A 57,671-nucleotide genomic window follows, 5' to 3' on the forward strand; every position below is an offset into this window, starting at 1 on the left:
CCACAAACCCTGCAGGACCTGAGAGCCAAACATGCAGCCCTTGAAGACTGGTGGAGTGAGGTATTCGGATACGGTTTCGCGCTTCTTACAGAAAGTGAAGCACGATACCTCCTCAACTCCCCGGATGTTGACACCATCCGAGCAAGCATCGCTGAGATTGCACGCGAGGGAGACGGGTGCCCAGGCTAAAGACATCGCCAAAAAGCGGGGTGTTGGGATACGGCGGATCAATGATAAAGCCGTGTCTCGGGATCCTCGGTCTGGCAGGTTTATCCATAAGAAGTAAGCTCTACTGACCACTTCACTCCCGGTAACGCCTGAACTCGGGCTCAGACAGCCTCTCTTTGATATCTGCCATCGTTACCATGCGCGAGTGAGTAGCGAGCTGCTTGTTGTGCACGTCGATCATCGAGTCCAGGAAGCCATATAACCCGGACATCCATACGTCACTGCCAACGGTTTCCTCATATAGAGCCTCGCGACCACCTTCAAAATCCCACGCATCGAATCGATAGCGCAATCCCACCGGCAATTCGGCAAGCCGGTCGATGAGGGGGCTGCCCGTAACGACGAGCTCGTTGGGCAGGTGCTCTATCAGGTGTCCCCAAAGTCGATCGACGCGATGGCCATAGCCTTCGACCTCCTTAACCAGCTTCTTACCGCTGTAGTCAGCCAGAACAGAGTAGGCGACAAGGCTCTTTAGTACGGCCTCAACACTCATTCTTAGATCGATGAAGCACTTACAACGTCGAGACTTGATATGCATGAAACTGGGTGCTTCATCAGTCAATGCACAGTGGCGATACCGCATCTTGAAATCCAATGCATCGTGCAAGAAATGACTGGAGACCTCCAGGTGTGTCGGTCGAGTAGTGTTGTCTGACATCAGTGCGCTTCCGGTGGCGAAACTATCCCTCTGGGGAGGGGCATAGATTAGCACCCGTTTGGCCTTAGTCCAGGCATCCCCCCACCTTCGCTCGGTCACTGCGTTCTCTCCCTGCAGGCCGGGCGGTTCCCCCTGCCTGGACACGTCCAAGCCAGCTGCTGGCTCACTCGCATACTCGCTCGCTGTTTGGGGGTCTTCGCCCCCAGAGGGATGGGGGTTGAAAAACCAACAAACTGAATAGAGCGAGATACGATTATGACAACTCAAATGATTCCACTGTCCAAGCTGACAGTCTCCAAACGCAATGTCCGTAAGACTTCCCCAGATCGTGACGCGCACAAACGACTGATGGCGAGTATCGCCAGTCAGGGTGTGCTTCAGAATCTGGTGGTGGTGCCCGAGGGTAGGGGCAAGTTCGGCGTAGTGGCAGGGGGCAGGCGTCTGCGTGCCCTGCAGGACCTGGCCAAAAGCGACGCTATCGCGAAGGACTTCGAAGTCGAGTGTCGGGTGAAGGACAAGGACGCCGATATCACCGAGATATCGCTGGCAGAGAATGTGGGGCAGGAAGCCATGCATCCTGCTGACCAGTACGAGGCCTTCGCCGAGCTGGTGGGGCAGGGGGTTCCGGTGGAGGACATCGCCGCTAAGTTCGGGGTGACCAAGCTGGTGGTGGAGAAGCGCCTGAAACTGGGGCGGGTTGCCCCCAAGCTACTGGAAGATTACCGCAAGGGCGGGATTAACCTGGAATGCCTGATGGCGTTTACCGTCTCTGACGACCACGAGCGGCAATTGGCCTGCTACAAGGAACTGTCCGGACGGCTGTGGCCCCATGCGGTGAAAAGCTGGCTGTTGGGCGAGGCGGTGGATGCACGGCGGGGCATCGGTGCGTTTGTCGGTAAGGCTGCCTATCTGAAAGCCGGTGGCGCGGGAGCAGGGGACTTATTCGAAGATACCTTCTATCTCTGTGATTCGGCACTGGTCTGTGAACTGGCCCAAGCCAAGCTGGATCGAGCAGCCACTAAACTGGCCAAGGAAGAGAGCGGGTGGTCGTGGATTGAAACGGCCATGGATCGTCACCAATCGCTGGAAGGCCTGCACCAACTGCAAGCCGAGCTTGTTGGTGTCCCTGATGATCTCATACAGGAAATCGAGGCGCTGGATAAGCAGATCAGTGAGTGGGAGGACATGTATTACGATGAAAAATTGGCCGAAGGCTTTGACGATGAAGACGCCTTCTATGCCGCCATAGAGGCGGCACAGCAAGAATCAGGCGAGTTGGAAGACAAGCGCGATGGGTACCTGCAGTACACCGAGGAACAGCAGGCCTACGCCGGTTGTATCGTCACCTTCGACAACGCCGGCAAGCTGGAGATTCTCCGGGGCTGGGCGCGCAAAAAAGACCTGCCCAAGGCCAAGAGCGCAGACTCGGGCAGTGGTGCAGGGGAGGGCGGCCAAGCCCAGGACACCAGCAAGAAGGAGCTGACTCAGGCACTGGTCAACGATCTGGGGCAATACCGGCAGCAGGCCACGAAGGCGACCTTGCTGGCCAAACCGGCTGTCGCGCTGGATGTTCTGCATTATTCCCTGTGCTTGCAGGTGTTGTCCGAGTCTTTTTGGGAAGGCAAGGAGCTGATGGATGCCAGCTTCACCGTGGTCAAATCAGAGTCCAGCCGGGGTGATACCGAGGCGGGCAAGGCCTTTGATGCGCTGTCGGATCGCAGCGGGCTGTCCATGGACTGGCTGACGATTGAGGACAACGCCGAACGACTGGCGGCTTTTATCGCATTACCGAGAAAAGCCAAGGACAAGCTGGTGGCCTATGCGGTGGCGCAGACCCTGCGTATCGGGGTGCGGGGCAAGCCAGAACAGGATGCCCTTGTGGACCTGCTGGGTGTGGACTTCTCCAGCTACTGGCGCCCCAACGCGAACAACTACTTTGGCAGACTGACCAAGCCGCAATTGCTCGAGCAGTTCGGTCCCGTGATCGGGCAGGAGTGGACAGACTGGCATGACGATGCCAAGAAGTCGGCCATTGTGGACAGTCTGGATGAGCGTTTCAGCGAGAAACCTAAATCCAAAGACGATTCCAAGGCGATCTGGATACCCGAACAATTCTAATCCACCTAAAATCTACAAGCGGGGGCTTCGGCCCCCATTATCTAGGAGAATTTTCCATGGAAGCCTCTATCGCCTTAGCCTTGCTAGATGACAGTGATTCCCAGGCCGCGCAGCGCCAGATGCGTGGCACCGATCCATTCCGTCTCGGCGAGGCGAGCGAGGCGCTCGCCGAACTCGACACCCTCGCAATGGGTTCACCCGACGCGTTCCGGTCAGCGATCGATCGTAAAGCCATCGAGGGTGTCGTGGACACGCTTCTGGCGCAAATCCGACAAATACGCGCAGCAGAGAAAGCATAGTCGAGTAACTCGCCAACCCGTTTTCCACATAGCTTCGACAGGCTATCTCGCTTGCCGCCCTCCGGGCGGCTTTTTTGCGCTCGGATCTCGCGCAAAAAAAAGGAACCGAGCAGGTTCCTTTGGCAGAGTGATTGTCGCCAGATAACAGTCTACAGCAGTCCCTCTTCAGCAAAGCTGAACGTACTGTTGGTAGAGACGATCACATGGTCAAGAACACGAATGTCCAATAGGCCGAGCGCACTGACGATACGCTCTGTGATACGTCGATCCGCCGAACTGGGTTCGGTAATGCCCGACGGGTGGTTATGGCCCAGGATCACGGCCGCGGCATTATGCGCAAGCGCAGCCTTGGCAATCTCCCTCGGGTAGACAGCAGCGCCATCTATCGTTCCCATAAAGAGCTCATCTACCTTAAGCAGCTGATGCTGGTTATTGAGATAGAGCACACAAAAGATCTCACGCTCCTTGTCACCGATACGCAGACGCAGGATATCCTTCGACGCGCGCGGGCTTTGTAACGTTTCTGTTGTGTAGGTCGCTCTTTCTTCCACAAACCTGATCGCGGCAGCGATCACCTCGTCCTGTGAATCATAGTTAAATGCATCCATTTTCATATCTCGCTCTAAGTAGAGATGAGATACGCCGATGGGACGAATCCCATCGGGGTGATGCCGTACGGCGAAAACTGTCAAAAAGAAAACCCCGGGTGTTTAGTCCGGGGTTTTCAGCGAAGCCTAGCTGTTCTCGTCAGCTTTGGGCGGGAACAAAACCAGGTCACCCGAGACCGAAATCCCAGGGGTGATTTTCAGGTTAAGCCCGTCGCCCTTGTCGTGGGGAAAGGCAACACCCACTTTCGTGTAGTTGCTCTTCTCCTCGCCATTAGACTCGAACTTCTCTTGTACAAACACATTCAGGTACTTCGACATGGTTAATCTCCTTAACGTCAATTAATCCCATGTAGGCTTCTTCCCCAAATGGGTCGAAACCCAAATGGGGAAAGATGCAGGGTGTCCCTGCGAACTTAATGCTACTGAGAGTAGCCACTAAGTGGTTTTTACATTAAAACCCTATAAATACAGAGTCAATCGTAATGTTTCTTACGTTAAGGAGCTCCCTAACGAGGGTATATCAGGTCAAACAATGCGCGGAAATCCCTTATTTAATACACCGAAAACGCCGCGGCCGAGCAGACAGCCCTGCACATGTTCGCCGGCTTCCAATGTTCGCCAGTCACTGGAAAGTCCTTCGGTGGGACTGACGGCCTCGGCCTGAAGCTTGACCGGCCGGGCACCGGGTATTCGTCTGGCCAGTCGCAATTCGATGAAACCCAACCAGGGCAGGTAGCGATAGTCGCCCTCCCGGGTAGCCACCCCGATCGTCTCTCGGGACGGTTCGTCGTGCAGGACGATGTTGCGGTAATTGAGTTTTCGGCGGAGCGCTGGCATACTGGTTATATATACAGAAACGGCGATATGCAGCGCAATTTACTTTGAGCGGGAAGCCCTAAAAAACGAAAGGAACCCCGAGGGGTTCCTTTCAGAGCGGCAAGCTGACTTGCCGTGAAGTAAGTGTAGTTGTCAGGCCAACACGTACAGGATCAATGTCGCCACCAGTGCAGATGCGAGCAAAGTCAGACCCGCGTAAACGGGTAATGACATCGCACGCTTTGCATCGCTATCTGGTTTCATCCACTTCACCGTTACGCTCCACCGAAGACCTTGATGATCGTTGCGGCGGTAGCACCTGCTATGGCAATGGTTCGTAACCATTCGAGGAAATGGCGTCGCTCATTCAACACAATATCGCGTTCGACCTGCAGGGTCTCTGCGCGAAGCTTGCGCCTTTTGAGTTCGGCGATGTCCTCCTGGATTGCTTTATCGTCCTCGGTCATTGGCTTAGCCTCCGATCCGCGTCTGAAAAATCAATCCGCGCCACCTTACCGACACGGCCCCGAACCAGCTGTACCCGCATGGCGATCGGCAATTCACCCACTGCCAGGTCCAGGCGCGGTGCGAAATCCACATACCGCGCAGCTTCGAATCGGCTCACCAGCTCCACTGCACTCGCAGCTTCACTGACGATCGAATCAACCCGCTTCGTGGTTCCTTGAAGAACCTTGAGTACCTTGGGGTCTACGACCACCGGGCACTGGAAGAGGGGTTCTGGCTCATCGTTCAGGCCATACTTCACTTTTACGACGTTCGTGATGCTATTCATATGCTTCTCCTATGGGAAAAACGTCGAATAGCATCACCCGACGGATAAGCTACCCGACGGGTTGGAACGTTCGAATGCCTTTACAGGCACTCTGCTGGGTGTCCCAGCGTGAGATGCAGGGTGTCCCTGCTACTTAATGCCACTGAAAGTGACCACCAAGTGAAATCAGCTTAATCCGATATTTCGGCAAAAAATAGGTAAGGTTTCTTACGTTATGGGAGGCCCTGCCAGTATCATGAGCGCTGGGGCAGAAATGGAGATTGTCGTGCAAGGAGACACCATACCCGTTATAGAGCAGGACACGAGTCAGAACCTCGATATAGGCCAGGCGACCATCGAGCCATTCGGATTAAGTGCGCTCTTGGATATCCAGTCAGACACAAATGCAGCTGTGCCTCTAGTCATTCGTGGCAAAGCACTGCAAGAAAATGGGCGGGTAGTGGAGGGGTCGGCGGTTTTGCGAGCCACCACCCAATTTAACTACCTGCCTAAGCCCCACGTACTGGTCCCGGGCGGTTGGGTACCTCTGGCACTCTCCCCCGTACACAACTTCCTCATCGATAGGAATATCCTCAGCCTGCTTGAACAACTACACGCGGGGCGTAGTAACGCCAGGCTGGAACGGATCGAGTGGTGGTGCCAGCATCTCGACCGGCCCTCGGTCTTACTGAATCCGCTGCCGATCGCATGGGAGGGCGACAAGGGTCAGATACCATCGTTTTCTGATATCCGCCATGCCCTCGATAACGCCAGGGCGACGCTGGCCGGAATTTTCCCGAAGGCTCGGACCGTACCATTCGACCAGAATACCTATGAGGCTATTAACACGGAGATCCAGGCAACCCGCGTCCGGCAGGAAAAGGAAAGTGAATTTCTGCAAGAGGTTTGCCCGAAATACCTGGCGAACACCGTCGCGCGGGGGCAACGCAGATCCATCTTTGACGAGATTCTGGCGCTAGCGATAGACAAAGATCTCCAGCCGTTCTCCATCGTCATGCTCTGTGTCTTCTCCTCGCACTACCGCTCTTCAGAAAAGGCGAAGTACTCCATCGGTCATGCGCTGTTGAAGCCAAAGCAGAATTATAGTGAGATGATGGCGCACAACGCCCTTTCCGATCTGCGACACTTTGAAGTGGCCGCATTGGCGACGGGCCTCTTTATCGATCCGCCTGCACTTATCACTGACGATACCGCACTCACGGCACTCTGGAGCACACTACGTCCTCACGGCTATGTGCAAGGCTCTTCCCTGGGCATGCAACTGGACATTGATCCCGCCCTCTTTGTTGACCTGGATTCTCGTGACGCAGAAAATCTGGCGCTCATCCTGCAGAAATACAGCCGGCAATGAAAACATCGACATCGCTAAGTAAGAAAGAGGTGGCCAAGCTGAAGCAGGATCGTAGGCTCGCCAAACGTCAAATCAACAGAATGACGAAAGCGCTACCTCAGCCTTTGGCAGACAAGGAAGAGCGCATTCCTGAAACACTTAAGCACGCTGAAAGTGCCCCTTTGGAGAAGCTGCGCCACCTCTATGCGCTGTTCGATGAGTTGTCCGAGCACACTTCCCGGTTCACAGCTTGCGGATCCGGTTGTGGCGATTGTTGCCGCAAGCCTGTCTCACTCTCGGAATTAGAGATTGCGTACATAGAAGCTGAAACAGGAGTTACCCGATCGACAACACTTATTGTACGGGAGGGCGTAGGCGACTGCCCGTTTCTCAAAGATCAGCGCTGTACCATCTACCACGCCCGGCCCTTCGTCTGCAGGCGGCATGCTACCTACTCAAGCGACAATTACTGGTGCCACCCAGATCGTTGCAATGAAGTCGAAATCGGTCTGGTCAAATTCAGCGGAATGGAAACTGCCATGCGCAATCTTCGCACAATTGCCGGGGCAGCGCGGATTTTCGATATACGCGATGTCTTCGAACCCGTCGAATAGCAGGTTAATCAACGGGTTCTGGGAGGTTCCACAACATCGCGTGAAGCGTCAACTACGCAAAACATTTGACGGACTGAATCAGCATTGAGGCATGGGTGCCGCGGTCGGCAATGTGGCGCAAGTCGTCTGTTGTCCTTCGATCTCGAGTGATAAGCCATCCGTCCTGATGACCACGTGATCGCCATTAATAGAGGAACGGTGGTCATGAAATGCCTCATCTCCATGATCAGTGCGCAGAAAAACCGTATCAGCATTGCTGTCGCAGTAGCGCTCCAGCGTGGACATGTCAGGAATATGCCGGCCGCTATAGCATTTCCTGCCACTTTGCACGACGACCACATCCGGGGTGACGGCTTCGATAAAGGGCGTTGTGCTCGAGGTTTCACTTCCATGGTGCGCTATTTTGAGGATCGTAGCGTCCAAATCCGCACCCGCTTCCAGGAGCACCTTCTCCGCGTATTTAGGTTGGGAGGGCGAGTCGGTGCGACTCTTTCCCTCGGCATCCCCCATAAACAAAAAGGTCTGGTCGCCGAACCTTAATCTGATAACGATGGAGCTGTTATTGATACGTGTGCCCTCATCGCTCCCCATCCCGTCATTCGTGCCAACCCAGGAATGCAGTATTTCAACCTCGAGTTCCTCGCCCCAGTCCAACGGTCCCAGGATATCCTGGCCTCGCAGCGTGGACTTTACGTGGTGATCGGGTTGCGAGAACGAAGCGATAAAGGCATTGTAGCCCGCCTTATTCACCGGCATTCCAGGATCGATGTATTGCTCAACCTGAAAATGGCGCGTTAATCCCTCCGCGCCCCGGTAGTGGTCGATATGAGGGTGCGTCACTATGAGCGCGTCCAGCACAGCCAAGTGGTGGGCCTGGTCACGTAGGTAGTGCAACATCGCGTTGTTATGGTCACTGGAGTCCAAGCCCCCATCAATCACAATATTCAGACCCTCGAATTCGCCATTCCCGTCGATACCGTCATCCGGGGTATGAATCCAAATGCCATCTCCCTGTCCCACGTCTACAAAGTGCACTTCGAGCACTAGATCGGTCTCTGGCGATGTGGGCCCCTCGTCAGGGATGATGAATTTTTTTGCTATCCAGCCACTCGAACTATCTTCCAGTTCAACGCGCCGCCAAAAAGGGACCGAGTCTGTCACCAGCACTTTTGTATTGGCCGTCAGACAGCCCAAAATAGCGCCGTCCGTTGACGGGTGATCTCTTAAATGGACGCAGTCCACGACTGTCGGGCGGACAATAAAAGGATTTTGCGCGTAAGTAGAGACGCTTACGAAAACTAGTATGAGCAGATTGAATACACGATGCACAATACACCTCCAATCACTATGTCAGCTGTAAGGATGGAACCGACTGGACTGGCGTTGAGCAGCCTCCTTGCCGCTCAGCTTAGATCAGGCAGTCTCGTCGACCAGCACAGCATCCGGCGCGTTCTTCGCTACGGACTTGATGCCATTTTCTCGGCCCTGATTAGCTTTGTACATTTCGCTCTTGCCGATGGATTCGCCGTTGGCCGCTTTCAGAACGAAGTAAGGCTCCTTTTTGCGAGACTCTTTTCGCTCGAAACGCTTATCGTTTGCGGCATTCTTGCGTACGGATTTAATACCATTCTCCGCCGCTTTCTTGGACTCATAGCGCTCACTGGTCAAAATAATCTGGCCGTTGGTCGCTTTCAGGTTAAACATAAACTTCTTGTTACGTGTTTGCTTTAGCACAAATTTTCCGGGCATGATTCAGCTCCAATTGGTCGGTCACAGATGCCCCAAAAGACATCGATGACAGTATCAAGTATCGAGCTACCCCCTGCAATAGCTGGCAAAAACAGAGCGTCAGGGCGATTCGTTTAGCCCGGCCGCATATTTCTTAAATACGACCCTCCCGTAAAGGCTACACATACCAGGGCCATACGGGTTAAGAAATACTCCAGAGGAGGCACGGCGACAAAGAAGGCAAGTGCTAACCAGGCTGCATAGAAAGCCGTGGCGATAGTCACTGTCCAGCCGATCACGACCATCATATGGCGTCCCGCTTACTCGGCGTCACCATCGGAATTTTCCCAAGAAAAGCGCATGTGTTTCGCCTTGCGACCCTTGAGCGCCGAACGGTCAATCAGTCGCGACTCGAAGCCGAACGCTTCGTCTATCTTAACCACAAGCAGTTTATTAAAGTTACCAGCGCGCTTTACAAGAACCTTGTTGTCCGTTTTCTCGGGCGATATCGTCTTAACCTCAATCCAGTCATCGCCGAGGCGTCCATCCGACCCTTTCGTGCCCGGGGCATGCCGCCTGAGTCCGTATTTGATCTCGGCATAGAGTTCGCCCAGTTCTCCCCAAATCTGCAAGTACCGGCCTGTCGTCTGGTGATATCGCATCGCAGAGTCCACCAGATCCTCAAAAACCTCAACAGTCTCCAGGGTGGCTGCTGGATACGCCGCTTCTAACTCCTGCTGGTAGAGCTGCTGGTTGATCCAGCCCCAACTGATCCATTCACCATCGTCCCAGATGCCATCACCCGAATCGTGCATGGGCTGTCCTGTCATTGCACATCGCATTGTTTAACTATTCCTTTGCCTGCCTGTCTGCAATCCATCGGAACCAATGTACCACGTTCGTTGATCCGCGCCGCACGAAATCCAAGGGACTATCCCTCTGGGGAGGGGTCAATCTAGCACCCGTTTGGCCTTAGTCCAGGCATCCCCCAACCTTCACTCGTTCTCTTCGTTCACTCCCTGCAGGCCGGATGGTTCCCCCTGCCCGGACACAGCCAAGCCGGATGCTGGCTCACTCGCACACTCGCTCGCGGTCTTGGGGTCTTCGCCCCCAGAGGGATGGGGGTTTTAAGAACAAGTAACAGCGAGGAAAGAAAGATGAACAAGAGCATGCAAAAAGTCGTCGATACCTTACAAACCTATATGGGAGAGGGCAGCCTTGTCTGGCACAACGCCTGCCTGATTCGAGATCAATCCAATCTGGTCAGCGGTAACCCTTACCGCGGTGTGAATCATTTCATCACGGCCATGGTGGCTGATGCCGAGAGCTATCAAAGCCCCTATTGGGCCACCTTCAAGCAAATCAAAGATCTGGGGGGCAACCTGATCGACGCCAAAGGAAAGGGCGTTCCCACCATTTTCTACAAGAATCTCCCATCAAAAGACGGCGATGAAGACGGTCAAAAGCGCTTCGTAATCCGAAACAGCTATGTCTTTAATCTGGATCTGGTCACCGGTATCGATGCAGATCGCGTCAAAATGGACGGGGTAGGGCAAGCTGCCCTGGATCAGGACGCGGAGGTGGTCGCCAATACATATCTGGAGCGTGAAGGCCTCACGGTGAGCCACGGAAGCCCTGCCTACGTTCCCGCATTCGATGCAGTCAAAATGCCCGCGCTCAACGAAGTGACCTCCACGGATGAGTATTACAGCACCTACTTTCATGAGCTTGCCCACAGTACCGGCCACCCCAAGCGCTTATGCCGTTTTGGCATGGATGCAACAAAGTTCGAAAGCCGGGAAGAGTACTCCAAGGAAGAACTGGTCGCGGAAATTACCGCCGCCATGCTGTGCCACGGCTGCGGCGTAGATAGCCAATCCAGCATTAAAAACAGCGCCGCCTACATTCAAGGCTGGTCCCGCTTTATCAAAGAAGAAGCCGAGGCCTTCCTCGGAGCGGTGAACCATGCCTACAAAGCGCGCGCCTTTATCCTGACAGGGGAGGGTGCGTGATGGATCACCAAAAAACCTTTATCAAGTGCTTCGAGGCCTTTGGCCCGAAGCACAACCGCTGCCAGGTGATTGCCGATTTCGCCTTGTTTGGCACGGCCGCGCTACACAATGCCGTCGCGTTCTCTCGGGAACTGGAAGACGACTATCTACGCGCCGCCAAGCGCTATGATCGCGACGAGTTGAACCGTCATGCTGAGCTGCTCGCCACCGTGGTCAAAGGCCTCGAGGCCTGTGGCGAGGATTTCCTTGGACAGGTCTTCATGGCATTGGAGCTGGGCAATGATAGGGCAGGGCAGTTCTTCACACCCTGGCACGTCTCCAAGATGATGGCTCAGATCAGTCATGGCGAAGCGCTTTCGCATCTGACAGAGGAGTTCGTCACCTTGTCCGAACCCGCCTGCGGGGCAGGCGGCATGATTTTGGCCTTTGCCGAAGCCATGCGCGAAGCTGGCCACAATCCTCAGCGCCAGCTGTGGGTCCAAGCCTGGGACATCGATCCGCTACCGGCCAGACTGTGCTACATCCAACTCGCCTTGCTCCATATCCCGGGGGAGATCGTGATTGGCGACACCCTGCGCTATGAGGCGCGAGAGGTTCTGAGAACCCCGGCGCACTACCTGGACTTCTGGGATGACAAGCTCCGCCGGCGCTATACGAGTGAATCAACCGAAGCACCACCAGCGATAGAGCCGCACGCCATGGCGATCATGCCACAGACACCGGAAAATGCTGTCACCGCCGCGCTCGCAGTCGACCAACAATTTATGTTTGATTTCTAGAGCCACTGCCATGAACTACAGCTATCAACTCACCTGCAGCTATCGGATTGGCAGGGCCTACTGCAAACGCACCCTAAAGCGCGGCCTGCTGCTGAGGGACGCGCGGGATTTGCAGGCTCGATGCCAAGCCCGGGAAATTTCACGTGTGACAGAAAAGCGTGGTCACTGGTCGAGTTGGACGGGCCGCATTTATGGCATCAGCCGGGAGCAGAAGCCATAAAAGACCTGATAAAAGGTCTTTTTGATTGTTTTACATGCAAATATGACCTATTATAAGGTCTCATAATCAGTCATTTCGAGGATGTGCGCCATGGCCTCCACACACCCCATTTTAGCCGATGTGAGTGCCTCCATCTCGGAGCTCAAGAAGAACCCGATGTCCGTTGTCAGGCAAGGGGAGGGCGTACCAGTTGCGATTCTCAACCGGAATGAGCCCGTATTCTACGCGGTACCCGCCGAGGCCTATGAGGCGCTCATGGACAAGCTGGAAGATGTCGAACTGGCGGCGATCGTCAGGGCACGGCTGGAGCAGGACGAGGTCGAGGTGGCGCTTGATGACCTATAGGCTGCTGTTTCGGACGGAAGCCAAAAAAGAATGGGACAAGCTGGATGCTGCGATACGCAGCCAATTCAAGAAGAAGCTGATTGAGCGCCTTGAAGAACCTCGAGTAGAAAGCGCCCGGCTCAGCGGACTAAGGGACTGCTACAAGATAAAGCTGCGCAGCGCTGGATACCGACTGGTCTATCAAGTGCGGGATGCAGAGATCGTAGTGTCGGTTGTGGCCGTAGGAAAACGCGAACGAAATGCAGTCTATAAGGCTGCCGTGAAGAGGGTTTAATGTGCCACCATCCATAAACAGTCAGTTTGTCGCCGGGGCACTCGCCGGAGCCACACTGTCCAGCCTATTGGTGCTGTCCTTTGCCTGGCAGAGAGTCCAGGAAACCAGTGCGTTTGCGGATCAAAACATGCGGCTCTTCTTCGCCGCCATCGATGACGTGGAATCGATGCGAGAATTCTGTGGTATCCCTTGCCAGGACCAAGAGCTTACTTACCCAGCATTGATGGAGCGCTACGGCTATAAAGTGGAACGCTCAGGCGAGTACCAACAATGACAGATACAAAAGGCGTCAAAGAAGCGCTGTCCTGGTTCACGGCCGAGCGCTTTAAGTCCCTGCAGCGAAAACTCACTACTGCCCGGAATACGATCCAGAACGACGCACTTTCGTCTCAACTCAAGCCGCTGTATTCAGAGGAAGAAATTCGGACACTGAACGAAGCAGCGCGCATACTCGGTTCAGTGAAATCCAAGGTCGAGCATGCCAAGGAAAAGAAGGCGCGGGAAGAGGCCGCAAGGGACCGCCACCTCGATAATTGTAAACGTCAACGAAGGGCGCTACTGTCGAGCGCCTTACCGCGACCTTAGAATGAAGAAGATGCTCGACCGGTACTGCTGTGGCTGCTGGCGTTAAGCTTAAATCATAAGGAAATCAGTCAGTACGGTTATTACTACGAGAGCAAGTATTTCGGGACGGATATCGAGCGAGCGTTTGGTACTGCAACGCATCACACCGTCCTGGGCATATCGGTTTCCTGGTGGGAAGAGATCACCAACTTCTTGGACGAACACCTATGGCCCCAAGACGAGGAGCCTGACCCGGCCAGTCTGAATAAAATCGAGATCCTCATGAGCGGTAAGTGGAAAGAGCAGGTGGAGTCAGTTCATAGTACCAAGACGTTGTTAGACCAATTTGAGTTCCGGCCAAGATCCATGTTTATGCCGAGCTCGGCATAAACATGGATCTTGGCCGGACCTCTATTTGACGCTGTCTGAATCGTGCAGATCGTAAATCTTTGAATTCTGCTAAATCCCGCTGGTTTGTTATTCCATCGTCGGAGGTATTGGACAGTCGAGCCCCATTGTCCGGCGTGCGCCCGCAAGGGTGAATGATCGAAATGGTCAAATCGTGACGTAATTGGTCATCTTCAAAAATAGTTATGCCTGTTATAGCTGACCAATCTTACATGATATCTCGACATCACATGGATTCGAGAAAAGTATTGTATTACTGAGGGGTACTTACGAAACCTTCTGCCGCTTATTCCTACGCCATGTTCCGGGTGCTACTCCTTCCCTTCGTTTGAACGACCGAACAAAACTTGCCGCCTCGGAGAACCCCAACATCTCAGCTACTTCGTCGACTGTTTTTGTTGAACTCAAAAGCATCACACAGGCTAAAGAATGTAATGTCTCGGCTCTCACTTCCCTGAAGGATGTATCCTCCTCCCGCAACCGGCGCCGCAAGGTACTACTCGAAATCCCCAGAGCCTCAGAAACCGTCTCCTCACTGTGATTACCTCTAGGAGCAAACGATACGAGATCATGAACTCGATTGGCAAAGGAAGATCGTCTCTGATCGACTATTCCTTTAAGTTCAATTTCTGCACGTTGGCACGCCCACTCATCGGACATTCTCAGAGGTTCGATAAAAAGCGTGTTTTCAAATGAAATAGAGTATACATCCGAACCAAACTGTACCGGGCATCCAAAAAACTCAGCACAAAATGGCGCATCGCTGGGAGCTTCAATCATACAAGTAACCTGGGTAGGCACAATGTCTCTGCCAAGCATTTCAGTAAACCAAACTTTTAGAGAAGCAAACCCGCGGATTGCGCAAAAGTGCTGGCATGCGGCCGGCAACGCATGGGGTAATATCATAAACTCGATTGATTGCTCACGCGATTGAACGGCGACTTCGCATGTCCACAGAGAAATTGAATGATAATCTGCTGACACTTGCAGTGCGTGAACAATATTGCGGCTCGAAAGCATTGCATATCCGAGCGTGCCTAATGTCGTTATATGTACTCTACTCGCCGCGGTGAGTGCCAATGATAATCGCTCACCCCTTTCGACGAATCTCTCAATATAGGCCAACTCCTGCCACATATAAATTTCAGCATAGGCCTGGTATATACTGTCTCGATCTACGTCAATGTCTGCTAGCAGCAGATCGACCGGCAACTTGGCCTCCTCGGACAGATCCAAAAGCACTCTGAAAGCCGAAGCGTCACGCTTGGCATCTCGATCCATATCAGATTACCCGTGATTTCATTGTTCTAATGATGCAATGGCCATCTGTTGTAGCTTTCAAAAGGTAGCTTCTATTCCATGTGCGGTAAGACTACCTAAGAGCCAGCAATCAACGATAATTGGCATTCGACATATAGATCGAATCCCATCGCCAGCGAATCATTACTTATGTCTCTACGTAGTGGTCAATTAATCCCGGACAGTAGTTTAGGATTTTCCTCTGCTTCAGCAGGAGGTAACCCACCGTTGTATTGATGCGGTCGCTGCCAGTTGTAGTAGCCCATCAGGTACTGGCCAATATCCTGCTTGCCAAGTTACTTGCTATTTAGGGTACACTGTCAGAAAGCAGTCAAACATATTGAGGAGCCAGAGGTACCCGAGTTGAGAGTTTCTCTTGGTCTCTCTTGGATGGCTCAGTTCCAGTTAGTTTCGTATGCCCCAACTGTTTGAATAAAGAGAGCCTATGGACAACAAAACTACTTTGCTATTTGACCAAAGCCCTCATTTACTCCTGGATTTCACAAAGAGAATGCCAACCGGCAAACATCAAGACCCAGGGTGGTCTGAGGGTGTCTGGACTTCGATCGCTCGCAAAGACGGTACAATACAGATAGGTTTTGGCATGACCCTCGACAAACATACGGGTCTTGGAGAAGGCTATGCAGGCGTGCTCTCGAACCAGAATCAGCATATTCTTCGAACTTCAGGCGAGCTCCAAAACAATGGACATCATCTGGAGGTCGGGCGATTAAGCTACGGCATTTCGGAGAGCACTGACCAGGTTGAGTTTGTATTGTGCGATAGCGAGAGCAGCACCGTACCTATCTCATTTGATCTGAAGTTCCAGCCAACCCTACCCAGGCACTTCGAGGATAAACAGTTGCTCAGAGGAGTGGTGTCAGAACAAATCGTCTCAGAAGCTATTCGATATCATCAAGCAGGGCATGTAATGGGCGATCTGTCCGTTGATGGTGTCCAACATAGTCTGAATTCTCAGGAGTGGTTTGCTTTGCGAGGTCATTACTTTGGATTCAGACCGGACATAGGACGAGTTCCTCCAAAGGTGAGAGATGAATCAATCACTCCCAATCAATCGTCTACTTACCTACAGCTTTGGTGTGTTATGGAATTGTTGGGTCCCGACGAATCACCCTTTGCTTTTCACTTCTACCTCATAACGACTCAAGAAAGGTGTATCCACTCCGCTGCAAGCGTTTACCAGAGTGACGGGACACAGAGACGCTCAAAAAGAGTCTGCCCTGCCCTGCACTACGATGATTCGACTCGGCAACCAATCGGTGGATCCATAAAGTTCGAGTTTGAGGCGCAGGAAACGATTACCGTGGAAGTAGACAGGGTATTAGATGGCCCGGGTTTCCATTTGGGAGTAGGGCTTGACACAGAGCGCGACCACCGCACAACAGAAAACGAGCAACACATCCGCTCGACATCAGCGAACCTTTTGGAAGAATGGGGTAGCTCTGTGAATGCGCCGCATAGTCAGCATGAGCTATTGGTATACCAGCTGAGTGATACCGTCATTACCGCAACTCAGGGTGAAGCAAAGGGATTTGGTATATTACAGTCCGTTGCGTATGGGGTCTGGCCCCAGTTTGGGCTGACCAACAATAGGATTTACGAATGTTTCGATTAACCCCATGATTTGTGCTTGAAAACTTTGCGGTTATTTAAAATTTCCGGTTAGGCCTGCGAACCACCTAAGGGCAAGCTCGCAGGCCCGTTTTGGTGAAACCTAATGATCAGACTCAAGATAGGAGGAGGGCAACCCTGGCTCAGCCCCGGTTACTACTACGCGATATCACCTCATCCTGCATCTCAGGCGGCAGATCGTTGAAGTAGGCCGAGTAGCCCGATACCCGAATCAGCAAGTTAGGGTGCAGTTCCGGGTTGTCCCGCGCCTCAATCAGGATTTTCGGATCCAGCATATTGGCCTGCACCTGCATCCCATTGCTTATGTTCTCAGAGCCTTCCTTCCACAAACCGGATTGCAGCTGCAATCACCTCGTCTTTTGACTCAAAGTTCAATGCATCCATTGTCGTATCTCGCTCTTCAATAAAAGGGATGAGATACGCCGATGGGACGAATCCCATCGGGGTGGTGCCTTGCGGCGGATTGGTGAAACAGCAAACCCCGGAATCGCTTCCAGGGTTTGCCGGCGAAGCCTAGCTGTCCTCGCTCTCGCGGGGCGGGAACACCACCAGGTCACCTGAGACAGACAGTCCCGGGGTGATCTTGAGGTTGAATCCCTCGCCCTTGTCGTGCGGATAGGCAACGCCCACTTTCGTGTAGTTGCTTTTCAGCTCACCGCCAGACTCGAACTGCTCCTGTACAAACACATTCAGATACTTGGACAAGGTTAATCTCCTTAACGTCAATTAATCCCATGCAGGCTTCGTCTCCGATGGGTCGAAACCCATCGGGGGAGGATGCAGGTTGCCCTGCTACTTAATGCGACTGCGAGTCGCCAGCAAGTACCCACTAGCCTACGCCGACCCCAAAACGCGTCAATATTAAAGTTTTTGAAGAAAAGCCCAGGCACCCGGAGGGGTGACTGGGCAGGGTAGGATAGCGGTGTTACTGGTCGCGGGCGGCATTGGCAAGATCGATACGTGAAACCTTGCCGCAACGGCCCTTTACCAGTTGCACGCGTAGCGCAACGGGTAAATCGCCAATGGACAACGCCAATGTGGGCGCAAAGTCCACGTAGCGACTGCCCGCTTCAAAGCGACCGACCAGTTCGACCGCCGAGGCGGCCGCACTGACCACCGTCGCCACCATAGGCGACGGTTACTGCCTTGGTAATGCTATTCATCAGTTTCTCCTTAGGGTGAAACGTCTAATAGCCTCCCCACCGGGTGAACTACCCGACGGGTTACCACAGGTCATACCAACACCGGTATGCTCACCAACGCACAGTGAGTGAGGGATGCAGGCGAGCCTGCGGCTTGATGCTACTGCAAGTAGCGACAACGCTATCCCAGCCTATGCGAACCGCTGACCGCGTCAATATTCATGTTTTTGAATTGGGGGAGGGGAGGCACCCATCCAACCCGGAGACCGGGCGCGTTACCTATATTTAGGAACCGGCCACCAGGCTGAATGAGCCTGCTAATCATAGCACCTTGCAACACGTAGGCGCCGCGTTTTACCGTCAGTCACAGATGTGGCCTATACTCAAAGTCAGGAATTGCCAGAGGAGGGATCCGGTCATGGCGGAAGTTAACGTCGGTTGGTGGAATTTAGAAAATCTCTTTGATCATGAAACTGCTCCACGCCCGGACGCACTCAAATCCAAACTGAAATCTGAACTGAAAGGATGGACCGCTGCAATACGCGATCAGAAGATTGCGCAGCTGGCGTCTATTATTGAATTGATGTTTGGGGGGCAGGGACCCGATGTGCTGGGTGTTTGCGAAGTAGAGAACGAGTCGGTGCTGGCGAGGCTGGCGAACACCATTAGTGTCCCGGGCAGAAACTACCAGATCGTCTCGCACGCCTCGCCCGATTCACGCGGGATCGATGTGTCGTTTATCATCGATAGCAATCGGGTCACTGCCAGTAACATGGAGCACCAGATCGTCGTCAAACGCGCCCCAACACGTGACCTGTTCTGGGCGACGTTTACCGTAGACAATGCCGTTTCATTTGTCGGCATTGCCAACCATTGGCCATCTCGCAGCGCTGGTCAGTACACATCAGAACCGTTTCGCATACTGGCGGGTGAGGCCCTGGCATTTGTGGTAGACGACATGCTCCGCGGGGAGAATGGCGACAAGGAACTGCCGATTGTAGCGATGGGCGATTTCAATGACGAGCCCTTTAATCGGAGCATGCAGGAGTATCTCCTTGGCACCAGGGACCCGGCACGGGTGCGTTTTTCAAAGTCGGGACACCTCCTGAATTGCATGTGGCCGCTGATGCAAGGGCACGACCCGTGCACCTACCTGTTCTCAAGTGACTGGAATATGCTGGATCAGTTTCTGGTCTCGTACGGTCTGTTGAAGGGTTCTAGCCCGATCAAGGCTAACCTGGGTTCAGTCGAAATTTTCAGACCGGGGGTTATGAAGGGAACCAGCGGCAGGCCCCGACGATTCAGCCGACCTTCGACGAAGTCAGGCGTGGACAACGGCGGCTTCTCGGATCACTTTCCGACTAAAATGAAACTTACGTTCTAGTCTAAATGAGGTCGCTGTAGAGCTAGTGATGGTCACCAGCTAGCTCTCCTTCGAGTGGCCATCGGCCTCAGACGCCTCTCTCGCACGCCCAGAAGTAGCCATCGATTGTTTCTAGAGCCTCCTCGCGAGCAAGCACCGCCAATTGCCTCGCTCTGCCCTCTCCATGCTCCTTCACCGAAAAGGACACGTGGGATTGCTCTCCCTTGCCATTAGGCCAAGTGGCCTCCCACAACGATCCACGACCTTGCCGTTTTTCAAAGTGAACTTCTTGGAGTAGCGGTACACGCCGGTGACGCCACTACGGTTATTGCGACGCAACGAGGTGCAAAACTCCCGCCGAGAAATCGGCGGATGTTGAGAAATCAGTTCATTACGATAGGCCTTAGCCGCGGCCAGGGCTTTACCCTTGCCCCCCAGCGCTTGTCCGGGAAGTTTTTGCAATGGATGTTACCCCGCCTAACAATTTTCACCCGCCAAGCGTGTGTATAGAATTCCTCCGCATCGATTCGAGAAATTCCGTACATAGCTCGACCTGTACCGTTGTTTCGTCTGCCGGCAGGTTTACTTCTCATTTTATACCCAAGATCAGGTTGTCAATAATTCCCAGCTCTATGTTGGAGAGACTAAAAAGGGCCGTGTCCGCAGTGGCTATATTTCACTGCGAAAGGCTGCTTACGGCATCTTCATAGTTCGTAAAGCAAGATACGCCCAAAAAATCCCCAATTCTGACGTAGAGCTGCTGCGCGGCATGTGTGTCTGACAAATGGCCTTTTTCTAAGCCTCGATTGACTGCGCCAAAAGCGAGTCCGTACTCATGTTCGTACAAGTACATTTCAGCCAGCCTCACATAAAGGTCACCAGAAGTTGACTGCTCAGCGAGTTGCTTAAGAATTTTTTTCATTTCTCAGACTCTATCCTGCAAATTTGTTTCCGCTAGACCAGCTAGCGCGGCGCTATGTTGATCGCGCCGAAACAATGACGAAGTCCGTAGGTTGTGTATCCACAATTCTCGCCATAGGACATTACCAATGAGCGCAACTTAGGAGAGGAGATTAGTTTTTGAACATGACTTGCCACGCATCTGTATCTGGTTTAGCTTGCCAGCGTTTGCTTTCAGATAACACAGAAAGCCCTTGCCGTACGGCAGGTCTTTTCTTAATCCGCTGATACCACCTATTTATGTTAGGAAAGTCATCTAAGACCTGACCGTGTAATTTACGGGTTCGTATCCAAGGAAATGTGGCTATATCTGCAACAGAGAATTCTCCGGCTAGATAATCTGTAGGGCCAAGGCGTTTGTCCAATACGCGATAAATCCTTTGTGCCTCGTTTGTATATCGCTCAATGGCATAGTTGATTTCCATCGGTGCATATTCTCTAAAATGATGCGCTTGACCCAACATAGGTCCTACACCGCCAACTTGAAACATTAGCCATTGTAGAGATTCTAAGCGGTTGGTGGGGTCATTTGGGATGAGTTTTCCGGCCTTTTCAGCCAGATACCAAAGGATTGCGCCTGACTCAAATATGGCGATGGGGGAGCCATTCGAGCCCTCATGATCTACAATTGCGGGTACTTTTCCGTTTGGGCATATTTCCAAATATCTGGAATCATGTTGTGCGCCTGCAGTGATATCGATTGGAATCACATTTCCCAGCATCCCGACCTCGGCGAGCATTATCGACACCTTATAGGCGTTAGGCGTAGGCCAGAAATAGAGGTCTATCATTGAAGTATAACCCGTACGTCTAGCTTACGATTTTGAAGTGCGCTGGTCGGTCCAAGATCATGCCGGGATTCATTATCCAGTTAGGATCAATTTCGTTTTTTGCTCCTGCCAGCATTTTCCTAACCAAAGGATCCACTTCTTTATCATACCAAGGTCTAAAGCTGCGCCCGACTGCATGGTGGTGAGTAATTGTCGCGCCTAACTCAGAAATGGCGTCCGAGGCTGTATCCGATAGTGCCTGGTAATCTTCCAGGCTCCTGTCATGGTTAGACGGCGCGACTACCGAGTAATACGGGGCAGGGCCGTCTGGGTAAAGAAATGAGAACCTGCGACAAACGATCCCTCCGCCGGTGATTTCAGCTTGAGCTTGCTTCAAACGCCGAATGATTTCGGTGTCCACTTCTTCAAACTTATCCCATGTATAGGCCGTTTCAAAAGTGAAGCTGACGACGCCCATTGCGGCGCGGGTGTGCATCAGTCGTGGCAAGTATCTGAACTGCTCTCGCCAACTCCCCTGGGCTCCACTACGACTCGTCTTCAAGGCATCACCGGCTGAGCCAGCCTGTTGAATAACTTCTCCACCAAAATCCTGACAGATCTCCAGGCTTCTCTGAAGCCAGGCATCGACGGGGTGGTCCGCAGATTCGAAACCAAGTAAGAGTATGGACTTTTTCCCGTCGCCAGCTCCATAGAACTGCGCATCTTGTTCGTCGAGGTAGCGACAGTTAGCAGGGTAGAGGCCCGCTTGCGTGATCTGACGGATTGCTTGCGCTCCCACATAGAAGCTATCAAATGCAATGCTAGCGTTAGCGCGGAATTTGACTCTCCCCTGAAGTCGCATCCAGGCTTCAGTGATAATGCCGAGGGAACCTTCTGATCCTATGAAAAATCGGTCAGGGTCAGGGCCGGCTCCGGATCCGGGCAGGCGTCTGTTCTCAAGCGTACCAACCGGTGTTACAACCCGTAAGCTCTCGACCATATCATCAATGTGAGTCAGATGGGTGGCGTAGTGACCTGAAGATCGGGTTGCAATCCAGCCCCCAAGCGTGGAAAACTCCCACGATTGGGGAATATGCCGTAGTGTGAATCCGTGGGGCTTGAGTTGGTCCTCAAGCGCGGGCCCGAGCACACCGGCCTGAATCCTGGCGCATCTGGACACTGCGTCGACTTCTAAAACTTGATTTAGATTGCCAAGATCTATGCACACCGCACCGTTATATTCCTCACCCTCGGGTGGGGTAAAACCGTCTGTTACACTCGATCCGCCGCCATACGGTATGGCTGCATAGTTGTTGTCACCGCACCAATCGAGAATGGAAGAAATTTGGTTCTCATCATTGGGATAAGCGATTACGTCGGGGGGATTATCAAAATCCCTCCTATAGATCTTTGTCAGATCCTTAAAACTCTTTCCGTAGGAGTGCGCAACACGATCCCACTTATCGCTTGTACAAAAGTTGGCAAGTGTGCCGGGGATAGTGATCCGAGGGTTGGGTAGTTCGATTTCCTCCAGCTTCGGATCGGGCAAAACTATGGGTTCTTCTATCCCCATTCGATCAGCAACGCGAGCTGCCATTTTCTTCACATCGGCTGCCGGGATATCCTCCCCCTCGTAGCCCCAACTGTAGAACTTTCTGCGTTTGCCAAAATAGCCAGATTTCTTCGTCATCGCTCAATAACCTTTGTAGATCTCAATAGAAAGTATATTTACTCGTTTGTGGTAACATTAAAATGACGATTGTGACTAAAAATGGACATGTTCAGTCATCGCCTACTCCCCAGGTACGACCTGGTAGAGGGCGAAAGTTGTCTTTAGGTCTGCTTAGGCAGATAACGCCGGAACGGATAGCGTCGCGCAGAGGAATCATCAACGCGACGGCGCCAAAGCTGCGAAAGATTAGTCCTCGATTGTTGAAAATTTCTCGCAATATATCGTTAAGGTAAAGGTCGACATGCTGGCGCAGAAAAGTCACTTGAGGGGGTTGGAGCGCCGCGAATACATAGGCGGCGAGCTCAATGAATTGGAAAACTCCAGATGATCCAGTAAGTGACCCGCTTCAGCTGAATTATTGCCAACTTCGAATAGCCGAAGCTAGACGATGCGTGTGCGATCATCGTCTATAACATCACTTAGCAGTGCTTCCGACATGTTGCACAAGTTTGTATCCAAAGGTCACACGATCCTGATCCCTGTTTGTTGTTCTTCGCCTAGCCGAGCTTCCATTAGAAACCCCTGCTCTTGATACACCGCGAGGGATCATCTGATTGCTGGGAGATGCGAAATTTAGACCATGTACGTTTCTGGCCAACCATGCGCGCCAGAGTCGCGAGACGGTCGGGGCCAAAATAATTCTTCTATTAGTCTACGAAGGCAGAAAATCCTCGGCTTCACTTCCTGAGCCCAGCTTCTATTGTTTACGAGCGCGCTCCAGATGCAGTTTAGATGGGCTTGTGCGATACAAGATAGCCGTGCACTGGCTCGGCCACAGGGGCGTAGACAGCTCAATCTAAGGAGAGGGCCCGGTGGTCAACGCTTGCTTGCAGCGGAGAGGTGTTGTCTACGAGTGGCGGCAGATGTGTATGGTATTGCCCTTTGGATCGACGTAAAAAACGAAGATGTCTCTGGATGGCATGCCAGTTGTGGCGCCTTACCCCGCACGGTGCCCCGCTCTCGTTCCTTCTAAACATCAAAACCATCCATAGGGCCCTGTCAGCGGCGCTCCAACTGTAATAGTTGGCGGATATCGCAGCTACTCGGTCACTACCCAAAATCAATGCTCGTTCGATCCATCAAGGTGTTGTGCGGGGCGCTTTTTAAGCACAAAGCTATCATTTACATAAGGATTGAACGGCAACACCTTGATTGGCGTAGAGAAGTTGGGATCTAGGGCGGAAATGATGTAAGATGTCATAATCGAAAATTTTCACACCTTAATTTCCCAGTTGTAGTCTGAGTGACGAGTTTTTTATGGATCGCGTTGCCGGCCGGGATATTGGAAATGCCCTAGATAAAGGGACAATTAGCAGTATGGAAATAGAGGCAAAAAGAGACGCAACTACTCTAAGAATAATGCTCGACCTTTGCGAAGAGTTCAACATATCACAAGATACACTGCTGGCGAACACGGGGATTTCCATCAAGAGTATTTACCAGCCAGAAGCGGTAATTGAGATGTGGCAGGAGATGGAGGCAATACGTAATATTTCGGCTAGACACAACGCGTTACAGTTCGCCATAAAAGTGGGAAGTAGGCTTCATGTAACTACGTTAGGTCTGCTGGGTTTCGCAATGCTATCAAGTCGCGACCTTTCCGATGCAATGTACTTTGCCCAACAATTCCATCAAATCTCACTTTGGACGTGTGATCTGGCAATTCGGGCAAACGAAGAAAAAGTAGAATTGTTCGTACTGGCGCATGCACTTCCAGAAGACTGCCAGCACTTTTGTGCTGTGCGAGGTCTCGCAGCGCTCAAAGTATGGCTAACCGAAATGCTCGGTCGAGAAATTGTACCCACTGGCGTGAATTGTCTTGTCGATGCTGGAGAAGGCAGTGCTCTGTTTGAGGAATATTTTGGAATACAACCAAAGTTCCAGGCTGGTACAAACTCCATCTCGTTCCCGGCTTATCTATTTAATGAACCACTGCGACTCGCTGATGAATGGGCCCGAAAGAGTTGTGAGACCCAACTCATAGAGATTAAGGAAAGGAGACGTTTGTCTTTCTCAAATCGAGTAAGGGATATCGTTTCCTTAAGCCCTAGAGCGAGCATCCTCGAAGAAGAAGTCGCAGAACTCCTGAAGATATCAGGAAGTACTCTTCGGCGTCGATTGAGAGAGGAGGGCACGACGTTTAGAGAGGTTCGGGCGGGGACCATACATTCTTTAGCACGTGTCATTCTGTCGAGTTCATCCAAGTCCGTGGATGAAGTGGCCGATATGTTGGGATTCTCCGAGGCGGGAAGTTTCGTACGTTCTTTCAAACGAAGGGAGGGTATTGCGCCAGGAGCGTGGCGCAAGAAGGAACGCTCGAGCTGAGAATCAATAGTTAGGACGGGCTGTTAAAAGTTCTGATATCCATGCTGTTGCAGGCATGGGCTTTGATAATATCCAATGATCGATTAACGGAGGGTGCTTTGCAGGGTGCACACAATTTCAGTCGGAGCTACTCCATACCGTGAACCTTGATGATTTTTTCCAGCAGGTTCACCTACTCCGCAGAATTGGTGCCGTACTTGATCTCGATTTCGTCTATGAGATGACATACCAAGTTTACCGCGCCGATTGCGGGCGAGCGTCAGTCGCTGATTACAGGCTACCTCTGCGGGATCAAATCTGACAGATGCCCATGAGAATAGAATGACTTGAACACGGGCTACTGCTGGTCCTGTCGGCTTAAGCGGGTAAATCGTATTCTTGACCACTCGTGACCGACCAAAATCCGCCAGCATTTTGGTGAACAAATATTTCACCAAGTCACTGAATACCTTATTGATAGATGGGTTGAGGCCGGCCCGGTATATGATACGAAACTTATCCCAGATGCGTGGTTCACTGACAAAAATGCCGGTTTAGACAGTATGGTGGAGCGCCCGGATGGCGATCCAGATACCAGGGCGACAAAGGGCTATCGATCGAGGCATTATGATTAAAGGGACGGTAAGAGGCAGCGTCGCGTCTCAATCCAGAATCATACTAGCTAATCTGACCCAGAAGCCATGTTGTTTTTCAGGAAGGTTACCTACTGCAAGATGGTCTACAAGGTGTATTCGACGATTGACGGTGACATTCAAATCATTACTGACTGTCACGGCACCCTGGGATCAAAGCACGAGCGTAGGATTATGCTTGACCGTACCACATGTGGCGCCAAAGAAGCGGTAGCGAAGCATATAGATGCTTAGATTTAGATTAGAGTGCCGCTAAAAGGCAATCTATCGTGATGTAATCTCATCGACAATTTCGATCCAGTGTCGTACTGAAATTTCCGATTTCGAAGCGAGATGCATCTGACAACCCACATTGGCCGTCACAATTTCATCAGGACCGTCTATCATTAGCGCCTCGATCTTACGATCAAGAAGCCTGTTGCTCAGCGTCGGCTGCAAGATTGAATAGGTTCCGGCTGATCCACAACAGAGGAGCTTTTCGTCAGTCTGGGTAGTCTTAAGCCCCAATTCAGTGAGTATGTTCTCCACCACGTCAGGCAGCTGTTGTCCATGCTGTAGTGAACAGGGACAATGTACTGCCACTCTTTCTGGTATCTCCACTGGATCGAGTACGCTCAAGTCCTCTGAATCAAGAACTTCACTAATATCCCTAGCTAATCCACTGATGACCCGGGCCTTATCGGCATAATCCTTGTCATTTCCAAGAAGCTTTCCGTAGTCCTTTACCATCGAGCCACAACCGGATGCGGTAATGACTATCGACTCCACCCCCCGCTCAACGTATGGCCACCATGCATCGATGTTGCGCCTGGCATGCTGTATTGCCTCGTCATGCGCAGAGAGATGATAGCTCGCAGCACCACAACAGCCATCGCCTTTGGGGGACACTAGCGATACTCCTAGCCTTGCGAGCACTCTTGCAGTCGAGACGTTGGTATTGGGGGTAGCGGCGGCCTGCGCACACCCGTTCATAGCCAACATAAGACGATCGTGCTTATTGCCGGGCCAGGGTTCAGGATGTTGACGTGCTGGAATTTTGTTACGGAGAATCGCGGGTAAAATTGGCCGAAGTAGCTGGCCAATACTTAACAAGAAGCCAAATCGACGTCGATAGGGCAGTATCCTAAGCAGCGCCCAGCGCATCACTCGATCCAGTAAAGATCGGGTAACCTCCTGATCGATGGCATGGCGCCCCAGGTCAACTAATCTTCCGTACTCCACACCGGATGGGCAGGTTGTTTCGCATGCTCGACATGTCAGGCAGCGATCCAGATGCTTCACTGTCCTGGAGGTGGCGGATCCTTCTTCCAGGAACTGCTTAATTAGATAGATTCTTCCTCTTGGACCATCACGCTCATCGCCCAGCTCTTGATAGGTGGGACAGGTTGCGGTACAGAACCCACAGTGTACGCAGCTTCTAAGTATGTCGTCCGCTTCAGAAATCCACTCTGTCTCCAAATACTTGGAATGTATATCGGTCTTCATACCGTCTCTCTCGAGCTAAAGCCAACTATACAGCCGGCCAGGATTGAGCAGAAAATCTGGATCAAAACGTGACTTAAGCCCTTTATGTAGCTGCTGGAGCGGTTCCGCCATTGGGTGACAAACGTCCTCGTGACTCTCGCGGCCCCTAAAAAGACTGACCTTCCCTGCTCGGCCATCACACTCTTTGGCCATATTATCGACGCTACCATCCGCGCGCACCCATCGCTGAGCTCCACCCCAATCCACCAGGCTACTACCATCTTTTTGCAACTCAGTAGTTGATTTGACAGAGTAGCGCCAAATCTTGTCGGGAGACGAAAAAAAGTCGTGCTCATGATCTCTGAGACTTTCCCAGTAGTTCACCTCAGAATGAATCTGGCGGGCATCAGACCTGGATTGCAGTATCTCGCTGATAGCCTTCTCGACAGCGCGGCCAGCGCCCTGAAACCGTACATACTGCCAACCGTTATCCCAGCATGCTCCCGTAATCGGCAATGAAGTTCCGCAGAGCTCATTGATATATCGTATGGATGATGACGGGTCCACCATTTCGATCGCGACGGTTGCGGTCGCATCCGGCTTTGGCATTACCTTGAGAGAAATTTCGGCGATCACTCCCAGACAACCCATGGCACCGGCTTGAAGCCTCGACACGTCATAACCTGCAACGTTCTTCATGACTTGACCACCGAACTTGAGCGATTCGCCACGTCCGTCAATGATCGTCACGCCCAGGACAGCGTCCCTTAGAGATCCCGTCCACGGCCGTCCCGGTCCAGAGAGGTTACAGGCCAGGCTCCCGCCTATACTGCCCTTACCGTCAAACTTTGGGGGATCGCTGGCAAGCATCTGTCCACTTTCCGACAGCACTTTATCAATTTCTTCAATCGCAGTACCCGCTCGCGCTGATATCACCAGCTCAGCCGGTTTGTAACTCACAACGCCTGCGTGTTCTTTGAGGCTCAGTTCCTCCCCAACGGTGTCGCGCCCGAGAAAATGCTTACTGTCATGGCCAACAATCTTAAGCTTCTGACGTCGAGCACCGGCGTCACGAATCTGGTCAGCTATATGTTTGCTGCAGTCGGGCACTTATCATTCTCCTCTGCGTCAGCGAAGATCAGGGCTTGGAGTGGTTGTCGATTGAGCGGTACTCCTGACAATTTTTCAGTATCGGTATCCCCTTTCCAGGATTCAAAATTTCCCGGGGGTCAAAGCACTGCTTTATGCTGAGAAACATCGAGATTTCGTGCTCGTTGAATTGGATTGGCATTTGTCGCAATTTCTCTACCCCAACGCCATGCTCACCGGTTATGCAGCCCCCCACTTCAACACAGAGTTCGAGAATTCGACCTCCGAACTCCTCGGTCTTCTCAAACTCTCCTGGAACATTTGCATCGAACAAAATGAGAGGGTGCAGATTGCCGTCCCCTGCGTGAAACACATTGGCGACTCGCAAATCATAATGCTGAGACATGGCTTCCATTCTACCCAACACGTAAGCTAATTGACCACGTGGTATCGTGCCGTCCATGCAGTAGTAATCCGGTGAGATACGACCTACAGCTGGAAATGCTGATTTCCGTCCTTTCCACAGCAGCGCACGTTCTGCTTCAGTTTGTGAGACGCGAACTTCAGCAGCTTGGTGCTGCCGAAATATTTCTCCGACCCGTTCGCAGTAATCGTTGACTTCTTCCTCTACTCCATCAAGCTCACAAAGAAGTAGAGCTTTCGCATCCTTCGGATAGCCCGCATGACAATAATCCTCGGCAGCTACGATGGCATGCCTATCCATCATCTCGAGGCCAGCGGGAATGATGCCAGCTGAAATAACGGCTCCCACTGCGTTCGCAGCACTTTCTACATCATCAAAAGCGGCCATCGTGACCTGGGCCTTTTCAGGTACCGGCAACAACTTGACAGTAATTTCCGTGATGACTCCCAACAGTCCCTCTGAGCCATGAATTAGTGCGAGCAAATCAAATCCGCTCGTGTCTAGGCCTTCGCTTCCCAGGGTGATCAAACTGCCATCGGCGGTAATCATTTCGACCGCCATGATGTTGTGGACTGTTAAGCCATATTTGAGGCAATGTACTCCTCCGGAGTTTTCGGCAACGTTGCCGCCAATCGTGCATGCAATTTGCGAGGAGGGATCTGGAGCATAGTACAGTCCTACTTTCCCAGCCTCTACCGAAATACTGATGTTTCTAACACCAGGCTGTACCCTCGCCGTTCTGGCAAGGGGATCGATATCGAGAATCCGAGTGAACTTTGCCAGAGAAAGCACTACACCCTCTGCATTAGGCATTGCTCCAGCACACAGTCCCGTACCAGCGCCCCTTGCCACCACAGGGATCTTTTGTTCATGGCAGATTTCTACGACCTTTCTTGCCTGTTCAACCGTGTCCGGAAGCACAACCAGCATTGGCTGCTGACAATACATGGAAAGCCCGTCGCACTCGTATGGACGCTGGGTCTCCTCATCGCAGATCACATATTCCGAGTCAATAAACTGCCGGAAGTGATTGGCCAGATATGCCTTTTTGTCAGCACGCACTACCATGGATCACCTTCGACCGGCCTAGGAACTTTGTCATGATCTGGCTTGTAAAGCCGAGTTCAGATGGTCGATACCGGCCTGTGCACAATCCATATCTTGATCCGGCGTTCCAGAGCTAATGCCGATCCCTCCCACTATGTCTCCATCAATAGCGACTGGGAGGCCACCACCAACCGTACTCAACCTGCCACCTACTTCCGTATGAATTCCAAACGCCAGGTTGCCTGGCACACAGGCGTGATTGTATTCATGGGTCGCCTTGCGGGCTGCGGCAGCAGTATAGGCTTTGTCCAGTGCAATGGTCGCGCTCGTCACCTTACCGCCGTTCATTCGAGTGAAGGTAATCGGCGTGCCAGACTCGTCGACCACTGAGATACACATGGGAACGCCGATTTCCGTGGCCCGCTGTTTGGCCCCTTCTACGAGAAGTTCAGCGAGTTCAAGTGAAAGCCTTTTGATCGTAAGCATCTCTGATTCTCCCCCGTTCGCTAACTGCGAGAACGTTCCTTAAATTTCCGTCGCCAGGCATGCAACGCAGGTTCGGTATAGCCGTTAGGATGCTTACATCCGTCAAACACCAGTTCACAGGCGGCCTGAAAAGCGGTGCTGTCGTTGTAGTCGGGTGCCATATTTGAGTAGTTCGCATCACCCATGTTCTGCCCATCGACTACTTCTGCCATTCGTTTTAACGATTCCATTACCTGATCACGAGTACAGATTCCATGCCGTAACCAGTTTGCAACGTGTTGGCTGGAGATTCGCAACGTCGCCCGATCTTCCATGAGCCCAACGTCGTCTATATCGGGCACCTTTGAACAGCCCACCCCCTGCTCTACCCAGCGAACCACATAACCGAGAATTCCCTGGAGATTGTTGTCAAGTTCCTTACGGATCTGATCTTCACTCGGCATTTCGCTGCTGATGATTGGCGGCGTCAAGATCTCTGTTAGAGAAGCGGCGGCGCGGCCCTTTAATGTTTGCTGTACATCACTTACTGACGTCTGGTGATAGTGGATAGCGTGAAGCGTCGCCGCAGTAGGTGAAGGCACCCAGGCACAGTTTGCACCGGCCAGGGGATGCATGCCTTTCGTCTCCAACATCTGCGCCATCTCATCAGGCTTAGGCCACATACCTTTGCCGATTTGTGCTTTACCCTCAAGACCACTGGACAGTCCCACGTTCACATTGTGATCTTCGTAGGCAGCGATCCAGGGCTCTGCCTTGATCTTTTCCTTCTGGAGGACTGGGCCAGCTTCCATACTTGTATGAATCTCATCGCCGGTGCGATCCAAAAATCCTGTATTAATGAATACCAGACGATCCTTTACAGCGCGGATACACTCCTTCAGATTGACCGTGGTACGACGTTCTTCATCCATTACGCCGACCTTGATAGTAAATCGATCAAGTCCCAGAGCATCTTCGACAGCTGCAAACAGATCATTAGTAAAGGCCACTTCCTTCGGTCCGTGCATCTTTGGCTTAACGATGTAAACACTTCCGGTTCTCGAATTGCGAACTGCACCAGTCCCCTTTAGATCATGTATGGCACACAACACTGTCACCATCGTATCCAGAATTCCTTCGGGAATCTCACACCCTTGGGAATCTAGAACAGCATCGGTCGTCATTAAATGGCCGACATTGCGAACCACCATAAGGCTACGACCAGGCAGCACGAGGCTTTTTCCGGAGGTGGAAACGTACTTGCGGTCCGGGTTCAACCGACGCGTCATCTGCTTCCCACTTTTTTCAAAACTTTCGGCTAGATCACCTTTCATCAGACCCAGCCAATTGCTATAGACACCGACCTTGTCCTGCGCGTCCACCGCAGCAACCGAGTCTTCGCAGTCCTGTATCGTACTCAGTGCAGATTCCAGCACTACATCTTTGATGCCAGACGCATTTGCGGCGCCCACAGGATGAGAGCGATCTATCTGGATCTCTATGTGTAAGCCGTTGTTTTCAAAAAGCAATACGGTGGTCTGATCAACCTTCCGATAACCCACAAACTGTTCGGCATTTGCAAGTGAGACCGTTCTACCATCCGCAAGCTGTACTTCCAGAGTCAGGGCGTCAACCGCACCACCCATTACATACTCCTTTACGTCGCAATGGCTTCCGAAAGACAGCGGCAGTGCCTCATCCAAGAATGCCTGTGCCCTTTCGACTACAATCTCTCCTCTGGCGGGGTTATAGGACGATCCGCGAGTGGCACCCCCTTCTTCGGAGATGACATCGGTGCCATAGAAGGCATCAAACAAACTACCCCATCGCGCATTAGCAGCGTTTAGTGCAAATCGTGCATTACTCACAGGAACAACCAACTGGGGTCCTGCTACTTCGGCTATCTCTGTGTCTACGCCTTCTGTTGCGATTTGAAAATCTTCTCCCTCGGGAACCAGATAGCCGATTTCTCTAAGAAAGTCAGTGTAAGCATCCATCTGGCTTAGGGGGGAACCGTGAGTTTCATGCCAGTCGTCGATTTTTTGTTGTATTGTGTCCCGCTCCGAGAGAAGGCGGCGATTGTCCTCACTAAACCTGGAGACAATGGCTGACAGCCCATTCCAAAACGCGTCTACAGATACGCCTGTGCCTGGAATAGTCTCTTCATTGATAAATCGAAGCAGTGTCTCATCCACACTCAGTTCGGCCATTTTGATTCGTTGAGCCATCGCCCTGTCTCCCAGATTGGTGGTCTATATTGGTGGTTGATTTTTCCCCAGGATCGCTTCAATATCAAGCAATCTTTGAACTGGTAATACCAGTTATATATTGAATTACAACCTAAAATATATACATAGCAGATAATAAATAGCGGCACATTCTTAAAGAGTAACTGGTAATACCTGTTGATTCGAAAAATAAAGCCGCGATACAAAGATGATCCGCGCCAGATTAAATGACCCTCTCCCAGGATTCCGATCCATCTAAAAGTAGAATTTCTGGCATGATGAACCCCTTGAGCAAGGACTCATGCGATGAAGAAATCGCGATACACGAAAGAGCAGATAGCGTTTGCGCTGAAGCAGGTTAAACTGTGTACGCCGGTAGCGGAGGTGTGTCGAAAGATGGGCGCATTAGACGCCACGCTGTACAACTGGCGCAAGAAGTATGGTGGATTAGGTCCATCGGAGTTGAAGCGCCTGAAGATGCTAGAGGCCGAAACGCCCGTCTGAAGCGTATGGTGGCGGACCTTAGCCTGGGCAAGGCGATGCTGCGCCAGCCGTTGCAGGTGGCGGGCTATCCAAACCAGATCTGGGGTATGGATTTCGTGTCCGATGCGCTGTTCGATGGCAGACGGCTGCGCATGCTAACGGTCATTGACCTGTATACGCGGGAATGTCTGGCCATCGCAGTTGGTCAACGGTTAACTGGCGAAGATGTGGCGAGAACCTGGGAAGTCCACTCGGGCATTGCCATCAACGATCACGTCTACCAGAAAGTCGTAGCCATAGTCTGAGTCACCGGCCAGGTCCTTAGGGCGCCATGTGTATGGGTGCTTGGCGCCAAAGCACTGTACGGCGTGGTGCCCAACCTCTCCCGATTGATTCTCCTGTGGATACGTGCCTTCCATACACCTTTCTCAAAATAGCCGAATGCAGCGTTTGTCTCTCTCGGTGTAAACTATCGAGATATCCCGTTCAGTTTATCTATCTATCTATCTGATTCGAAAGAAGAAATATTTGATGTTTCGCTAGCTGACTAGCCATAAGATCTAGTCTATAATCCGTTAAAAGGGCATTATTACGGATTACAAAGAGAGCCCCACCATGGCAAAGTCAGGCCAGGCACGTGTTCCCACTCCAGAAGAATGGCAACGGGTCTTTGAGGTAATCCAGGATCATCGCCATCCGGAGAAGAATACGGCGATCATGCAGATCAGCGCGAAGTTGGGATTGCGCGCCCAAGAGATCGCCCTGCTCCAGATCAAGGAAGTCGCCCGACTGAAAAAGTCACCACCCGGTTTTACGTTATTCAAGGTAATGACTCTGCCAGCATCCTACACCAAGGGCGCCAATGCCATGGGCCGATCGACACCCAAATATGTACGACGGACCGTGAGTTTCTCCGTCGAGGAATTTGACCAGGTCGTCGCGCAGATTGTTGATCTGGCCAAAGCCGGTGTGGAGATCGACCCAGAGCGCTTTTATCCGGCAGTTAAAAAACGTTCGGGTCAGTCTAGAGACTTACCACTCGTGGACGAAACACTGAGGGATGCTCTGACCGCCTACCTGGCCCTACGGTTGGAGAAGGATCCTGGCACCAAACCCACTGATCCTCTCTTCGTTACCCAGAAAGGCGGCCCCTACTCTCCCAACACCCTACAGGAACATATGGCCCTGATTCTGAGGGGCTGGGCCGGCATCGAAAAAGCCAGCTCCCACAGCGGCCGACGTTCCGTTATTACAGACATCATTCACAGGCAGAAGAAATCTTTAAAGGTGGCCCAAAAAGTCGCTGGTCATAAATCCGCCAGTACGACGGTGATTTATGACGAGCCGCCGGAAGAAGCCATCAGTGATGCCTTGAAAAATCTGTCATAGAGGAAGCGCGTTTACGCTCTTAGAACCTCCTCCCGAACAATTATCTTTATTGCCCATCTAGGTTAGCGGTATGTCTAAGCGGGCAATCAGGTCGTGCAAGGTTATAAAAAGCTCTCCTCGCTTTTTTAGACAGAAACTGCGCAACCTGGTATTCCAAGTTTGCCCTCTCCGTTTCTTCCTCATCATCGGTGGCAAAATAGGAGACATGGTACTCCACGTCGGAACCAAAGTGACCTGCATTTACCTGAAAGTAATGCATCTCAACGTCCGACAATGAGTGACCAATTATATACACACGCTTGACATCGCTTGCATATCGCAAGAAATGCCCCAGTTCGGGGATAACCGCTTCTGTTTTCTTGGCCGCCTCTTCGTAGAATCCATTTAGTAGTTCGTATGCACTCTCTAGCCTAAAATGTGCCGCGTTATTGTCATAATCACGCGTCATCGATGGAATTGGATTATCAAATCGCTGTGGTTCACGATCCCGTGCACCGTGTCCGAAAATGAGGTGGATACCAGACCAATCGATAATTTCACAAAGTCGATCAACACTGATGAATCCGTAGTATTCACCTCCAGGGGTATTGTGTATATAGAAGGTACTTTCACGATCTACCCCATATATGTGTTCAAGGGTTTTCGTGTAGTTAAAGGATATCGCGTAATCAACGTTCTCAATGCAGCTGAGCCTCTCGTCATTGGGGCCATCAATCTTATTTATCCAGTCTGCCATGTGGCTTTTCAGATCTCTAGTAAATGACGCAACCAACTGCTTACAAATACTTGAGAAATGTGCTGCAGCATGAAGGCCTCCCGAGTTATTCATCGGCCGATACATGTCCTCTGTTGCGCTGAGCTCCATTGCGTATTCAGCGATATCATGAATATCTAGAAGCGCGAGGTTATTCTCAAAGTCCTGCCATAGATCTGGTACGTCAATGAACCTTTCTAGTGCAGCTACCAGCTCTTTGTCTTTGGTGTATAGATAATCTCTGAAATGTTCATACCGAGTTTCACGGTCGTGAACGAGATCAAACCCCTTACCGATAATGATCAGATCACTCATGAGCTTCTTTTACTTAAACTTGTAGCGGTTTCAGGAGTAGTGACCGCCTTAATCGTAGAAAGTTAATAAAAAAATACAGGATAGTAGAGATGTCCGCAGAACGGTCAATAATGTGCATTATGTTAAATCGGAAATGACTCTCAAAAAATTGCCAATAACCTATCTTATGTTAAATTGGGCAGCTTCTTGTCGACCGCCACGGAGAGACCCGTAATATAGTAAGTTCGCTGCGAGAGGGTCGTTTCTGTAAAGTACTTACAATTGGAGAAGGTCTCTGCCCAATTGAAACGGTTTACCAGAGACAACGTAGAGTAAGAACATCATTTTACTGAGTGAAAAATGAGCATGCTGAGAAATCAGGACTTAAACTTACTTCCTATATTTGACGCTCTCGTACGAGAACGACAGTTGTCCAAGGCTGCTGAGGCACTCAGCATGAGTCAACCTGCAGTCAGCAACGCTCTCAAGAGGCTGAGATTGAGCTTCAAGGACGATTTGTTTGTTCGCACGCGGCAGGGGCTGGTGCCGACCGAGCGAGCATTGGAGTTACATACACTGATTGGGCCAGCTCTAAACCTGGTACAACGGAGCTTTGAAAGCGAGCTGTTTGATCCCATGATATCAGACAGGGTTATCAACATTTCGATAAACACTACTATGGAAACCCTCTTCCTCGCTGACTTCATTAAACCTCTGCGCCACGCAGCGCCTCAACTGAGGTTTCGATTTTATCCTGATTACCTTCCTGAAATCCCATCCAGGCTAAAGGATGGCAGGCTGAACTACGCGCTAGAGTACGTTCCTCTACCAGAGGACAAGTTCGACTCTGTTCTCTTATCTACAGACAAGCTCACGGTAATCTGCGCGAAAAACCATCCTACCCTTAAAGAGAAAATCAGCTTAGAGCAATACCAGTCGATGCCTCATGTGTCGGTCTCTCCTCGCGCGTACTCGGACCTTGGGGACAGCTCGCGAGACCTAACACCGGTTGAACGGATTCTCGGGGCCAATTTACCCATGCGAAACGTAGCCATGCATGTTGGCAGCATTCTCACCATTCCCTCAATAGTGGCAGCGACCGATCTGATAGCGACGGTGGGTTTGACTGTCGCCAAACCGTGGATCGATCGAGGGGAAGTGAAACAATTATCAGCACCATTCAAAACAGAAGAATATGCCATGAACCTGTACTGGCATAGAAGTCGGTCCAAAGACCCAGCTCATGTTTGGCTGACGCAACAATTCCAAGACTACACGGCCAAAATCTAACGAGTTTGACGCGATACGCCCGCCAATCGATGGCCTCGTAGCTTATACACCCATCGGGACACCTCCGGACACAATGGTCCGCAGCATTTCGCGACGATGTCCTTGGTAGTCCGCCATTGGGAGGTGCTGGACACAGCGATTGTCCCACATTGCCAGGGAGCCAGGCTCCCAGCGGAATCGGCAAAGATTCAGTGGGTTTTCGACAATCTTATTCTGAAGGGTTTCGAGCAGTAACTGCGACTCATGCAAATGCATGCCTTCAATAGCCAAACTGTAGATACCTGTAATGAAGAGCACCTTCTTACCGCTTTCGGGGTGTACGGTCACCATGGGGTGTGTCTTCAAGCGATTGGCATCTTCCCCGCCGGTTTTGACGTCCATGTTTTCCAGCACAGCTTCATAGAGATCTGCCATATGATCGCCATACCCAAACTTCGCGGAGTGAACGACATTAAGGGATTCGCAGATACCTTGCATTGTCGGTGACAATGACTCGTAGGCGTTATACAGGCTCGCAAAGAGCGTATCGCCACCATATTGAGGGATGTCTTTTCCAAAAAGTATAGTGTAAGAAGGTGGCTTATCCTGAAATGACCAGTCGCTATGCCAGGTTCCACCGAACACAACATTCGTGGACTCATCGGCTTCCTTTAGAAGGCGAAGAACGTTTGGATGCTCGTCCATTCCCTCAACAAATGGGTCTACACCAAATTCTCCGAAGTAGGTGGTAAAACGCTCCTGATCCTCTGGTGTGATATCCTGCCCCCGGAAGAAGATAGCGGAGTGGTCAGTGATCGCACACTTGATCTCCGCCATTTGTTCTTCCGTTGGATTGCGAAGATCCACGCCCGTGACAACTGCACCCAAGGCAGCACCATAAGGCGTAACTTCAATATGTTGATAGTCTCGTTTGACGGCGTTTGTTTCAGCCTTCGGTGAAAACATCTTCGCTCTCTCCCAAAATTAACATTGTACTTACAGTATGATCCTGACACGTGACTCAGTGAACGGAAAGCTCCATTCTAGATCAGCGCGCCTGCTTTTGAAGAGGCTGGAATCATCACAAACGCCAAAACATAAAACAAGCAAATATATTGTATGTGCTTCATTCGTGCCGTGAATGTTGAGGGCTCTATGGCTACCCTGAATCAACACGCCGGTTTCAGCACCCTACGGATTTCCATCTTGTAGTGACGGATAACCGCTCAAGATACTTTTTCCACTTCATTCATGAAGAGATCGAACTCATCATCGTCAATCTTAAAACCGTAATCAGTCGTGGGGAACGTGCCACCCACGACTTCGTTCCTGTAGGTCGTAACATGCTCAATACTCTCTTCATGGAACCGGGTGTACACTTTGGAGTGTTTTGGGATGTGAAAATTCTGGAGTCCTAGAGTATCCAGGTGCACCTGTACTTCACCATCACAGTCTGGACCGCTGCCTATACCGATGATAGGAATTCCGACCCTCTTGGTAATCTCCGCCGCTACCTTATAGGGCACACATTCAAGTTCGATCCAACAGGCGCCTGCCTCCTTTACCCTTTTAGCCTCTTCATAAATTCTGAGTGCGTCACGGGCGTTCTTACCTTGACACTTGAATCCACCAAACCAAGTAGTAAACCTTGGCATTAAACCTAGGTGTCCACCAACTGGTATGCCCTCCTGTGTCATTACCTCCATTTTTTGCAACTTTGTTTTACTAGCCCCCTGAATCCTTATGGCGTCGGCACCTGCCGCATACAAGGTCGCCGAATTTCTCAACGACTGTTCAACACCGCAGAACTCATCAGCGAATGGCGGGAGCATAAAAATGAAGGTATTTGGAGCACCGTTCCTGACACCTTCCAGCGCCAGCAGCGCATCTTCGAGCGTGTCATCGTTCGCCGATAATCTCCCTCGTACAAAGAAATTAATGAACGATCCAGCTGCACCGATCGCATCCAACCCGGCCAATTCACACGCTCGAGCATGGAAGTAGTCAAAAGAACTGCACATGGCTATTTTTCTCTGGCCCTTTAGTTCCTTGAGCGCTTTCACCGTGAGCTTAGACATAAGCGTTGACCTTCAACTAAGTTTATAAATGGACGAGATACAGAAAGCACCCCAACATCGCACCTTGCCTGACGCTTAACAATTCAATATTTCTTAAGATACATATTGGATATTTGAATAATCTGTCAGCGCATCGTATCTGGAATTTTCCTGACCGTTTTTCGAAACGATGAAATCACTGATTGACCCTGCCAGCACACAATCACAGTTCTTGTTGGACACCTTTAACTACTATGAAAGACCTATTTAAACTCGTGGCCAATTGCATTTACTAGAGAGACCTCCAGTGATAGGGTTTCGCTCCTACCTCTTTCCAACTGAATAGTAAGGACGACTGCCATGGCAATCCCAAACAAGTTCGACATCATCGTCTTTGGAGCAAGTGGTTATACCGGCAGGCTTGTTGCTGAGTATCTCCATTCACAGTATGGCGATGGCACAGATGGGGGGCTTGCATGGGCAATGTGCGGTCGCGATCTCGAAAAACTTAAAACCACCCGAGACGAATTGGGACTCTCTCCCAGCGTGCCTGTTCTAGAGGCTGATGCCAATGATCTCTCTTCGCTTAGAGAGATCGCATCAAAATGCAAGGTGGTGCTCACTACAGTTGGCCCATACCAACAATATGGTAGTGGGCTACTGGCAGCCTGCGCGGAGGTAGGTACTGACTACGTTGATCTATGTGGTGAGCCGCTTTGGATGCAGAGAATGATCAAGGAGTATGAGAAAGTAGCAGCAAAGAGCGGTGCTCGAATCGTCTTCTCCTGTGGCTTTGATTCTGTACCGTTTGACCTTGGCGTCTACTTCTTGCAACTGCACGCACTATCGCAATACTCTGAGCCCTTTTCGAGAGTCAGGGGAAGGGTCAGAAGCATGGAAGGTTCCTGGTCTGGGGGCACTCTCGCGAGCTTTAGATCCACCGTCTCAGTGGTTACCGAAGATCCACAGTTGCTCTCTAGCCTTGTGGATCCCTTCGCTTTTACTCCCGGCTATACTGGTGTCAGCCAGCCCCCGGGAAATCAGCCGCAATATGACGACGCTCTAGAGACGTGGACCGCCCCCTTTGTCATGGCTGTCATTAATACTAAAACCGTACATCGTTCCAACCATCTTCTTGATCGCATGTATGGGGAAGAGTTTGTTTACGACGAAATGTTTGTGACCGGACCTGGAGTGGAAGGTGAGCAATTAGCAAATGCAATGGCTGCTGATCAATCCATGGCAGAAGACAGCACACCACCAGGTCAAGGTCCTTCCCGCGAGGAACGAGAACGTGGTATGTACGATATCTTGTTTGCCGGGAACTCAGATAGTGGGCGTTCTGCGCAGATCAGCGTCCATGGCGACATGGATCCTGGTTACGGTTCGACTAGCAAAATGATCGCAGAATGTGCAGTCTGCCTGGCCAAAAATCCTGGCTTGGCCAGCGGCGGCATATGGACGCCCAGTGCGGCTATGGGGCTCGACCTGATCAAGCGACTTGAGGATAACGCTGGGTTGCGTTTCGTCATCGAGTGATGTGACTGATGCACTTCAAATTCTATCTCTGGCCCCGGTTATCGTATTCCGCCAGGTCCTGGCTCCACTTCCTACTAAGCGCACTCTCCGCTAGTCAGCGGGTTTACCGAGCAGATTTGATCACGCTCTACAACAAGACCTTATTTAGGGTCTGATCCCAAGGAGGTCTATTGAATTAATGCCTCTAACAAGCAGAGACTGCAATTATTTGCCACCTTGTATTGCTCTGTCTGCGGCCTCAATCATATTGAAACTAGGGGATTGTCGCTGCGGAAACTCTTCGAAAGTGGCAAGAAATTTTTGAATTTCCAGATAAAATAATCCTGTAACAGCCGGCAATAACTCGTCGTACCACTCTACGAAGTATCCACTGTCAATCTCTGCTCTCTCAAGCGGGTCCCTACGAAGATTGTATATGGCAGGCAATCTTCGCTGTGTATATGGTTCATTCCAAACATCAAAACCCACAGCTCGCTGCTGTGCAAACATCCCCTTCCAATCCCCAACTCGGACAGCTGATAACATTCCCCCATCCGTAAAGTAGAAAAACTCCTTCCGTGGCCCGGTAGCCTGGGCGCCTGTCAAGTGGGGGAGAAAGTTATAGCCATCAAGGTGCACCTTGTACTTCTTGCCGTTGGCAACGTATCCCTGAAGAAGCTTGTCCTTTATCTTAGGTTCTCCTACAGCGGCCAAAATGGTAGGTAACCAGTCGAGGTGTGACATCACTTGATTGGATATGCCGGGTTGAATCATTCTCGGCCAACTCACAATAGCAGGCACCCTGAAGCCCCCCTCCCAGGTCGTATTTTTTACGCCTCGGAACGGGGTCATACCACCATCTGGCCAATTATGAAGTTGTGCGCCATTGTCTGTGGAATAGAACACCAACGTGTTTTCAGTAATTCCCAACTCATCCAGCTTGTCCAAAAGAGCACCGACGTGACTGTCGTGTTCCTGCATACCATCGGCGTACACACCCTGCCCCGTCTTGTCCTTCCACTTGTCACTCAGATGGGTGACCGTGTGCATACGCGTTGAATTAAACCAAGCGAAGAACGGGACGCCCTTGGTATGCGAGTCGTCTATAAAGCGCAGCGTCTCAGCAAGGAACTCAGCATCTACACTTTCCATTCTCTTAATCGTCAGTGGTCCAGTATCCTCTACTTGGCCATCAGCGTATGATCGGACAACTCCTCGAGGACCGAACAGTTGTTTGTATAAGGGGCTCTTCGGGTAATCAGGATGCTCCGGTGCTTGTTCTGCATTCAAGTGATAAAGATTGCCGAAAAAAATATCGAATCCGTGTTCAGTGGGCAGAAACTCACTTCGATCCCCTAGGTGATTCTTGCCGAATTGTCCAGTGGCATAACCGAAGTTCTTTAACAACGCGGCGAGAGTCGGATCCTCTGGTTGTATACCGAGTAAGGAACCCGGCACACCTACTCGGGTAAGTCCGGTACGAACGGGATGTTGTCCCGTAATAAATGCAGATCGACCTGCTGTACAGCTTTGCTCTCCATAGTGATCTGTAAAACGGATCCCATGCTCGGCGATACGGTCTATATTGGGTGTCTGATAGCCCATTAAGCCATCGTTGTAAGCACTGATATTGAGCCATCCGATATCGTCACCCCAGATCACCAGGATGTTGGGCTTTGCTCCAGCCAGTACTGTACCGGGCAGTATCCAAAGTAACGAGGTGATGAGGCTTATTATAAGTCTGGTCATAATACGCATTTCCTCACTGGAGAGAGTAAAACGACTGCGAAGTTTGCTTATTCGCGGAATATGCATTCTCTCGAAGGATCTTATCGCAAGAGTCGCGGAGTAGTTCGTATGCATATAACGCCGTTGAGTTTCCCATATAACGCCATTCAGGAATATGACGATTTGACCCAAGAATTGATCCTTTAGGCCAGAGGAACTACCGCAGAGCCCTAAGACCTCCCGACATCGCGCAGGATAGCTCTATTACTGACTATCAGCCAAATGCTGGCACAGGCAGATTCAACCAGGTAAAATTCCCACAGATGTCACATTGCAACTGGTTTATTTTTCCAATTCAATGAGTTCCTGGTCACCCATGTTTTTAGAGTACTCTGCCGCTTTCTGTGCATAATCTTTAGCAGATTGTGATAACGACTCTTTCTGTGATTCAGAGAGAGGCTTTAGTACTTTTGCGGGCGAGCCCACAACCAGAGAGCCGTCTGGAATCACCATGCCCTCTGTCACCAGCGCATGTGCCCCAATCAAGCAGTGCTTTCCGATGACTGCACCGTTAAGCACGGTCGCATTAATGCCGATCAAGGTGAAGTCACCAACAGTACATCCGTGGACGGTCGCTTGATGACCCACCGTCACACTGTCGCCAACAATCAACGGAAAGCCAGGGTCGCAGTGTAAGACCGCCCCATCTTGTACGTTGGTGTTATCGCCCAAAGAGATTTTATCATTATCTGCACGCACCACGGCATTGAACCAACAACTCGAATTTTCTCCAAGTGTGATATCTCCAATGAGTATGGCGCCCGGCGCTACAAAACACTGTCCCCGTCTCTTGGGACGCGCGTTACCTAATTGTAAGATCATATGAATCACTCCCCTCGAGGTACGATTACAGTGTGTGGACTCCGACAAACAATCTGCTTACACAGCTCGACTAACTGTGCTTTTCCATTACTCCAGTCACTCCCACTCGCCTGTTTTCAGGGTCAATAAGCACTCCGGGGTTAAGAATGCCCTGAGGATCAAGAGCAGATTTTGCTGATGTCAGCGCTCCAAGAAATAGCTTAGGCATCTGTTTTTCGTATCCACTTCGATGATCTCTACCAACCGCATGGTGGTGAGTAATTGTTCCCCCTCTCTCAATTACTTGTTCATTCGCGACTTTCTTAAGCTCACACCAGCGGTCCAACAACTCCTTGAAATCTCCGGTTTTGGTGCCCACTGCTCCGAACGTTATGTACACGCTAGGGCCGTCGGGATAAACATGGGTAAATCGACAGGACACTCGCCCCGGGCGCCCGGTTACCGACTCTATTGCCTGCGCGATATCGGATTTGAGTCCGGTGTAGAACTCCGGCAGGCGTTCCCAGGTTATTGAGGTCTCGAATGTATCGGCTATGAGCCCATACTGCATCATTCTGTTCTTTAAGTAGGGTGCTCGGAAGAAGGCATTCTTCCACTTATCTGCTTCGGTACTCACAGCCTCCCGCTGAGCTTGGTCATTGCCGTCATTCTTGCGTTCTTTGTACACGATGCTATCGTCGTCGATCTGACCATTCTGAGACCTGGCAATAGTGATTGCTCTTTCCATTAATTCTCGTACCGGGTGATCTGCAGACTCAAACCCAAGCACGAGCACAGACAAGGGTTCACTCACAACACCATTCCCCAACGCTTCATCCTGGTCGAGAAGCCTGCAATTTGTAGGGAACAGGCCGGACTGTGAGATGAGTCTCACGGCTTCTGCAGCCTGAAAAAAATCTTCGAATGTAACAGAAGCCGTTGCCTTCCAAACCGGCAAGCTTTGTATGCGTACGGAGACTTCGGTGATGACACCCAGAATACCCTCTGAGCCTATCATCATACGATCGGGCGATGGTCCCGCGCCTGAACCAGGCAAACGGCGCGTCTCGATTACACCTGAGGGCGTCACCATCCGCACTGACTCAACGAGATCGTCAATGTGGGTGTAAAGGGTGGCAAAGTGCCCCCCTGCCCTAGTAGCTACCCAACCGCCGATGGTGGAGAACTGATAACTTTGGGGGAAATGTCGTAACGTAAAACCATGGGGCTTGAGGGCTTCATCAATATCCGGTCCAAGCATGCCGCCCTGTATCCGGGCCGTTCTACTGATTTCGTCGACCTCCAAAACCCTGTTAAATCTCTCCATATCCAGGCATATAGTGGCCGCATAGCCATCTCCTACGGCAGCCTCGATACCCCCGCAAACACTGGTGCCACCGCCAAAAGGTATGACTGCAACGTTGTATTCAGTTGCAAAGGAGAATATGTCCATGATATCCGCTTCCGTTTCCGGGAAGGCCACGATATCGGGTGGGTTCGGTACATCCCGCAACAGCATTCGGGCGGTATCTGCAAACGATTTCCCGTAGCTGTGTACAAGACGATCATAGTCTGAACTAGAGCAGATGCGCTCAATACTGGCCGGTGCGGTGATTCGAGGTGCCGGTAGAGCGAAATCCGTCACCTGCGGCTCCTCTGCCAATACAGCATCCGCATTCACTCCCTTCTTTACGAACAAGTCAATAGAGTCCTTTTCAGCATCACTCAGATCTTCATCAGCATAGCCCCAACCCCAAAACCGCAACTGTCGACGTAAGGATTTGGTATCCATGGTTGTCAAGTGCTTTCTCCCGCGTTCACTTCCGCATTTCATTGGTTCACGAATCTATTGTAGCCAGAGCTCCTTCACTACTTGGCTATCTGATCCACCAGCTCGATCCAGTTCTTCATTTGATTTAGCCTTGCGGTCGGTAGGACAATTCTATCGGGCGAAGGCATTACCCCGCACTATGTCCGGTGCCCGCCCCGCGAGTGACAATTGAGACTTCATACATCCGACAGAGCCTTATGACTTCTCTTAGCTGGCCAGCGGTGCCCGGCAGGACCACAAGCATAGACTCCTCGCAGTACACCGATAGCCCATCCCATTCATAAGGCTTCTCTGTTGCTTTGTCTGAAATCGCGAACCTCTCACCGACAATCTGCCGGAAGGCGACCTCTAGTACGGGTTTTTATCTCCGCTCACCTTCCCGCCTACCGGCAATGCGTGGTGGCCTGAACCGGGACTCCATCAGGATGTACTGCCTTTGACGTGGTTGGCTCATCCAAATCTGCTTTGTCCGCAGTCTAGACCTTAATCGGCGATAGACAACCCCTAATTCGTGTGGTAATACCAGTTTGTGTTTCCATGTATCAATTCAACATGTCTATTTGAATGACTGTACCAATAGTTTTTGATCATGTACTAACTGGTAATACCATATGATTAGCACCAACGACCCTTTCTATCAAGATGTCGCCAGGCAGTTGGAAGCGTTGATTCTAGATAGAACATTGCTCCCAGGGAGCAAAATCCCTTCCGAGCGCCAGTTGGCACAAAGACTTTCTGTATCGCGGCCGGTAGTGCGTGAAGCGCTGAAGGAGTTAAGAGGTAGGGGAATTATCGAGACTCGGCGTGGTCGGGGATCCTTTGTGTCAGAAATGTTACCCGCGGCATCCGATCAGTCGCCCCTTCGGCACCTATTTCGAGACCACTCAAGAGCCGTATACGATCTCCTGGAGGTCAGAGAGTTACTGGAGGGGCAATCCGCCTTCTACGCTGCTTTACGCCTGACGCCGGCTGACCGCCATCGTATATCTAAGGCCTATGAAGCAATGGACCATTCGACCTCGGGTGAGATTGACGTGAACATCGAAGCAAAAATGGATCACAACTTTCATCGAGCGATATCAGAAGCAACCCACAATCCCTTCCTGGCATACACGCTGCGTAGTTTGTCCGAACTACTTTTAGATTCTGTTATCACGTCAGTAAATAATCTCTATCATCGCCCGGAACAGCGAACGATGTTGAGTGTACAACACCGCTCAATTTTTGTGGCCATTATGGATCAGAAGCCAGATGAGGCGCGTGCCGCAGCAATTCTCCACATTCAGGAAATTCGAAAGAGCCTGCAAGCTATTGAAATGGAAAATCAACGGCTGGAGCGCGCTGGAAAGTGGGGACTAATAAAGGACAGACAATAGCTTGCCGATTCAGCGTAACTTTAGTTCCTCTGACCTCGAATGCTATTTTGGTGTTCAGCAAGCTCGTTGATAAACCACTGGTGAAATGGATCTTTAGACCGACTCTTATGCCAGTACAGACGAAACTCAAACCCTATATTGTTGAAAGGCGGATCGAAGCGCTGAAGCTCCCCAGATTCAACAAGAGGTAGAACTAATCGGCTAGACAGCGTGGCGATAAAGTCTGTCGTCGCGACAATCTCAGGAATAGCGAGCGAACTGGCCACCCTGAGACCAATATTTCTTGAAGGCAAATCACTTCCCACGATGTACTCAACGGGAGTCACTTCCCCTGCTGCTTGACCTGCAGAAAAGCTGGGGCGTGGGATCAGCGACACATGCGGAAGCGAAGTATATTGCTCCAGAGAGAGACTTCCCTTGATGCTTGGGTGATTTTTGGCGCAGATTACCGACAGGGTTTCGTCCGCAAAATGAGCCGAATCGAACTCATCGGATAAGATTGGCCCATACTCCAACGCATAATTCAAACGCCCATCTTTCAAACGCCCAGAAATGTCTGGAATATGGTCAGGATGGAACCGAATTCTAAGGTTTGGAGCGACCGGATGTAGTATTCCCAGCACATCAGGAGCGAAAACATACTCCGCTGCAATATCCATTGAGATATCCAGGGCCCTATCTGATGCTTCTGGACTAAAGGTTTGATCGTCAAACGTATGGCTGAGTGACTCGAGAACAGGTGCTATAGCCTCATGCAACTCCATTGCACGCTGGGTTGGCTTCAGCCCCCGTCTTGTCCTGACAAATAGATCATCCCTGAAGCTGATTCGGAGACGTTTCAATGCATTACTAACGGCAGGCTGGCTCATACACAACCGTTCCGCCGCTCTGGACAGCTGCTGCTCCTGCATCAATGCATCAAATATGGGCAAGAGATTCAAATCCTGGTTTCGAAGCACCGGCCACCTCTTATTCAAATTTCTGATAATACTCATATATATTATCTAATCGAATTAATATCAACTCCTTGTACTCTTCATAGTATGTGCTTCGTTTAAGGCGGGGCGATATGAAAGCAGCCATAGCTTTAAGATGGTGCTCGAGTCGCTCGCCTGAAGAAAGCTGTCGACGAGGCTATCTACGGTGGCTGCATCGAGCGCGCAGTGCTTTGGTCAGTGTATTACATGGATGAGGCCAACAAAGGGAAATCTACGGCCGTGCAGATAGCGGAGGCGACACGCCATGTCCTGGCTAACAAAACGGTGAAAATCTATCCTGACGAGTTGATTGTTGGCCACCTCACCGCCAAACGTGTCGCCGGCATCTGTTATCCGGAGTTGGGCGGTCTGGGCATAATGATTGGTGTCGACAAACTACCCACCCGCAAGGTCAATCCTCTCGAGATCAGCGAAGATGAGCAGGCAATACTCCAGTCATATATTCCATTCTGGAAGGACAAGAATATGGCTTATCTTGCCTTTGACGGGCAGAAAGAGCAGATGCGCTTTGTTAAGGAGCAGAGTGAAGCACTGCAATATCAATTGTAGGAAGCCGGTGGCATTGATCACCTCGCCCCCGGCTACGAGAAAATGATCAAACTGGGTGCCGAGGGCATCATCGCCGAGGTGGAGGCCTTCGAAGCACAAACTAACGATCCCTCCAAGCTGGACTTCCACCAGTCCGTGAAAATCTCAATGAATGCGCTGACAGAATTTGGTGACGGCTATGCGACTAGGGCATCTACTGTTACGTCACGCCGATGCAGGGTGTGGAAGCGACCGACGCGCTGCGAGACGAGCTGGTACAGCTGTGCGTGAAGGAAATCGGTCCCATCGCCAGGCCCGATATCATCCAGTGGGCCCCCGGCCTGCCCAAGACCTGCTCCGGCAAGATAAGACGCCGCATCCTGCGCAAGATCGCCGAGAACGAGCTGGACAGTCTCGGCGATACCAGCACCCTGGCAGACCCGTCGGTGGTGGATCAACTTGTCGCCAACAAGTTAGCTTGAACCTCAAAATGCAGGTGATTCTCGGTATATGATCAGATATATCAAAAATTTCGCATTAATGTCATGTATCGCTTAGCCCAGATCTTGATACCAATAGTCCTGACAATAATATGACAGTGAATGGGCAACAAGGACGATGAATCGACACGACGTGGTGGGAATGGTGACCTCCGAAAAGGCACCATGGGAGCTTCAGGAGGTTGAAGTCACGGGCGCCAGCCAAAAATGGTTTGTAAACGGCCCACAATCTCTCCGACAGCTCTATGAGGACAATCTCAGCGATGAGCCGTTCTATGCCTATGAAGACGAATGCTATACCTTTCATGAAATCTATCGAATGGCTGCAAGCCTGGCTCAACAGCTGCAGAGTCGATATGGCGTAAAACATGGGGACCGCGTTGCTATAGCGATGCGCAACTACCCGGAATGGCCCATTGCTCTTGAAGCCATAACGTCCATTGGCGCTATTGCGGTCGCGATTAACGCCTGGTGGCTGCCGGAAGAAATCGACTATGCGTTCAAGCTCACGGGCGTTACCGTGGTCATAGCGGACCAGGAGCGGATAGAACGTATATCCCACATTGCTCCGGAGTCTACTCCCGACATCATCGCCGTACGTGCAGCTCCGTCAGACTCGACCACTCCAATAGAGACATTGACGAGCTCCAACGACCCTATGCCATCGGTAGGTATTCACCCCGACGACAACGCGGTAATACTGTTTACATCCGGTTCAACTGGCCACCCCAAGGGGTCTGTATCTACTCACCGCAATATTCTAGCGGCGCTACTCTCGTGGGAGGTCGACTTCGTCACTCAATTCATAATGGAGAACGGAGAGTTTGATCAGGAGAAAATTGGAAGCGCAGCAAAATCTCAGAGTACCGCCTTACTGGCAATGCCGTTGTTCCACGTGAATGGACTGCACGCGGTGTTGCTAGCTGCCTTCCGTATGCAAAGGAAGATCATCTCCATGTACAAATGGGATGCTGCCACCGCTGCAGATATCATCGATAAGGAAGGCATATCGATCTTTGTTGGGACACCAGCGATGACCGGTGATTTAGTTGAGTATGCAAAACGATCACACAGAAATTTGGAAAGTTTACGCTCAACAGGTGGCGGAGGATCCGCGCGTGCTACGTCCCAGGTGAAGGACATTGGACAATCGCTAAAAAATGCGGCGCCTTTTACTGGCTGGGGAATGACCGAAACCAATTCGATTGGTACAGGTATTTACGGGGCGGACTACCTAAAAAATCCCAAATCGTCTGGAATGTGCTCTGCAGTACTGGAAATTTCAACGATCGATGAACAGGGCAGCTTTTTGCCTCCTGGTGATCGAGGTGAACTCGTCGTCAGGGGAACCTCCGTAATTCACGGATATTGGAATCAGCCCCAGGCCAACACAGAGTCATTTGTCGGAGAGTGGTTTCGAACTGGAGATGTTGCCTATATCAATGACGGGCATCTTTATGTAGTCGACCGTATCAAGCAACTCATTATTCGGGGTGGCGAAAACATAGGCTGCGGCGAGGTAGAAGACGCCCTGCTGGATCATCCTGAAGTGATAGAGGCCAGCGTTTATGGTGTGCCTGATGACCGTCTGGGAGAAACCGTTGCCGCAACGCTCTACATAAACGCGGATGCAAAGAAGGTCGCAATTTCTGACTACCTGCATTCGAGGCTAGCCAAATTCAAAGTTCCTGAGTACTTGAAACTGTGCACAAAGCAATTGCCCAGAATAGCATCCGGTAAGATCGACAAACGTCGTCTACGCCAAGAGCACATTGGCGATCTGGGTCTACCTTTTGACAGCCACCAATGAGCAGAACTGTCAAAAATTGAGCAGGCAAAACATTCTGCACAAAGTTGCGTCCTCATATACTCGCACCGAGAGCTGTAAAATAATATCAACCATATTAGAAAGTCCTACAATGAGTAGAAGCTGTTCTCTTTCCAAAACCGCCCTGTCACGCTCGGTCTTGCTCGCCAGTATTGTGGTCTCCGGCACGCTAACCGCCCCCAATCTAGCCAGTGCCCAATCGGGCCCAGTAGCCCTTGAGGAAGTTGTAGTTACGGCAACGAAGCGTAGCACCAGTCTCCAATATGTGCCGATAGCTATCACCGTCATGACGTCAGAAACCCTGGAGAATGCAGGGGTGAATGACATACTGGCACCTGAGCGAGTGGCACCCAGCTTCAATATCAATACATCTGACTCTGCGACGGGTGGCGTCGTACTCAGAGTCCGGGGTGTTGGCACCACGGGCAACAACATTGGATTTGAAGGTTCCGTCGGGGCTTTACCGGCGAACGCGCCCGAGGCCAGTTTGTCCGGGAGCCCAGGACATACGGCCTGACTTTGAGAAAAGACTTCTGATGGTACCTGCGGTACCATCCTCGCTTGCCCGGCTGATCTCAGCCGGGCTTTTTTACGTTCGGCCACCGGGTGTTACAGTGGGATGTGCCTAGTCCAGGAAAGTCTTAAATAAAGGCATTATTCAGGATCAATACGCTTCGCCGGCACACTTTGTTTTGATTCCATAAAGGCGCCAATCAATGTCTAGGTTGGCAATCTGATAGGAAATCGGAGTTACCTATGCGATATCGTCGTGGCTTGCGGCGGACGAACGGGCCTAACTGTGCACAGTACACATGACACTTCGGTTATCGCTGATTTGTGTCTTTGCAACAAGTTTTTCGATGAAACTATGGGCAAGTTCTAAGTCACCCTCATCAGTGGGTATTGAAAAGGCTACACGCAATATAGACACGGCTCGGATAGCTTCCCCATCAGAAAGTAATTGGCTCAGTTACGGGCTTGATTATGATGAGCAACGATATAGCCGCCTGGCCCAGATAGACAGCGACAACATCACCGACCTTGGCCTTGATTGGCGCTACGACCCAGAAGTACCTAAGGAGTGGGGGAAAATGGCCTGCTGCGACATCGAGAATCGAGGCGTGGCCATTTACCAGGGTAAGGAGTTTGTCGGCACGTTAGACGCCCGCCTTTTGCCTCTCGAGGCTTCAACCGGCAGGGTGCTATGGGACGTAAAGACAGCAGACACATCCGAATACCCGTACACCATAAATGGAGCACCCAGAGCCGCAAAGGGCAAAGTATTCATCGGGAATGGAGGTGCAGAGATCGGTGCCAGGGAATTTGTCAGCGCATACGATGCAGATTCAGGCGAATTGGCGTGGCGCTTCTATACGGTGCCTGGCAATCCCGAAATTGGTCAGCAAAGCGAGGCAATTAAATAGGCAGCATTTACATGGACGGGAGAGTGGTGGAAAGCCGGTGGCGGTGGCACGGTCTGGGATTCTATCGTTTATGACGCTGATCTGGATCAACTCTATATAGGTGTTGGAAACGGGTCTCCCTGGGACAGGCGGGTAAGAAGTCCGCAGGGAGGCGACAATCTGTTCCTCTCGTCGTTAGTTGCACTTGATCCAGATACAGGCACATATATTTGGCATTTTCAGGAGACCCCCGCTGAGAGATGGGATTACACGGCCACTCAGCCCATCATGCTAGCAGAGATGAACTGGCAAGGTATGGTGCGCCGGGTAATATGGCTCGCTCCAGAAAATGGCTTTTTCTTTATTATTGATCGGGAAACAGTGCAGCTACTGTCCGCCGAACCCTTCGCAGAAGTAACCTGGGCTAGTCACTATAACCTGGCTACTGGCCGGCCAGTGGAAGTGCCCGGAATGGATTATTCTACCGAATCACAGTTCGTCGCGCCCTCTCCCTATGGGGCTCACAACTGGCACCCCATGTCCCATCATCCTGAAACAGGGCTGGTGTACATACCCACACTAGAGATCGACTATCTTTTTGAAGGCAACTCCAAGCCTCACCAATGGGGCCAATGGAACACGAATACCACCTACTCTGCCGATCTTATGGGAGATGATGCGCAGGACCAAAAAGACATCAGGCAGGCTGCCAGGGGCTTCTTAACGGCCTGGAATCCGCGTGACCAAAAAGCTGCCTGGCGCGTGCACCGTGACCTTGCGTGGAATGGCGGCACGCTCTCGACTGCCGGCGACCTTGTCTTTCAGGGCCGAGGGGATGGATACTTTGAAGCTCTTGATGCCCGTTCCGGGGCGTCACTGTGGACATTTCCAACCCAGGCGGGGATTGTAGGATCCCCGATGACTTATGCTATCGACGGCGAGCAGTATGTAGCGGTGACCGTAGGTTGGGGTGGGATTTTGGGTCAAACCTATGGACTGGATCTTGGCTCAGGGCTCCAGCCTCCTCCCAGTCGAGTTCTGGCCTTCAAGATGGGCGCGGACCACGAACTGCCTCCGCTCAAGCCCGCCAGGAAACGACCAAAGCCGCCACCCAGAGTGACGGATGATATGAGTATCCTCAGCCAAGGCGCAGCTGTCTACGCGGAATATTGTCAACGATGTCACGGACAGTTTGCCGTCAGTAACGGCCGTATTCCTGACTTGCGGCGCAGTGCTGAAACCGTCTACAGCGCCTTCAATGTTATTGTGCTTGACGGTGGCTTAGAACAGCTGGGAATGCCGGCGTTTAAGGACGTACTGTCGTCGGACGACGCTCTATCACTTAAGGCATACCTGATCGATGCAGCGAATGATGACTGGGAGCAGCGACCCGTAAGTGCACAGTAAATCGCCCCCAGAGGCAGGGCAGGTGCTGGCTCGGATCAGATCTGGAAAATCGAGGCATCCATACGGGTTCCGATATATACCGATTAGCCAGTCCACCGGAACTACGCTGCTGATTCCCCTAGTTGTCTGGACCTCAGAGCAGCTTGGACTTCCCTGCTCCGTTCTCGGCTGACACTCAATCGAGAGACCATCCACAAGGGAATGACCAGGATAATTGTCATTACAGGGCCAATCACGATACCAATGGAGGTAAGGATTGATTCCGGCACAGCTCCGGGAGCCATCGTTGCCTCAAGGCCAACGATATCCAGAAAGGGACCCACAAAAATATAGCCAAATCCCATCACAAATTTCTCAGCAAAGGCCGCTACTGCAAATAGCACACCTTCTTGTCGACGTCCGGTGCGAAGTTCATGCTCGTCAGCAATGTCAGCCAGAATGGAGTGGTGTGAAATCGTGCGGAGTATGGAAAGAAAGGTATTAATTGTTCCCTGAATATATAGAAGCGCAAATAGAAAGAGCGTCCCGTTTTCAGGCGCCCAGTCCGTCATTCTGGCGACAATCAGCCAGGGAGTATTGATAATAAAGCCGATTACGGCAAATTTCAGGATAGTTTGTTTCTCCCAACGTTCAGATAGGTACTTCGTCGCTGGAAAGATAAGTCCTGCGGCCACCAGAGAGCCCGTCGAAAGAACAGACAGTTCGCCGACACTGACCTCCCAGTAGTACGTCATCGTAACCATAAACAACGCTGCGGTTATTCCAAAGGTGGCGCCAACACAGAGGTCCAGTACGATGAGCCTTCTGAAATTACTGTCATGGAAAGTCTCGATTGCGTCACGAAGTACACCCATCGCGCCTGGCGTTGGCCGGTGGCGGTTGCCGACGGCGATAAGATGTGGGATGAAGCGCCAAGTTCCTCTTATACAAGCAAAGCAGAAGATAATCACAATAACGCAGCACACCCATCCGTACCGCGTATAGTTTTCAACAATGAAACGGCCATCTTGATCGTCCGTGCCAGCAAAAAGAAGAGGCAACGCAATAACTGGAAGTAACATGCCTGCGATCCAGGCGATGTTAGTTCTAAAGCTAACGATTGACGTACGTTCAGCATAGTCGTCGGTAATCTCTGCTCCCATTGCACCAAGAGGAATCCAGATCATCGTAAGAAAGGTTCTCAATATAACTACAGAGACCAGCAACCAAGCGAACAAAGGCCATTGTGTGCCCTGTACAGCTTCGATGGGATTAAAGAGCATGACAAAGGAAAGTCCAAAGGGTATGGTCCCAGCGATTAACATTGGGTGGCGCCGGCCCAATCTGGTGCGCAAGCGGTCAGACCATGATCCGATCAATGGATCCGATACAGCGTCCCAAATAACACTGATGAATATCGCCAAGCCAGTCAACGTACCCGACAACCCCAACACCTGTTTGTAGAAGAGAAGAACAAACATGTTAAACGTGACATTCTTCACGGCGAGCGCCATGCTCCCGCCTCCGTAAAGGAACTTCTCCATAGTAGTGATATGATTGCTTCCCGGTCCCGCTACGGGCTGTGTACTCGCAGAAGCAGCAGTAATATTTACGTTTTGGCTCATCGCAATTTTTGCACCTTCATCGGAGACTCAATCCCATTACGCAGGGAGTACCTCCAGCTCGTTATAGTTATTACTAGCGACGTGTCTACTGCTTGATACTTGTATTTGACGCTATCTGAAACGTGCAGACAGTGTACCTTTGAATTCTGACGAACTTCGCTGGTTTCTTATTCCATCGTCGGAGGTATTGCACAGTCGCGTCCCATTGTCCGGCGTGCGCCAACAAGGGTGAATGACCGAAATGGTCAAATCGTGACTTAATTGGTCACCTTCAAAAATAGTCATGCCAGTTGAAACTGACCGACCTAAGGTGATGTCTCGACATCACATGGATTCGAGAAAAAAACTCCTAAACTGAGGAGCACTTACGTAAGTTTCTGCCGCTGTTGCTTACGCCATGTTCCTGGTGCTACTCCTTCCCTTCGCTTGAACGATCGAACAAAACTTGCCGCCTCGGAGAATCCCAACATATCAGCTACTGCGTTGACTGTTTTTTTTGAGCTCAAAAGCATCACACAGGCTAAAGAATGTAATGTTTCGGCTCTCACTTCCCTGAAGGTTGTGCCCTCCTCCCGCATCCGGCGCCGTAATGTACTACTCGAGATCCCCAGGGTCTCAGAAACCGTCTCCTCACTGTGATTGACCTTAGGAGAAAATGATATGAGATCATGAACTCGATTGGAAAAAGAAGACCGTCTTTGATCCACTATTCCTTGAAGTTCAATCTTAGCACGTTGGTACGCCCACTTATCAGACATTCTCAGAGGTTCAAGGAAAAGCGTGTTTTCAAATGAAATAGAGTACACATCCGAATCAAACTGTACCGGGCATCCAAAAAATTCAGCATAAAATGGTGCATCGTTGGGAGCTTCAATCATACAAGTAACCTGGGTAGGTACTATGTCTCTGCCAAGCATTTCAGTAAACCACACTTTTAGAGAAGCGAGCCCGCGGATCGCGCAAAAGTGTTGGCATGCGGCCGGCAGCGCATGGGGTAATATCAAAAACTCGACTGATCGCTCATGCGGTTGGGCGGCGACTTCGCATGTCCACAAAGAAATTGAATGATAATCAGCTGACACTTGCAGTGCGTGAAAAATATTGCGGCTCGAAAGCATTGCATATCCGAGCGTGCCTAATGTCGTTATGTGTACTCTACTCGCCGCGGTGAGTGCCAATGAAAATCGCTCATGCCTCTCGACGAGTCTCTCAATATAGGCCAACTCCTGCCACAGAAAAATTTCAGCATTGGGCTGGTATATACTGTCTCGATCTACGTCAATCTCTGCCAGCAGCTGATCGACCGGCAGCTTGGCCTCCTCGGACAGGTCCAAGAGTACTCTGAAAGCCGAAGCGTCACGCTTAGCATCTCGATCCATATCTGTTTACCCGTGATTTTATTGTTCTAATGATGCCGTGGCTTTCCGTTGTAGCATTCGAAAGATAGCTTATTTTCTATATACGGGAAGACTACCTGAAAACCAGCAACCGATGGTAATTGACATTTAATGATTATAGATCGAATCCCACCGCCAGTGAATCATGGATTATGTCTCTATACATCGAGAGAAGTTCAATAGATATCAGATTCGAGGGATGAATTTACAATTCCGGGAGTCTGGAGGTAGGAGAAACCTCGCCCGGACCATCTGTCTGTTGCAAGCGATACCTTTTGAGTCTGGTGTACATCCATGCCGGGGAAGGTGGCCAATAGTACCCTATCTAGCATTTAGTGAAGACAAGAAACCGTACATTTCTGATTAACTACATATAGTTAGCATGGAAATCAATGTGCTCACCTATAAATGAAGCAACAAAATAATAGCCGTGATCGTAACCACCTCTCATCCTCACGGTGGCGGGGTAATCATGCTCTCTTAATGCTGAATGTAGTTCATTCAACCGCAGTTGCTCTTCTAGAAACTCGTCCTCATCACCCTGATCAATGAGGAGCGGTATGCGTTCCTCTGAGGTCGCCACGAGTTTGGTGGAGTCATATTGACGCCAAGTGGTGCGATCAGGCCCAAGATAATTATTGAATGCTTTCTCACCCCAGGAACAATCCATAGGATTACAAATGGGGGCCATCGCTGACACTGAGCGGAATCGTCCCGGATTTTCAGAGCAATCGTAATTGCGCCATGGCCGCCCATCGAATGTCCAAATATACTCTGGCGCGCTGAGTCAATTGGCAGTTGATTCACAATAAGAGTACTGAACTCATCAACAACATAGTCATACATATGATAATTTTTCTGCCAAGGTAGCTGTGTTGCGTTCAGGTAGAATCCGGCGGACAAGCCGAAATCGTAAGCACCATCGGGGTCGTCAGGAACGCCTTCTCCCCTTGGGCTGGTATCAGGAGTCACGATGGCGATGCCGCGTTCGGCAGCATAGCGCTGGGCACCCGCCAAAATGGGAAGGTGTTGTCTCTGCCTGTCAATCCGGAAAGCCAGATCAAAAAAGGCACCTTAGTCTTTTCAGCTGCGGGGGGCAGGTAGACACCGAAGGACATCGTACAATTCAGGGCTTCAGAGTCATGCCGATACCGGATCTGGCGGCCACCAAAGCAGGTACTACTTTCAATCTGTCTCATGTCCCTGGCCATCAGTAGGTAATAACTGAGCGAATACCATCGCCCTCGTGCATCAAGTCAAACGCTGTATTGATCTTCTCCAGGGGCAGCGTGCGAGTAATCAACACATCGATATCAATTTTTCCGTCCATGTACCAGTCTACAATTCTCGGTACATCCGTGCGCCCTCGAGCTCCCCCAAACATGGTGCCCTTCCAGGTACGACCATAAAGCAGATGATATGGGTGGCCTGTGAACTCGTTGCCGTCTACTCCAATGATACAGCTTTCCCCCCATCCAATGTGACACGCGTTCATCGCCTGTCGCATGGCATCAACATTGCCGATGCACTCGAAGGTATAATCGAGCCCTCCTCAGGTCATTTCTCTCAAATGCCCCGCTACATCGTCCACGTCTCTGGGGTTGACAAAGTCTGTCATCCCGAACTGTGTCGCGAGATCAGCTTTGGCTGGATTGATGTCCACGCCGATGATCCGACCTACCCCTGCCATTTTCGCACCCTGAATCACATTAAGCCCGATGCCCCCCAAACCCCAGACGGTGACACTGGCGCCAGCCTCAACTTTCATTGTAAATATGACAGCACCGATGCCGGTTGTTGCTCCGCAGCCGATGTAGCAGACTTTGTCCAATGGAGCGTCCTTACGGATTTTGGCCAAAGCAATCTCAGGTACGACGGTAAAGTTGGAAAAGGTGGAACATCCCATATAGTGATAGACAGGGCGCCCTTCAAAGGAAAATCGACTAGACTGGTCGGGCATCACTCCTCTAGCCTGTGTTTCCATCAACGCACTACACAAGTTTGTTTTCGGATGTAAGCAAAGATCACACTCCCTACACTCAGGTGTATAAAGTGGAAT

The 57,671-nt window shown here is 51.2% G+C and carries 52 protein-coding genes and 5 pseudogenes (2 of these 57 cut by a window edge); 25 read left to right on the top strand and 32 right to left on the bottom strand.

The genetic code is table 11. From position 1 onward, the window contains the following. Nucleotides 1-189 carry the final stretch of a phosphoribosyltransferase gene (locus C0039_RS15350; RefSeq protein ID WP_133126021.1) on the top strand. The gene continues 363 nt to the left of window position 1, outside the view, so 189 of the gene's 552 nt are visible here — the last part of the coding sequence; its start codon lies beyond the left edge, outside the window; the stop codon is at nucleotides 187-189. A 112-nt stretch (nucleotides 190-301) separates the two neighbouring features. Here C0039_RS15350 and C0039_RS15355 read toward each other — a convergent pair whose 3' ends face one another. Beyond that, nucleotides 302-886 (bottom strand): hypothetical protein, encoded by a 585-nt coding sequence (locus C0039_RS15355; RefSeq protein WP_133126022.1) that lies wholly within the window; start codon nucleotides 884-886, stop codon nucleotides 302-304. A 255-nt stretch (nucleotides 887-1,141) separates the two neighbouring features. Between C0039_RS15355 and C0039_RS15360 the strand changes: the two genes are divergently transcribed. After that, on the top strand, nucleotides 1,142-3,004 hold the full coding sequence (locus tag C0039_RS15360; RefSeq protein ID WP_101518563.1) for a ParB/RepB/Spo0J family partition protein: 1,863 nt from the start codon (nucleotides 1,142-1,144) through the stop codon (nucleotides 3,002-3,004). 56 nt (nucleotides 3,005-3,060) lie between these two features. Continuing rightward, a complete protein-coding gene (locus tag C0039_RS15365; RefSeq protein ID WP_101518564.1) occupies nucleotides 3,061-3,303 on the top strand; it encodes a hypothetical protein in 243 nt (80 codons plus the stop codon). A 149-nt stretch (nucleotides 3,304-3,452) separates the two neighbouring features. On the opposite strand, the gene C0039_RS15370 is transcribed toward C0039_RS15365, so the two are convergent. From C0039_RS15370 to C0039_RS15390, 5 genes are all read right to left on the bottom strand, one after another. Then, nucleotides 3,453-3,917: a JAB domain-containing protein gene (locus C0039_RS15370; protein ID WP_101518565.1), complete on the bottom strand. Its 465-nt coding sequence runs from the start codon at nucleotides 3,915-3,917 to the stop codon at nucleotides 3,453-3,455. A 120-nt stretch (nucleotides 3,918-4,037) separates the two neighbouring features. Further along, entirely contained in the window at nucleotides 4,038-4,229 is a 192-nt protein-coding gene (locus C0039_RS15375) for a hypothetical protein (protein WP_101518566.1), read from the bottom strand. Nucleotides 4,230-4,436: 207 nt separating this feature from the next. Continuing rightward, nucleotides 4,437-4,748, bottom strand: a complete 312-nt coding sequence (locus C0039_RS15380) for a hypothetical protein (protein ID WP_101518567.1) — start codon at nucleotides 4,746-4,748, stop codon at nucleotides 4,437-4,439. A 254-nt stretch (nucleotides 4,749-5,002) separates the two neighbouring features. Continuing rightward, the gene (locus tag C0039_RS15385) at nucleotides 5,003-5,194 is read right to left on the bottom strand and encodes a hypothetical protein (RefSeq protein ID WP_101518568.1); all 192 of its coding nucleotides are present in this window, start codon (nucleotides 5,192-5,194) and stop codon (nucleotides 5,003-5,005) included. Further along, a complete protein-coding gene (locus tag C0039_RS15390; RefSeq protein WP_101518569.1) occupies nucleotides 5,191-5,520 on the bottom strand; it encodes a hypothetical protein in 330 nt (109 codons plus the stop codon). The genes C0039_RS15385 and C0039_RS15390 overlap by 4 nt, the downstream gene beginning before the upstream one ends. 235 nt (nucleotides 5,521-5,755) lie before the next feature. On the opposite strand from C0039_RS15390, the gene C0039_RS15395 reads away from it, so the two are divergent. Together C0039_RS15395 and C0039_RS15400 are read left to right on the top strand one after the other, a co-directional pair. After that, entirely contained in the window at nucleotides 5,756-6,871 is a 1,116-nt protein-coding gene (locus C0039_RS15395; protein WP_133126023.1) for a hypothetical protein, read from the top strand. Next, a complete protein-coding gene (locus tag C0039_RS15400; RefSeq protein ID WP_101518571.1) occupies nucleotides 6,868-7,464 on the top strand; it encodes a YkgJ family cysteine cluster protein in 597 nt (198 codons plus the stop codon). The genes C0039_RS15395 and C0039_RS15400 overlap by 4 nt, the downstream gene beginning before the upstream one ends. Before the next feature lie 78 nt (nucleotides 7,465-7,542). Here C0039_RS15400 and C0039_RS15405 read toward each other — a convergent pair whose 3' ends face one another. From C0039_RS15405 to C0039_RS15415, 3 genes are all read right to left on the bottom strand, one after another. Then, a complete protein-coding gene (locus C0039_RS15405) occupies nucleotides 7,543-8,625 on the bottom strand; it encodes a ComEC/Rec2 family competence protein (protein WP_243391631.1) in 1,083 nt (360 codons plus the stop codon). Between the two features lie 252 nt (nucleotides 8,626-8,877). After that, nucleotides 8,878-9,213, bottom strand: coding sequence for a YegP family protein (locus tag C0039_RS15410; protein ID WP_101518573.1), 336 nt, complete (start codon nucleotides 9,211-9,213; stop codon nucleotides 8,878-8,880). A gap of 299 nt (nucleotides 9,214-9,512) precedes the next feature. Continuing rightward, the gene (locus tag C0039_RS15415; protein ID WP_243391632.1) at nucleotides 9,513-10,007 is read right to left on the bottom strand and encodes a hypothetical protein; all 495 of its coding nucleotides are present in this window, start codon (nucleotides 10,005-10,007) and stop codon (nucleotides 9,513-9,515) included. Between the two features lie 342 nt (nucleotides 10,008-10,349). Between C0039_RS15415 and C0039_RS15420 the strand changes: the two genes are divergently transcribed. The 6 genes from C0039_RS15420 to C0039_RS15445 all read left to right on the top strand — a co-directional run bounded on the left by C0039_RS15420 (nucleotide 10,350) and on the right by C0039_RS15445 (nucleotide 13,407). After that, on the top strand, nucleotides 10,350-11,204 hold the full coding sequence (locus tag C0039_RS15420) for a zincin-like metallopeptidase domain-containing protein (protein WP_165787158.1): 855 nt from the start codon (nucleotides 10,350-10,352) through the stop codon (nucleotides 11,202-11,204). Further along, nucleotides 11,204-11,983 carry an N-6 DNA methylase gene (locus C0039_RS15425; protein WP_101518576.1) on the top strand — a complete coding sequence of 260 codons (780 nt, stop codon included), beginning with the start codon at nucleotides 11,204-11,206 and terminating at the stop codon, nucleotides 11,981-11,983. Before C0039_RS15420 ends, C0039_RS15425 begins: the two co-directional genes overlap by 1 nt. A gap of 310 nt (nucleotides 11,984-12,293) precedes the next feature. Beyond that, on the top strand, nucleotides 12,294-12,548 hold the full coding sequence (locus C0039_RS15430; protein WP_101518577.1) for a type II toxin-antitoxin system Phd/YefM family antitoxin: 255 nt from the start codon (nucleotides 12,294-12,296) through the stop codon (nucleotides 12,546-12,548). After that, nucleotides 12,538-12,822, top strand: coding sequence for a type II toxin-antitoxin system RelE family toxin (locus C0039_RS15435; protein WP_101518578.1), 285 nt, complete (start codon nucleotides 12,538-12,540; stop codon nucleotides 12,820-12,822). The genes C0039_RS15430 and C0039_RS15435 overlap by 11 nt, the downstream gene beginning before the upstream one ends. A 1-nt stretch (nucleotide 12,823) precedes the next feature. Beyond that, entirely contained in the window at nucleotides 12,824-13,096 is a 273-nt protein-coding gene (locus tag C0039_RS15440; protein ID WP_101518579.1) for a hypothetical protein, read from the top strand. Then, nucleotides 13,093-13,407, top strand: a complete 315-nt coding sequence (locus C0039_RS15445) for a hypothetical protein (RefSeq protein WP_101518580.1) — start codon at nucleotides 13,093-13,095, stop codon at nucleotides 13,405-13,407. Before C0039_RS15440 ends, C0039_RS15445 begins: the two co-directional genes overlap by 4 nt. Nucleotides 13,408-14,061: 654 nt before the next feature. Here C0039_RS15445 and C0039_RS15450 read toward each other — a convergent pair. Further along, nucleotides 14,062-15,075, bottom strand: coding sequence for an AraC family transcriptional regulator (locus C0039_RS15450; RefSeq protein WP_101518581.1), 1,014 nt, complete (start codon nucleotides 15,073-15,075; stop codon nucleotides 14,062-14,064). A gap of 463 nt (nucleotides 15,076-15,538) precedes the next feature. Between C0039_RS15450 and C0039_RS15455 the strand changes: the two genes are divergently transcribed. After that, a complete protein-coding gene (locus C0039_RS15455) occupies nucleotides 15,539-16,729 on the top strand; it encodes an Rv3169 family protein (protein ID WP_101518582.1) in 1,191 nt (396 codons plus the stop codon). A 139-nt stretch (nucleotides 16,730-16,868) separates the two neighbouring features. Here C0039_RS15455 and C0039_RS15460 read toward each other — a convergent pair whose 3' ends face one another. The 3 genes from C0039_RS15460 to C0039_RS15470 form a co-directional block, all read right to left on the bottom strand. Then, on the bottom strand, nucleotides 16,869-17,093 hold the full coding sequence (locus tag C0039_RS15460; protein ID WP_133126025.1) for a glycine radical domain-containing protein: 225 nt from the start codon (nucleotides 17,091-17,093) through the stop codon (nucleotides 16,869-16,871). A gap of 166 nt (nucleotides 17,094-17,259) precedes the next feature. Then, nucleotides 17,260-17,451, bottom strand: a complete 192-nt coding sequence (locus tag C0039_RS15465) for a hypothetical protein (RefSeq protein WP_101518584.1) — start codon at nucleotides 17,449-17,451, stop codon at nucleotides 17,260-17,262. A 220-nt stretch (nucleotides 17,452-17,671) separates the two neighbouring features. Next, the gene (locus C0039_RS15470; protein WP_101518585.1) at nucleotides 17,672-17,875 is read right to left on the bottom strand and encodes a hypothetical protein; all 204 of its coding nucleotides are present in this window, start codon (nucleotides 17,873-17,875) and stop codon (nucleotides 17,672-17,674) included. A gap of 431 nt (nucleotides 17,876-18,306) precedes the next feature. On the opposite strand from C0039_RS15470, the gene C0039_RS15475 reads away from it, so the two are divergent. Further along, nucleotides 18,307-19,272 carry an endonuclease/exonuclease/phosphatase family protein gene (locus C0039_RS15475; protein WP_101518586.1) on the top strand — a complete coding sequence of 322 codons (966 nt, stop codon included), beginning with the start codon at nucleotides 18,307-18,309 and terminating at the stop codon, nucleotides 19,270-19,272. 655 nt (nucleotides 19,273-19,927) lie between these two features. On the opposite strand, the gene C0039_RS15485 is transcribed toward C0039_RS15475, so the two are convergent. From C0039_RS15485 to C0039_RS15495, 3 genes are all read right to left on the bottom strand, one after another. Beyond that, nucleotides 19,928-20,173: a hypothetical protein gene (locus tag C0039_RS15485; RefSeq protein ID WP_101518588.1), complete on the bottom strand. Its 246-nt coding sequence runs from the start codon at nucleotides 20,171-20,173 to the stop codon at nucleotides 19,928-19,930. Nucleotides 20,174-20,324: 151 nt separating this feature from the next. Beyond that, nucleotides 20,325-21,002 carry a glutathione binding-like protein gene (locus C0039_RS15490; RefSeq protein ID WP_101518589.1) on the bottom strand — a complete coding sequence of 226 codons (678 nt, stop codon included), beginning with the start codon at nucleotides 21,000-21,002 and terminating at the stop codon, nucleotides 20,325-20,327. Nucleotides 21,003-21,021: 19 nt separating this feature from the next. After that, nucleotides 21,022-22,671 (bottom strand): FAD-binding oxidoreductase, encoded by a 1,650-nt coding sequence (locus C0039_RS15495; RefSeq protein ID WP_101518590.1) that lies wholly within the window; start codon nucleotides 22,669-22,671, stop codon nucleotides 21,022-21,024. Nucleotides 22,672-23,970: 1,299 nt separating this feature from the next. Here C0039_RS15495 and C0039_RS15500 point away from each other — a divergent pair. Beyond that, on the top strand, nucleotides 23,971-25,038 hold the full coding sequence (locus C0039_RS15500) for an AraC family transcriptional regulator (RefSeq protein WP_101518591.1): 1,068 nt from the start codon (nucleotides 23,971-23,973) through the stop codon (nucleotides 25,036-25,038). An 896-nt stretch (nucleotides 25,039-25,934) separates the two neighbouring features. On the opposite strand, the gene glcF is transcribed toward C0039_RS15500, so the two are convergent. Genes glcF through C0039_RS15530 form a run of 5 tightly spaced genes read right to left on the bottom strand, consistent with a single transcriptional unit; the run spans nucleotide 25,935 to nucleotide 32,387 of the window. Continuing rightward, nucleotides 25,935-27,155 carry a glycolate oxidase subunit GlcF gene (gene glcF / locus C0039_RS15510; protein ID WP_101518593.1) on the bottom strand — a complete coding sequence of 407 codons (1,221 nt, stop codon included), beginning with the start codon at nucleotides 27,153-27,155 and terminating at the stop codon, nucleotides 25,935-25,937. Nucleotides 27,156-27,170: 15 nt separating this feature from the next. After that, entirely contained in the window at nucleotides 27,171-28,244 is a 1,074-nt protein-coding gene (gene glcE / locus C0039_RS15515) for a glycolate oxidase subunit GlcE (RefSeq protein ID WP_101518594.1), read from the bottom strand. A gap of 28 nt (nucleotides 28,245-28,272) precedes the next feature. Further along, nucleotides 28,273-29,709: an FAD-linked oxidase C-terminal domain-containing protein gene (locus tag C0039_RS15520; protein WP_243391634.1), complete on the bottom strand. Its 1,437-nt coding sequence runs from the start codon at nucleotides 29,707-29,709 to the stop codon at nucleotides 28,273-28,275. Between the two features lie 36 nt (nucleotides 29,710-29,745). Then, on the bottom strand, nucleotides 29,746-30,180 hold the full coding sequence (locus C0039_RS15525; RefSeq protein WP_101518596.1) for a GlcG/HbpS family heme-binding protein: 435 nt from the start codon (nucleotides 30,178-30,180) through the stop codon (nucleotides 29,746-29,748). 20 nt (nucleotides 30,181-30,200) lie between these two features. Continuing rightward, complete coding sequence (locus C0039_RS15530) at nucleotides 30,201-32,387, bottom strand: malate synthase G (RefSeq protein ID WP_101518597.1); 2,187 nt, start codon at nucleotides 32,385-32,387, stop codon at nucleotides 30,201-30,203. Nucleotides 32,388-32,693: 306 nt separating this feature from the next. On the opposite strand from C0039_RS15530, the pseudogene C0039_RS15535 reads away from it, so the two are divergent. After that, a pseudogene (locus C0039_RS15535) lies at nucleotides 32,694-33,100 on the top strand (transposase); the annotation flags it as partial. Between the two features lie 385 nt (nucleotides 33,101-33,485). Beyond that, nucleotides 33,486-34,259 carry a tyrosine-type recombinase/integrase gene (locus C0039_RS15540; RefSeq protein ID WP_101518598.1) on the top strand — a complete coding sequence of 258 codons (774 nt, stop codon included), beginning with the start codon at nucleotides 33,486-33,488 and terminating at the stop codon, nucleotides 34,257-34,259. Nucleotides 34,260-34,305: 46 nt separating this feature from the next. On the opposite strand, the gene C0039_RS15545 is transcribed toward C0039_RS15540, so the two are convergent. Further along, nucleotides 34,306-35,328, bottom strand: coding sequence for a bacteriophage abortive infection AbiH family protein (locus tag C0039_RS15545; RefSeq protein ID WP_101518599.1), 1,023 nt, complete (start codon nucleotides 35,326-35,328; stop codon nucleotides 34,306-34,308). A gap of 345 nt (nucleotides 35,329-35,673) precedes the next feature. Here C0039_RS15545 and C0039_RS15550 point away from each other — a divergent pair, with 345 nt between their 5' ends. Then, a complete protein-coding gene (locus tag C0039_RS15550) occupies nucleotides 35,674-36,597 on the top strand; it encodes a LysR substrate-binding domain-containing protein (protein ID WP_243391636.1) in 924 nt (307 codons plus the stop codon). Between the two features lie 42 nt (nucleotides 36,598-36,639). Here C0039_RS15550 and C0039_RS15555 read toward each other — a convergent pair whose 3' ends face one another. Both C0039_RS15555 and C0039_RS15560 read right to left on the bottom strand, forming a co-directional pair. Next, a complete protein-coding gene (locus tag C0039_RS15555) occupies nucleotides 36,640-37,542 on the bottom strand; it encodes a TauD/TfdA dioxygenase family protein (protein WP_101518601.1) in 903 nt (300 codons plus the stop codon). A 260-nt stretch (nucleotides 37,543-37,802) separates the two neighbouring features. Continuing rightward, nucleotides 37,803-38,654 (bottom strand): 3-methyl-2-oxobutanoate hydroxymethyltransferase, encoded by an 852-nt coding sequence (locus tag C0039_RS15560; protein ID WP_101518602.1) that lies wholly within the window; start codon nucleotides 38,652-38,654, stop codon nucleotides 37,803-37,805. 339 nt (nucleotides 38,655-38,993) lie between these two features. Here C0039_RS15560 and C0039_RS15565 point away from each other — a divergent pair, with 339 nt between their 5' ends. Then, the gene (locus tag C0039_RS15565; protein ID WP_101518603.1) at nucleotides 38,994-40,172 is read left to right on the top strand and encodes a saccharopine dehydrogenase family protein; all 1,179 of its coding nucleotides are present in this window, start codon (nucleotides 38,994-38,996) and stop codon (nucleotides 40,170-40,172) included. A 204-nt stretch (nucleotides 40,173-40,376) separates the two neighbouring features. Here the strand turns inward: C0039_RS15565 and C0039_RS15570 are convergent, their stop codons facing one another. The 3 genes from C0039_RS15570 to C0039_RS15580 all read right to left on the bottom strand — a co-directional run bounded on the left by C0039_RS15570 (nucleotide 40,377) and on the right by C0039_RS15580 (nucleotide 44,532). Further along, nucleotides 40,377-41,900: an arylsulfatase gene (locus tag C0039_RS15570; protein ID WP_101518604.1), complete on the bottom strand. Its 1,524-nt coding sequence runs from the start codon at nucleotides 41,898-41,900 to the stop codon at nucleotides 40,377-40,379. A gap of 321 nt (nucleotides 41,901-42,221) precedes the next feature. Next, entirely contained in the window at nucleotides 42,222-42,761 is a 540-nt protein-coding gene (locus C0039_RS15575; RefSeq protein ID WP_101518605.1) for a gamma carbonic anhydrase family protein, read from the bottom strand. Between the two features lie 70 nt (nucleotides 42,762-42,831). After that, the gene (locus C0039_RS15580) at nucleotides 42,832-44,532 is read right to left on the bottom strand and encodes an FAD-binding oxidoreductase (RefSeq protein WP_101518621.1); all 1,701 of its coding nucleotides are present in this window, start codon (nucleotides 44,530-44,532) and stop codon (nucleotides 42,832-42,834) included. 650 nt (nucleotides 44,533-45,182) lie between these two features. Here C0039_RS15580 and C0039_RS15585 point away from each other — a divergent pair. Further along, complete coding sequence (locus C0039_RS15585) at nucleotides 45,183-45,947, top strand: FCD domain-containing protein (protein ID WP_101518606.1); 765 nt, start codon at nucleotides 45,183-45,185, stop codon at nucleotides 45,945-45,947. 20 nt (nucleotides 45,948-45,967) lie between these two features. Here the strand turns inward: C0039_RS15585 and C0039_RS15590 are convergent, their stop codons facing one another. Continuing rightward, complete coding sequence (locus tag C0039_RS15590; protein WP_101518607.1) at nucleotides 45,968-46,942, bottom strand: LysR substrate-binding domain-containing protein; 975 nt, start codon at nucleotides 46,940-46,942, stop codon at nucleotides 45,968-45,970. Nucleotides 46,943-47,131: 189 nt separating this feature from the next. Here C0039_RS15590 and C0039_RS21345 point away from each other — a divergent pair. From C0039_RS21345 to C0039_RS15615, 6 genes and pseudogenes are all read left to right on the top strand, one after another. Further along, nucleotides 47,132-47,764 (top strand): annotated as a pseudogene (locus C0039_RS21345) (pyruvate formate lyase family protein). Beyond that, nucleotides 47,683-47,955, top strand: a pseudogene (locus C0039_RS15600) (AMP-binding enzyme); the annotation flags it as partial. The pseudogenes C0039_RS21345 and C0039_RS15600, both read left to right, overlap by 82 nt. Before the next feature lie 136 nt (nucleotides 47,956-48,091). Continuing rightward, nucleotides 48,092-49,783, top strand: a complete 1,692-nt coding sequence (locus C0039_RS15605; protein WP_101518608.1) for a class I adenylate-forming enzyme family protein — start codon at nucleotides 48,092-48,094, stop codon at nucleotides 49,781-49,783. Nucleotides 49,784-49,892: 109 nt separating this feature from the next. Next, nucleotides 49,893-50,318, top strand: coding sequence for a hypothetical protein (locus C0039_RS20950; protein ID WP_133126026.1), 426 nt, complete (start codon nucleotides 49,893-49,895; stop codon nucleotides 50,316-50,318). A gap of 295 nt (nucleotides 50,319-50,613) precedes the next feature. Beyond that, entirely contained in the window at nucleotides 50,614-51,225 is a 612-nt protein-coding gene (locus tag C0039_RS20955; RefSeq protein ID WP_133126027.1) for an outer membrane protein assembly factor BamB family protein, read from the top strand. 63 nt (nucleotides 51,226-51,288) lie between these two features. Continuing rightward, nucleotides 51,289-52,611, top strand: a complete 1,323-nt coding sequence (locus C0039_RS15615) for a c-type cytochrome (protein WP_480341218.1) — start codon at nucleotides 51,289-51,291, stop codon at nucleotides 52,609-52,611. Between the two features lie 101 nt (nucleotides 52,612-52,712). On the opposite strand, the gene C0039_RS15620 is transcribed toward C0039_RS15615, so the two are convergent. From C0039_RS15620 to C0039_RS15635, 4 genes and pseudogenes are all read right to left on the bottom strand, one after another. Beyond that, complete coding sequence (locus C0039_RS15620; protein WP_101518610.1) at nucleotides 52,713-54,215, bottom strand: MFS transporter; 1,503 nt, start codon at nucleotides 54,213-54,215, stop codon at nucleotides 52,713-52,715. A 365-nt stretch (nucleotides 54,216-54,580) separates the two neighbouring features. Further along, nucleotides 54,581-55,594, bottom strand: a complete 1,014-nt coding sequence (locus tag C0039_RS15625) for an AraC family transcriptional regulator (RefSeq protein WP_101518611.1) — start codon at nucleotides 55,592-55,594, stop codon at nucleotides 54,581-54,583. 385 nt (nucleotides 55,595-55,979) lie between these two features. Next, nucleotides 55,980-56,811, bottom strand: a pseudogene (gene fghA / locus C0039_RS15630) (S-formylglutathione hydrolase). Nucleotides 56,812-56,822: 11 nt separating this feature from the next. Further along, a pseudogene (locus C0039_RS15635) lies at nucleotides 56,823-57,671 on the bottom strand (S-(hydroxymethyl)glutathione dehydrogenase/class III alcohol dehydrogenase) (it continues 252 nt past the right edge of the window).

The sequence above is a fragment of the Pseudohalioglobus lutimaris genome (assembly GCF_002866825.1).
Classification (GTDB): Bacteria; Pseudomonadota; Gammaproteobacteria; order Pseudomonadales; family Halieaceae; genus Halioglobus; species Halioglobus lutimaris.

Bases quoted from the DNA above. Each gene is read 5' to 3' on its own strand.
- C0039_RS15355 (WP_133126022.1), bottom strand. From the start codon at position 886: ATGTCAGACAACACTACTCGACCGACACACCTGGAGGTCTCCAGTCAT.
- C0039_RS15360 (WP_101518563.1), top strand. From the start codon at position 1,142: ATGACAACTCAAATGATTCCACTGTCCAAGCTGACAGTCTCCAAACGC.
- C0039_RS15365 (WP_101518564.1), top strand. From the start codon at position 3,061: ATGGAAGCCTCTATCGCCTTAGCCTTGCTAGATGACAGTGATTCCCAG.
- C0039_RS15370 (WP_101518565.1), bottom strand. From the start codon at position 3,917: ATGAAAATGGATGCATTTAACTATGATTCACAGGACGAGGTGATCGCT.
- C0039_RS15375 (WP_101518566.1), bottom strand. From the start codon at position 4,229: ATGTCGAAGTACCTGAATGTGTTTGTACAAGAGAAGTTCGAGTCTAAT.
- C0039_RS15380 (WP_101518567.1), bottom strand. From the start codon at position 4,748: ATGCCAGCGCTCCGCCGAAAACTCAATTACCGCAACATCGTCCTGCAC.
- C0039_RS15385 (WP_101518568.1), bottom strand. From the start codon at position 5,194: ATGACCGAGGACGATAAAGCAATCCAGGAGGACATCGCCGAACTCAAA.
- C0039_RS15390 (WP_101518569.1), bottom strand. From the start codon at position 5,520: ATGAATAGCATCACGAACGTCGTAAAAGTGAAGTATGGCCTGAACGAT.
- C0039_RS15395 (WP_133126023.1), top strand. From the start codon at position 5,756: ATGAGCGCTGGGGCAGAAATGGAGATTGTCGTGCAAGGAGACACCATA.
- C0039_RS15400 (WP_101518571.1), top strand. From the start codon at position 6,868: ATGAAAACATCGACATCGCTAAGTAAGAAAGAGGTGGCCAAGCTGAAG.
- C0039_RS15410 (WP_101518573.1), bottom strand. From the start codon at position 9,213: ATGCCCGGAAAATTTGTGCTAAAGCAAACACGTAACAAGAAGTTTATG.
- C0039_RS15415 (WP_243391632.1), bottom strand. From the start codon at position 10,007: ATGCACGATTCGGGTGATGGCATCTGGGACGATGGTGAATGGATCAGT.
- C0039_RS15420 (WP_165787158.1), top strand. From the start codon at position 10,350: ATGAACAAGAGCATGCAAAAAGTCGTCGATACCTTACAAACCTATATG.
- C0039_RS15425 (WP_101518576.1), top strand. From the start codon at position 11,204: ATGGATCACCAAAAAACCTTTATCAAGTGCTTCGAGGCCTTTGGCCCG.
- C0039_RS15430 (WP_101518577.1), top strand. From the start codon at position 12,294: ATGGCCTCCACACACCCCATTTTAGCCGATGTGAGTGCCTCCATCTCG.
- C0039_RS15435 (WP_101518578.1), top strand. From the start codon at position 12,538: ATGACCTATAGGCTGCTGTTTCGGACGGAAGCCAAAAAAGAATGGGAC.
- C0039_RS15445 (WP_101518580.1), top strand. From the start codon at position 13,093: ATGACAGATACAAAAGGCGTCAAAGAAGCGCTGTCCTGGTTCACGGCC.
- C0039_RS15450 (WP_101518581.1), bottom strand. From the start codon at position 15,075: ATGGATCGAGATGCCAAGCGTGACGCTTCGGCTTTCAGAGTGCTTTTG.
- C0039_RS15455 (WP_101518582.1), top strand. From the start codon at position 15,539: ATGGACAACAAAACTACTTTGCTATTTGACCAAAGCCCTCATTTACTC.
- C0039_RS15470 (WP_101518585.1), bottom strand. From the start codon at position 17,875: ATGGTGGCGACGGTGGTCAGTGCGGCCGCCTCGGCGGTCGAACTGGTC.
- C0039_RS15475 (WP_101518586.1), top strand. From the start codon at position 18,307: ATGGCGGAAGTTAACGTCGGTTGGTGGAATTTAGAAAATCTCTTTGAT.
- C0039_RS15485 (WP_101518588.1), bottom strand. From the start codon at position 20,173: ATGAAAAAAATTCTTAAGCAACTCGCTGAGCAGTCAACTTCTGGTGAC.
- C0039_RS15490 (WP_101518589.1), bottom strand. From the start codon at position 21,002: ATGATAGACCTCTATTTCTGGCCTACGCCTAACGCCTATAAGGTGTCG.
- C0039_RS15495 (WP_101518590.1), bottom strand. From the start codon at position 22,671: ATGACGAAGAAATCTGGCTATTTTGGCAAACGCAGAAAGTTCTACAGT.
- C0039_RS15500 (WP_101518591.1), top strand. From the start codon at position 23,971: ATGGATCGCGTTGCCGGCCGGGATATTGGAAATGCCCTAGATAAAGGG.
- glcF (WP_101518593.1), bottom strand. From the start codon at position 27,155: ATGAAGACCGATATACATTCCAAGTATTTGGAGACAGAGTGGATTTCT.
- C0039_RS15525 (WP_101518596.1), bottom strand. From the start codon at position 30,180: ATGCTTACGATCAAAAGGCTTTCACTTGAACTCGCTGAACTTCTCGTA.
- C0039_RS15530 (WP_101518597.1), bottom strand. From the start codon at position 32,387: ATGGCTCAACGAATCAAAATGGCCGAACTGAGTGTGGATGAGACACTG.
- C0039_RS15540 (WP_101518598.1), top strand. From the start codon at position 33,486: ATGGCAAAGTCAGGCCAGGCACGTGTTCCCACTCCAGAAGAATGGCAA.
- C0039_RS15545 (WP_101518599.1), bottom strand. From the start codon at position 35,328: ATGAGTGATCTGATCATTATCGGTAAGGGGTTTGATCTCGTTCACGAC.
- C0039_RS15550 (WP_243391636.1), top strand. From the start codon at position 35,674: ATGCTGAGAAATCAGGACTTAAACTTACTTCCTATATTTGACGCTCTC.
- C0039_RS15555 (WP_101518601.1), bottom strand. From the start codon at position 37,542: ATGTTTTCACCGAAGGCTGAAACAAACGCCGTCAAACGAGACTATCAA.
- C0039_RS15560 (WP_101518602.1), bottom strand. From the start codon at position 38,654: ATGTCTAAGCTCACGGTGAAAGCGCTCAAGGAACTAAAGGGCCAGAGA.
- C0039_RS15565 (WP_101518603.1), top strand. From the start codon at position 38,994: ATGGCAATCCCAAACAAGTTCGACATCATCGTCTTTGGAGCAAGTGGT.
- C0039_RS15570 (WP_101518604.1), bottom strand. From the start codon at position 41,900: ATGACCAGACTTATAATAAGCCTCATCACCTCGTTACTTTGGATACTG.
- C0039_RS15575 (WP_101518605.1), bottom strand. From the start codon at position 42,761: ATGATCTTACAATTAGGTAACGCGCGTCCCAAGAGACGGGGACAGTGT.
- C0039_RS15580 (WP_101518621.1), bottom strand. From the start codon at position 44,532: ATGGATACCAAATCCTTACGTCGACAGTTGCGGTTTTGGGGTTGGGGC.
- C0039_RS15585 (WP_101518606.1), top strand. From the start codon at position 45,183: ATGATTAGCACCAACGACCCTTTCTATCAAGATGTCGCCAGGCAGTTG.
- C0039_RS15590 (WP_101518607.1), bottom strand. From the start codon at position 46,942: ATGAGTATTATCAGAAATTTGAATAAGAGGTGGCCGGTGCTTCGAAAC.
- C0039_RS15605 (WP_101518608.1), top strand. From the start codon at position 48,092: ATGAATCGACACGACGTGGTGGGAATGGTGACCTCCGAAAAGGCACCA.
- C0039_RS20950 (WP_133126026.1), top strand. From the start codon at position 49,893: ATGAGTAGAAGCTGTTCTCTTTCCAAAACCGCCCTGTCACGCTCGGTC.
- C0039_RS20955 (WP_133126027.1), top strand. From the start codon at position 50,614: ATGACACTTCGGTTATCGCTGATTTGTGTCTTTGCAACAAGTTTTTCG.
- C0039_RS15620 (WP_101518610.1), bottom strand. From the start codon at position 54,215: ATGAGCCAAAACGTAAATATTACTGCTGCTTCTGCGAGTACACAGCCC.
- C0039_RS15625 (WP_101518611.1), bottom strand. From the start codon at position 55,594: ATGGATCGAGATGCTAAGCGTGACGCTTCGGCTTTCAGAGTACTCTTG.